The 57671-nt window shown below is 54.9% G+C and carries 51 protein-coding genes and 1 pseudogene (2 of these 52 only partly in view); 22 read left to right on the top strand and 30 right to left on the bottom strand.

The window, feature by feature from the left end; translation table 11 throughout:
* Nucleotides 1–741, top strand: the 3' portion of a protein-coding gene (gene rhaS / locus OCH02_RS07835; RefSeq protein ID WP_261430669.1) for an HTH-type transcriptional activator RhaS. It extends 90 nt beyond the left edge of the window; 741 of the gene's 831 nt are visible here — the last part of the coding sequence; its start codon lies off the left edge, out of view; the stop codon is at nucleotides 739–741.
* Between the two features lie 6 nt (nucleotides 742–747).
* Nucleotides 748–1620, top strand: a complete 873-nt coding sequence (gene rhaR, locus OCH02_RS07840) for an HTH-type transcriptional activator RhaR (protein WP_261430670.1) — start codon at nucleotides 748–750, stop codon at nucleotides 1618–1620.
* On the opposite strand, the gene rhaT is transcribed toward rhaR, so the two are convergent.
* Nucleotides 1621–2655, bottom strand: coding sequence for an L-rhamnose/proton symporter RhaT (gene rhaT, locus OCH02_RS07845; RefSeq protein WP_261430671.1), 1035 nt, complete (start codon nucleotides 2653–2655; stop codon nucleotides 1621–1623).
* 303 nt (nucleotides 2656–2958) lie between these two features.
* Here rhaT and aldA point away from each other — a divergent pair, with 303 nt between their 5' ends.
* Nucleotides 2959–4398 carry an aldehyde dehydrogenase gene (gene aldA / locus OCH02_RS07850; RefSeq protein WP_261430672.1) on the top strand — a complete coding sequence of 480 codons (1440 nt, stop codon included), beginning with the start codon at nucleotides 2959–2961 and terminating at the stop codon, nucleotides 4396–4398.
* Between the two features lie 33 nt (nucleotides 4399–4431).
* On the opposite strand, the gene OCH02_RS07855 is transcribed toward aldA, so the two are convergent.
* From OCH02_RS07855 to OCH02_RS07865, 3 genes are all read right to left on the bottom strand, one after another.
* Entirely contained in the window at nucleotides 4432–5604 is a 1173-nt protein-coding gene (locus OCH02_RS07855) for a Gfo/Idh/MocA family protein (protein WP_261430673.1), read from the bottom strand.
* 14 nt (nucleotides 5605–5618) lie between these two features.
* Nucleotides 5619–6542, bottom strand: a complete 924-nt coding sequence (locus OCH02_RS07860; RefSeq protein ID WP_261430822.1) for a sugar phosphate isomerase/epimerase — start codon at nucleotides 6540–6542, stop codon at nucleotides 5619–5621.
* Between the two features lie 208 nt (nucleotides 6543–6750).
* A complete protein-coding gene (locus OCH02_RS07865; RefSeq protein WP_261430674.1) occupies nucleotides 6751–7788 on the bottom strand; it encodes a LacI family DNA-binding transcriptional regulator in 1038 nt (345 codons plus the stop codon).
* A 288-nt stretch (nucleotides 7789–8076) separates the two neighbouring features.
* On the opposite strand from OCH02_RS07865, the gene OCH02_RS07870 reads away from it, so the two are divergent.
* Both OCH02_RS07870 and OCH02_RS07875 read left to right on the top strand, forming a co-directional pair.
* On the top strand, nucleotides 8077–9300 hold the full coding sequence (locus OCH02_RS07870) for a CynX/NimT family MFS transporter (RefSeq protein ID WP_261430675.1): 1224 nt from the start codon (nucleotides 8077–8079) through the stop codon (nucleotides 9298–9300).
* A 384-nt stretch (nucleotides 9301–9684) separates the two neighbouring features.
* Nucleotides 9685–10806, top strand: coding sequence for an AI-2E family transporter (locus tag OCH02_RS07875; protein WP_261430676.1), 1122 nt, complete (start codon nucleotides 9685–9687; stop codon nucleotides 10804–10806).
* A 123-nt stretch (nucleotides 10807–10929) separates the two neighbouring features.
* Here OCH02_RS07875 and tolA read toward each other — a convergent pair whose 3' ends face one another.
* A complete protein-coding gene (gene tolA / locus OCH02_RS07880; RefSeq protein ID WP_261430677.1) occupies nucleotides 10930–11370 on the bottom strand; it encodes a cell envelope integrity protein TolA in 441 nt (146 codons plus the stop codon).
* 88 nt (nucleotides 11371–11458) lie between these two features.
* Nucleotides 11459–12712, bottom strand: coding sequence for an NADP-dependent isocitrate dehydrogenase (gene icd, locus OCH02_RS07885; protein ID WP_012006449.1), 1254 nt, complete (start codon nucleotides 12710–12712; stop codon nucleotides 11459–11461).
* Between the two features lie 132 nt (nucleotides 12713–12844).
* Between icd and rluE the strand changes: the two genes are divergently transcribed.
* From rluE to purB, 5 genes are all read left to right on the top strand, one after another.
* Nucleotides 12845–13471: a 23S rRNA pseudouridine(2457) synthase RluE gene (gene rluE / locus OCH02_RS07890; protein ID WP_261430678.1), complete on the top strand. Its 627-nt coding sequence runs from the start codon at nucleotides 12845–12847 to the stop codon at nucleotides 13469–13471.
* A gap of 34 nt (nucleotides 13472–13505) precedes the next feature.
* The gene (locus tag OCH02_RS07895) at nucleotides 13506–13952 is read left to right on the top strand and encodes an NUDIX hydrolase (RefSeq protein WP_017892508.1); all 447 of its coding nucleotides are present in this window, start codon (nucleotides 13506–13508) and stop codon (nucleotides 13950–13952) included.
* Between the two features lie 95 nt (nucleotides 13953–14047).
* Complete coding sequence (gene mnmA, locus OCH02_RS07900) at nucleotides 14048–15151, top strand: tRNA 2-thiouridine(34) synthase MnmA (protein WP_017892507.1); 1104 nt, start codon at nucleotides 14048–14050, stop codon at nucleotides 15149–15151.
* Between the two features lie 2 nt (nucleotides 15152–15153).
* On the top strand, nucleotides 15154–15780 hold the full coding sequence (gene hflD / locus OCH02_RS07905; RefSeq protein ID WP_012006445.1) for a high frequency lysogenization protein HflD: 627 nt from the start codon (nucleotides 15154–15156) through the stop codon (nucleotides 15778–15780).
* Between the two features lie 22 nt (nucleotides 15781–15802).
* A complete protein-coding gene (gene purB / locus OCH02_RS07910) occupies nucleotides 15803–17173 on the top strand; it encodes an adenylosuccinate lyase (protein ID WP_261430679.1) in 1371 nt (456 codons plus the stop codon).
* Nucleotides 17174–17224: 51 nt separating this feature from the next.
* Here the strand turns inward: purB and OCH02_RS07915 are convergent, their stop codons facing one another.
* The 3 genes from OCH02_RS07915 to OCH02_RS07925 form a co-directional block, all read right to left on the bottom strand.
* Entirely contained in the window at nucleotides 17225–17926 is a 702-nt protein-coding gene (locus OCH02_RS07915) for a GNAT family N-acetyltransferase (protein WP_261430680.1), read from the bottom strand.
* Nucleotides 17927–17946: 20 nt separating this feature from the next.
* Complete coding sequence (locus OCH02_RS07920; protein WP_261430681.1) at nucleotides 17947–18399, bottom strand: GNAT family N-acetyltransferase; 453 nt, start codon at nucleotides 18397–18399, stop codon at nucleotides 17947–17949.
* A 123-nt stretch (nucleotides 18400–18522) separates the two neighbouring features.
* Nucleotides 18523–20040, bottom strand: a complete 1518-nt coding sequence (locus tag OCH02_RS07925; RefSeq protein WP_261430682.1) for a PLP-dependent aminotransferase family protein — start codon at nucleotides 20038–20040, stop codon at nucleotides 18523–18525.
* An 805-nt stretch (nucleotides 20041–20845) separates the two neighbouring features.
* Between OCH02_RS07925 and phoP the strand changes: the two genes are divergently transcribed.
* The 3 genes from phoP (at nucleotide 20846) to OCH02_RS07940 (ending at nucleotide 24186) form a co-directional block, all read left to right on the top strand.
* Complete coding sequence (gene phoP, locus OCH02_RS07930) at nucleotides 20846–21517, top strand: two-component system response regulator PhoP (RefSeq protein WP_012006437.1); 672 nt, start codon at nucleotides 20846–20848, stop codon at nucleotides 21515–21517.
* 5 nt (nucleotides 21518–21522) lie between these two features.
* Nucleotides 21523–22980, top strand: a complete 1458-nt coding sequence (gene phoQ / locus OCH02_RS07935) for a two-component system sensor histidine kinase PhoQ (RefSeq protein ID WP_261430823.1) — start codon at nucleotides 21523–21525, stop codon at nucleotides 22978–22980.
* Nucleotides 22981–23064: 84 nt separating this feature from the next.
* Nucleotides 23065–24186 (top strand): cupin domain-containing protein, encoded by a 1122-nt coding sequence (locus OCH02_RS07940; protein ID WP_261430683.1) that lies wholly within the window; start codon nucleotides 23065–23067, stop codon nucleotides 24184–24186.
* Nucleotides 24187–24235: 49 nt separating this feature from the next.
* On the opposite strand, the gene OCH02_RS07945 is transcribed toward OCH02_RS07940, so the two are convergent.
* Nucleotides 24236–25324: a malate/lactate/ureidoglycolate dehydrogenase gene (locus tag OCH02_RS07945; RefSeq protein WP_261430684.1), complete on the bottom strand. Its 1089-nt coding sequence runs from the start codon at nucleotides 25322–25324 to the stop codon at nucleotides 24236–24238.
* Nucleotides 25325–25409: 85 nt separating this feature from the next.
* The gene (gene pepT, locus OCH02_RS07950) at nucleotides 25410–26639 is read right to left on the bottom strand and encodes a peptidase T (protein ID WP_261430685.1); all 1230 of its coding nucleotides are present in this window, start codon (nucleotides 26637–26639) and stop codon (nucleotides 25410–25412) included.
* A 361-nt stretch (nucleotides 26640–27000) separates the two neighbouring features.
* Between pepT and OCH02_RS07955 the strand changes: the two genes are divergently transcribed.
* Together OCH02_RS07955 and OCH02_RS07960 are read left to right on the top strand one after the other, a co-directional pair.
* Nucleotides 27001–28560, top strand: coding sequence for a PTS transporter subunit EIIC (locus OCH02_RS07955; RefSeq protein WP_261430686.1), 1560 nt, complete (start codon nucleotides 27001–27003; stop codon nucleotides 28558–28560).
* 25 nt (nucleotides 28561–28585) lie between these two features.
* Nucleotides 28586–29971: a glycoside hydrolase gene (locus tag OCH02_RS07960; RefSeq protein ID WP_261430687.1), complete on the top strand. Its 1386-nt coding sequence runs from the start codon at nucleotides 28586–28588 to the stop codon at nucleotides 29969–29971.
* Nucleotides 29972–29987: 16 nt separating this feature from the next.
* Here the strand turns inward: OCH02_RS07960 and OCH02_RS07965 are convergent, their stop codons facing one another.
* The 10 genes and pseudogenes from OCH02_RS07965 to OCH02_RS08010 form a co-directional block, all read right to left on the bottom strand.
* On the bottom strand, nucleotides 29988–30701 hold the full coding sequence (locus OCH02_RS07965) for a MurR/RpiR family transcriptional regulator (protein ID WP_261430688.1): 714 nt from the start codon (nucleotides 30699–30701) through the stop codon (nucleotides 29988–29990).
* 111 nt (nucleotides 30702–30812) lie between these two features.
* Nucleotides 30813–31649 carry a Sir2 family NAD+-dependent deacetylase gene (gene cobB, locus OCH02_RS07970; RefSeq protein WP_261430689.1) on the bottom strand — a complete coding sequence of 279 codons (837 nt, stop codon included), beginning with the start codon at nucleotides 31647–31649 and terminating at the stop codon, nucleotides 30813–30815.
* A gap of 11 nt (nucleotides 31650–31660) precedes the next feature.
* Nucleotides 31661–32581 carry an N-acetylglucosamine kinase gene (gene nagK, locus OCH02_RS07975; RefSeq protein ID WP_261430690.1) on the bottom strand — a complete coding sequence of 307 codons (921 nt, stop codon included), beginning with the start codon at nucleotides 32579–32581 and terminating at the stop codon, nucleotides 31661–31663.
* A 55-nt stretch (nucleotides 32582–32636) separates the two neighbouring features.
* Nucleotides 32637–33884 carry a lipoprotein-releasing ABC transporter permease subunit LolE gene (gene lolE, locus OCH02_RS07980; RefSeq protein WP_261430691.1) on the bottom strand — a complete coding sequence of 416 codons (1248 nt, stop codon included), beginning with the start codon at nucleotides 33882–33884 and terminating at the stop codon, nucleotides 32637–32639.
* Entirely contained in the window at nucleotides 33884–34588 is a 705-nt protein-coding gene (gene lolD, locus OCH02_RS07985; RefSeq protein WP_261430692.1) for a lipoprotein-releasing ABC transporter ATP-binding protein LolD, read from the bottom strand. The genes lolE and lolD overlap by 1 nt, the downstream gene beginning before the upstream one ends.
* Complete coding sequence (gene lolC / locus OCH02_RS07990; protein ID WP_261095060.1) at nucleotides 34581–35783, bottom strand: lipoprotein-releasing ABC transporter permease subunit LolC; 1203 nt, start codon at nucleotides 35781–35783, stop codon at nucleotides 34581–34583. Before lolC ends, lolD begins: the two co-directional genes overlap by 8 nt.
* 905 nt (nucleotides 35784–36688) lie before the next feature.
* On the bottom strand, nucleotides 36689–37357 hold the full coding sequence (locus OCH02_RS07995) for a hypothetical protein (protein WP_410001240.1): 669 nt from the start codon (nucleotides 37355–37357) through the stop codon (nucleotides 36689–36691).
* 41 nt (nucleotides 37358–37398) lie between these two features.
* A pseudogene (locus OCH02_RS08000) lies at nucleotides 37399–37611 on the bottom strand (recombinase family protein); the annotation flags it as partial.
* Between the two features lie 87 nt (nucleotides 37612–37698).
* Entirely contained in the window at nucleotides 37699–38124 is a 426-nt protein-coding gene (locus OCH02_RS08005) for a hypothetical protein (RefSeq protein ID WP_261430693.1), read from the bottom strand.
* The gene (locus OCH02_RS08010) at nucleotides 38117–38821 is read right to left on the bottom strand and encodes a hypothetical protein (RefSeq protein ID WP_261430694.1); all 705 of its coding nucleotides are present in this window, start codon (nucleotides 38819–38821) and stop codon (nucleotides 38117–38119) included. The genes OCH02_RS08005 and OCH02_RS08010 overlap by 8 nt, the downstream gene beginning before the upstream one ends.
* Before the next feature lie 418 nt (nucleotides 38822–39239).
* On the opposite strand from OCH02_RS08010, the gene mfd reads away from it, so the two are divergent.
* Entirely contained in the window at nucleotides 39240–42722 is a 3483-nt protein-coding gene (gene mfd / locus OCH02_RS08015) for a transcription-repair coupling factor (protein WP_261430695.1), read from the top strand.
* Between the two features lie 23 nt (nucleotides 42723–42745).
* Here the strand turns inward: mfd and OCH02_RS08020 are convergent, their stop codons facing one another.
* The gene (locus tag OCH02_RS08020; RefSeq protein ID WP_261430696.1) at nucleotides 42746–43855 is read right to left on the bottom strand and encodes a GGDEF domain-containing protein; all 1110 of its coding nucleotides are present in this window, start codon (nucleotides 43853–43855) and stop codon (nucleotides 42746–42748) included.
* 200 nt (nucleotides 43856–44055) lie between these two features.
* Between OCH02_RS08020 and OCH02_RS08025 the strand changes: the two genes are divergently transcribed.
* Both OCH02_RS08025 and dauA read left to right on the top strand, forming a co-directional pair.
* Complete coding sequence (locus OCH02_RS08025) at nucleotides 44056–44541, top strand: heme-degrading domain-containing protein (protein WP_261430697.1); 486 nt, start codon at nucleotides 44056–44058, stop codon at nucleotides 44539–44541.
* A 230-nt stretch (nucleotides 44542–44771) separates the two neighbouring features.
* On the top strand, nucleotides 44772–46460 hold the full coding sequence (gene dauA, locus OCH02_RS08030) for a C4-dicarboxylic acid transporter DauA (protein ID WP_261430698.1): 1689 nt from the start codon (nucleotides 44772–44774) through the stop codon (nucleotides 46458–46460).
* 48 nt (nucleotides 46461–46508) lie between these two features.
* On the opposite strand, the gene kdsA is transcribed toward dauA, so the two are convergent.
* From kdsA to hemA, 6 genes are read right to left on the bottom strand one after another with little or no spacing between them, the layout of a single operon-like run.
* The gene (gene kdsA / locus OCH02_RS08035; protein ID WP_012006418.1) at nucleotides 46509–47363 is read right to left on the bottom strand and encodes a 3-deoxy-8-phosphooctulonate synthase; all 855 of its coding nucleotides are present in this window, start codon (nucleotides 47361–47363) and stop codon (nucleotides 46509–46511) included.
* Nucleotides 47364–47396: 33 nt separating this feature from the next.
* Nucleotides 47397–48206 (bottom strand): invasion regulator SirB1, encoded by an 810-nt coding sequence (gene sirB1, locus OCH02_RS08040; RefSeq protein ID WP_261430699.1) that lies wholly within the window; start codon nucleotides 48204–48206, stop codon nucleotides 47397–47399.
* Nucleotides 48203–48601 carry a SirB2 family protein gene (locus OCH02_RS08045; protein ID WP_261430700.1) on the bottom strand — a complete coding sequence of 133 codons (399 nt, stop codon included), beginning with the start codon at nucleotides 48599–48601 and terminating at the stop codon, nucleotides 48203–48205. Before OCH02_RS08045 ends, sirB1 begins: the two co-directional genes overlap by 4 nt.
* Before the next feature lie 50 nt (nucleotides 48602–48651).
* On the bottom strand, nucleotides 48652–49488 hold the full coding sequence (gene prmC / locus OCH02_RS08050) for a peptide chain release factor N(5)-glutamine methyltransferase (protein ID WP_261430701.1): 837 nt from the start codon (nucleotides 49486–49488) through the stop codon (nucleotides 48652–48654).
* The gene (gene prfA, locus OCH02_RS08055; protein WP_261430702.1) at nucleotides 49488–50573 is read right to left on the bottom strand and encodes a peptide chain release factor 1; all 1086 of its coding nucleotides are present in this window, start codon (nucleotides 50571–50573) and stop codon (nucleotides 49488–49490) included. The genes prmC and prfA overlap by 1 nt, the downstream gene beginning before the upstream one ends.
* 33 nt (nucleotides 50574–50606) lie before the next feature.
* On the bottom strand, nucleotides 50607–51869 hold the full coding sequence (gene hemA, locus OCH02_RS08060) for a glutamyl-tRNA reductase (RefSeq protein ID WP_012006413.1): 1263 nt from the start codon (nucleotides 51867–51869) through the stop codon (nucleotides 50607–50609).
* A 717-nt stretch (nucleotides 51870–52586) separates the two neighbouring features.
* On the opposite strand from hemA, the gene lolB reads away from it, so the two are divergent.
* The 3 genes from lolB (at nucleotide 52587) to prs (ending at nucleotide 55193) form a co-directional block, all read left to right on the top strand.
* Nucleotides 52587–53210, top strand: coding sequence for a lipoprotein insertase outer membrane protein LolB (gene lolB / locus OCH02_RS08065; RefSeq protein ID WP_153857095.1), 624 nt, complete (start codon nucleotides 52587–52589; stop codon nucleotides 53208–53210).
* Complete coding sequence (ispE, locus tag OCH02_RS08070) at nucleotides 53207–54073, top strand: 4-(cytidine 5'-diphospho)-2-C-methyl-D-erythritol kinase (RefSeq protein WP_261430703.1); 867 nt, start codon at nucleotides 53207–53209, stop codon at nucleotides 54071–54073. Before lolB ends, ispE begins: the two co-directional genes overlap by 4 nt.
* Nucleotides 54074–54245: 172 nt before the next feature.
* Nucleotides 54246–55193 carry a ribose-phosphate diphosphokinase gene (gene prs / locus OCH02_RS08075; protein ID WP_012006410.1) on the top strand — a complete coding sequence of 316 codons (948 nt, stop codon included), beginning with the start codon at nucleotides 54246–54248 and terminating at the stop codon, nucleotides 55191–55193.
* A 185-nt stretch (nucleotides 55194–55378) separates the two neighbouring features.
* Here the strand turns inward: prs and ychH are convergent, their stop codons facing one another.
* The gene (gene ychH, locus OCH02_RS08080; RefSeq protein WP_012006409.1) at nucleotides 55379–55657 is read right to left on the bottom strand and encodes a stress-induced protein YchH; all 279 of its coding nucleotides are present in this window, start codon (nucleotides 55655–55657) and stop codon (nucleotides 55379–55381) included.
* A gap of 313 nt (nucleotides 55658–55970) precedes the next feature.
* Here ychH and pth point away from each other — a divergent pair, with 313 nt between their 5' ends.
* Nucleotides 55971–56561, top strand: a complete 591-nt coding sequence (gene pth / locus OCH02_RS08085; RefSeq protein WP_261430704.1) for an aminoacyl-tRNA hydrolase — start codon at nucleotides 55971–55973, stop codon at nucleotides 56559–56561.
* 39 nt (nucleotides 56562–56600) lie between these two features.
* Here the strand turns inward: pth and OCH02_RS08090 are convergent, their stop codons facing one another.
* Nucleotides 56601–57671 carry the 3' portion of a SulP family inorganic anion transporter gene (locus tag OCH02_RS08090; RefSeq protein ID WP_261430706.1) on the bottom strand. It continues 459 nt past the right edge of the window, so only the last 1071 of its 1530 coding nucleotides appear in the window; its start codon lies off the right edge, out of view; its stop codon occupies nucleotides 56601–56603.

The following is a 57671-nucleotide window of genomic DNA, read 5'->3' on the forward strand; positions in this document are numbered from 1 at the left end:
CATCATCATGATTTTCATGAAATTGTGATTGTGGAACAGGGCGCCGGTACCCACGTGCTGAACGGCCGGCCACAAAGGCTCTGCAGCGGCTGCGTATGTTTTATCCGCGATTGCGATCGGCATCTTTACGAACAAACCGAAAATCTCCATCTGACCAACGTACTGTACCGCGGCCCCAACGCCTTCCGCTTTCTTGCCAGGCTGGAGCAACTGCTGCCGCAAGCGGGCAATGAACAATCGCAGCCGCACTGGCGCATCAACAACAAGCTGCTGGCACAGGTACAAGTCATTATTCAGCGGCTCGAACAAACCCCTGCAACATTCAGCCTGGAACATTTGGCACAGCAGGAGTTGCTGTTTATGCAATTGCTGGTGCTGCTACGACAGGGCTGTATCGCTGCCTCTATTGACGATCAGGAAGGCCGTCTGCGGCGGCTATTGGACTGGCTGGCGGAAAACTACGGTGATGAGATCAAATGGGATGAGTTGGCCGACCGTTTTTCCCTGCCCTTGCGCACCCTGCATCGCCAGATGAAAAAACAGACCGGCAACACGCCGCAGCGTTACCTCAACCGGCTGCGGTTGTTGCAGGCACGGCAAATGCTGCGGCAGGATGAAACGCGCATCACCGATATCGCCTACCAATGCGGATTTGGTGACAGCAATCACTTTTCCACGCTTTTCAAACGCGAGTTCGGCTATTCCCCCCGTACTCTACGGCAGAACGATTTCTTAACCTGAGGTGCCATGGTGAAAAGCCCACTGCTGTTGATCAAAGAGGATTATTTGCCGTCGGCACTGATGCCGGTGGCGGTGGCCGATCGTGCGCCCCAATCGTCATTTCCGCCGCACATTCACGAGTTCAGTGAAATCGTGATTGTCTGGCGCGGTAACGGCATGCATGTCCTGAACGATCAGCCCTGGCGGGTGACCTGCGGGGATATGTTTTATATCCGCGCCCCTGACTGCCACAGTTATGAGTCGGTCAACGACCTGGTGCTGGACAATATACTCTACTGCCCGGAACGTTTCCGACTGGCGATCGGCTGGGCGGAACTGCTGCCACCAGACAACGCCCAGCACCAGTCACACTGGCGTCTGACCACCAGGGGAATGGCACTGGCACGCAGCGTGATCCAGCAGTTGGCGCTCGAAAGCCGTAAAACCGACCTGCTGTCGATCCAACTCACCGAGGCGCTGTTTCTACAACTGGTGCTAATTCTGCGTCGCCATCGTTATGCCGTCGGCCGGGACGACCAACTGCCGGAAGGTGAACAGCTGGACTTGCTGATGGCGGCCGTTCAGGGCGACAAGGGTGCACGTTTTGAGCTGGAAGCGTTCTGCCGGCACCATCAACTGGCAGAACGCAGCCTGAAACAGCTGTTCCGCCAGCAGACCGGCATGACCATCAGCCATTACCTGCGGCAGTTGCAACTCTGCCGGGCCAAGTCTCTGCTGCGCGGCAGTGATGAACTGATCGGCGAAGTGGCCGCCCGCTGCGGCTTTGAAGACAGCAACTATTTTTCAGTGGTGTTCACTCGTGAAACCGGCATCACCCCCAGCGCCTGGCGCCAGCGCTTTAAACGCGCCGAGCTCCCCGCCGCCGGGGTAAAACGCTGATCACCCCGCCATGCCCAGGCCGACAACATTAGCGGCCAGAATGATCGTCAAACAGCCGATGCACAATACGAAGACCGGGCGACGGCCGGCATTTTTCCACTCTCTGAGCAACAGCCCGACCAGACCGCCGCACAGCACATAGAAGCTCATGTGCAGCATCCAACTGATAAAGTCATACTGCGCGGGAATGTTGGCGTGGCCCCAGGCATAGAAGAAGAATTGCAGATACCACATGGTGCCGCCGAGTAACGAAAACAGCATGTTGGCCACCAGCAGCGATTTGGCCTGCGAGAAATCGGCCCTGACTGACAGATCCTTCCTGACCGCCAGACGAATAAAACAGTAGGTCAGGTTAACCCATGCCCCGCCCCCCATGATCACCACGTAGCTCGGCAGCGCGACATACAGCGGATCGATCCCCAAATCCGCTGCGGCCTGGTGCATAGGTTTGGCGGCGTCCATGGCAAACGACATACCGGCGGAGAAGATGCCGCACATCACCGCCAACAGTAGTCCTTTACGCAGGTTGAACTCTTCAGCGCGAATGCCCATCGCCCGCTCTTTCAGCACTCCGGCCCACGAAACTATCACCACACCGAGCAAGGCAATTGCCACCCCAAGTAGCGTCAACTTCCCCCCAGCGGAACTGAACAACGCCACAAAGCGCCCCTGCAATAGCGGGGTCATCAGGGTGCCCACCACCAGCGTGATGCCAATGGCGATACCAATCCCCATCGACATGCCCAGATAGCGCATGGTCAGGCCGTAGTTGACGTTACCAATGCCCCACATGGCGCCAAACAGGAACACCGGTAGCAGGGTCGACAGGCTGAACGAACTGTAATAGCGCCAGAAATCCGGCAGCAGCATATAGCTCACCGCCCAGGGCAGGATCAACCACGACATCAGGCCACCGATCGACCACATGGTTTCCCATGACCAGCGACGCACTTTTTTGAATGGGGCATAAAAACAGGCGGCGCTGGCGGCGCCCACCAGATGCCACAGGATTCCCAACATGACAGCATTATTCATTGTTTTTGATTCCTTCGTTGCTTGTGATGAGGACAAAAAACAGGCGTGAAGGAGTCTATGAATATTGTCCGGCGCGCAACCTTAGCCTGACTGCCAGTTCTGACGGAAGCTGGCAAAATACCAGAGGTATCGCTGACCGGGATCACAAATTCATCGCAAGGCTGCACGGGTGGCAGACAGCGGCCTGAGGAGCATGCTCTGGCTGCCATTCTGACGACGAGGCTGGCAGTGAGACAAAGGTTTTTAACACAGGAAGGTCATTACCATCACAAGGCATTAATAATAATCCTGTGGAGCCCTGCCATGACCCCGAACCAAAAACGGATGTATATAAACGGTGAATTTATTGCCCACAACACTGGGCGCTGGATTGATGTCATCAACCCGGCCACCGAGCAAGCAATCATGCAAATTCCGCAAGGCGGTGCGGAGGATGCCAGGCTGGCCATTGACGCTGCCGAAGCCGCACAGCCTGCCTGGGAGGCGCTACCTGCGATTGAACGCGGCCGGTGGCTACATCGACTGGCCGAAGGCATACGCCGCAGGGAGCCGGAACTGACGAAATTAATTGTCACCGAAGGCGGTAAAACACCTGAATTGGCCAAAGTGGAAGTGTTGTTTACTGCCGACTACCTCGACTATATGGCCGAGTGGGCGCGCCGCTATGAGGGTGAAATTATCCAGAGCGACCGGCCTAATGAAAACATCTTCCTGTTCAAAAAAGCCATCGGCGTGGTGGTGGGTATCCTGCCGTGGAACTTCCCGTTCTTCCTGATTGCGCGCAAGGCCGCCCCGGCATTGGTGACCGGCAATACCATCGTGATCAAACCCAGCGAGCTGACGCCGGGCAATGCGCTGCTGTTTGCCGAAATCGCAGATGAGATTGGCCTGCCGCCGGGCGTGTTTAACCTGGTGACCGGCTACGGGCCGGAGCTGGGTCAGGCGCTGGCGGCCAACCCGAAGGTGGGCATGGTCAGCCTGACCGGCAGCGTCGGGGCCGGTATCGCCACGCTGCACGCTGCGGCAGACAACGTCACCAGGGTGTCGCTGGAGTTGGGTGGCAAGGCCCCGGCAATTGTGATGGCCGATGCCGATCTCGACCTGGCGGTCACAGCCATCGTCCGCTCACGCATCATCAACAGTGGGCAGGTGTGTAACTGCACCGAACGCGTTTACGTACAGCGAGAGATTTATCCGCAGTTTATTGCCAGGTTGACCGAGGCTTTCCGTCAGGTCACCTTTGGCAACCCTGAGCAACAAGCCGGGCTGGATATGGGGCCGTTGATCAGCGCCGAGGCGGTTCAACGGGTGGAAGATAAAGTGGCGCGGGCGGTAAGCCAGGGTGCAACGCTGGTGATCGGCGGCCAGCGCGAGGCCCGCAGCGGGTACTTTTTCCCGCCCACCCTGCTCTGCGACGTGCAGCAAGAGATGGAGATCATGCACCAGGAAATTTTCGGCCCGGTGCTGCCGGTCTGCTGCTTCGACAGCTTTGAACAGGCGATCGCTATGGCTAACGACAGCGAATATGGCCTCACTTCGTCTATTTTCACCCGTGACCTCAACGTGGCGATGATGGCCATCAAACAATTAAAGTTTGGCGAAACCTACGTCAACCGTGAAAGCTTTGAAGCGATGCAAGGGTTCCATGCCGGTTGGCGCAAGTCCGGTATTGGCGGCGCCGATGGCCGCCACGGATTGGAGGAATATCTGCAAACGCAGGTCGCCTATCTGCAATTCCGGTGAGTCATGTTTGTTACAAGGCCCCGTATCGGGGCCTTAGCGAAACTCCACCCAGCTGGCACCGGCATCGGCGGACCGCACGCAGTTTTCGACCCAACGCACCCCCATCGTCCCGGCATTAACGTCTGGGTACCAAAAATCGGCCAGAAAAGCCCGATCCTGCCGATCGGTCGCGTCCATCGCCAGGGCAAAGCGTCGGTACAGATTCGACCAGGCTTCAAATAATCCTTCAGGATGACCACCACCAATCCGATCGTCCGCCAGTGCGATAGGATCCAGATAGGACATACCACGCTCCAGAATGCGAACCGGTTCGCCCTGCACTTCAAATCGCAGCTGGTTTGGCTGCTCGTCCCACCACTCCAGGCTGGCCTTCTCACCGACAATTCGGACCTTCTGCCCGTGCATCGAACCACTGTTGACCGCAGAGCACCACAGGGAGCCAACGGCACCATTGTCATACTCCATCAGCACATAGGCATTGTCTTCCAGCGGGGCCCGGGTTTTGACAAAGCTCTGGCGACTGCACATCAGGCGCTTGACCTTTAGCTGCGGCACCATGGTTTCCGCCAGGAACAAAGGATGGGTAGCCAAATCGCCCAATACGTAGCTGGGGCCGACAAAACGGGGATCCACCCGCCAGCGGGTGCTGGGGTTCTCCAGCTCCACCGCCGCCGCATGGAACCCGTGCGCGAACTGCATATTGATAATGCGGATCTCACCCAGCAGGCCGGCGGCAATCATCTGCCGGGCCTGAAGGATCAATTGGTGTCCGGCGTAGCCATAGGTAACCCCGATAATTTTATGCTGTTTTTGGCTCAGTTCGACCAGCGCTTGCGCTTCTTCAGCGGTGAAACACAGCGGTTTTTCGCACACTACGTGCAAACCGGCTGCCAGCGCCGCCTGGCAGATGGCAAAGTGGGTATTATTGGGGGTAGCAATGGAAACCGCCTCAATGCCATCCGCTCTGGCAGCCTCATCGCGAAATAGCGTGGCGTAATCCGGATAACAGCGCTCCGCAGCGACCCCCAGGCCCTGTCCAAAAAGACGCCCGCGCTGGGCATCAATATCAAACGCCCCGGCGACCAGGGAGAAAGTGCCATCGCGCAGAGCCGCAGAACGATGAATATAACCAATCTGACTGGTTCCGCCGCCGCCAACCATCCCCCAGCGCAGGGAGCGGCCCAAAGGTTTAATGCCGTTGATCATCACGTTTCTCCTGATTAAAAACCGAGGGTGCGTAAATAGTTGAGGCTTTCCGTTACATCACTCAGGCTGGCCTGCGCATGACGTGGGTCGCGCTCCTGCTCAATGGTGATCCACCCCTGATAACCACGCGTCATTAATAATTCTCGCACCGCCGGGTAATCGATCGCCCCCTTGCCCAAGGGACACATCACCCCCTGTTCGCAGGCGCTGAAGAAATCCAGCCCATTTGCCAGCACCTGCTGGAATACCTGCGGGTTGACGTCCTTGAAATGCAGGTAATCGATGCGCGCAAAATAGCGCTCAATCCAGGTGGCCGGATCCATGCCCGAGTAATACAAATGACCGGTGTCCAGACACAGCCCGGCGGTTTGGTGTGGAATTTGCTCGACCAGTCGCTCAATTTCATCGGCGAATTCGATACAGCCACCGGCATGCGGATGTACCACCGGCCGCACGCCATATTCCTGCCAGGCAATGTTGCCAAGAGTCATGATATGGCCGATCATCCGCTGCCAGTCCGCCTGGGTAAGTCGCGGTGCCAGCGAAGACTGCCCGGCGAATTTGGCCCGCTGCGGATTACCGAAATCAATAATCACCAGATATGGCGGTGAGAAATTACCGGCGTTGATAGGCTGCGCCTTGGGAGCCTGCGACAGATTGCGGCAAATGTTGTGCGTCAGCTCAAGGAGATTGCTGAAGTTCTGTTCGCTGACCAGATCGTCGAAAATAGTGCCGGCCACCAGCGACAGTCCGTGCCGCTGTAATTCGGCGCTTAAGATAGCGGCATCGGTGGGCAGGTAGCCCCAGGGCCCCAGCTCGATGCTGCGATAGCCAGCAGTGCGCGCCTCATGCAGCACGTTGGTGTAAGGCGGAAGATGCGGGTTTTTAGGGTCATCCACACCCCAACTGCAAGGCGCATTGGCAATCGGCAAATTCATCATTTTTATTCCTGGTCGACGTCGATGTGGCGTCAGTATTAAATAAACGTTTCGAAATCGACAATGATGAAACTTTCATTTTTTGATGGTGATCGCGTTAATTTTGATAGTACAAATGATGGTTTTTTATCAAAACCAGGCGGGCCGGTGCCGCTGGGAGATTGGGATGTTTGTAATGGAAAACGGCTCCTCTAGAGGGAGCCGACTGTCAGAGGTTTTCTTTGGTGATCAGATCAAAGCGGTTAATGGTGTGACTAAAACCGGGAGATGCGCCGGCAGTGGCGGCGACAAAAGTGCTGATGACCGACGCCGCAAACTCGGTGATACGATGCCGTAGCATCAGATCCAGCGTGCCGTCGATCAACGCCATTTCCCCTCCTGCTACCGGACCATGGCAAATCAGCATCACCTGATGCTGCCTGCCGCTTTCCCGCAGCGCAGCGATAATCCCTTCTACACCCCCGCAGGGCGCGTACAGAGCCACCAAATTGGGATGCTGCTCCAGCAAGGTTTGAGTGACTTGCCTGGCGCTTTCGGCCTGTTCATGACTGCGTACCGGCTCAAGCACCCGCTGACCGCTCAGGTGCTCACGCAGGTAAGATCGGAAGCTGATTTCGCAGGTTTCCTGACACAGAAAACGGTTATCGCCGATAATTACCCCAACATCGCCCTGCCGATGGCATAAGCGCTCCACCGCCCAGCCGGCGGTACGACCCGCCTGCTGGTTATCCCAGCCGATATAACCAGCGCGACTGTGTACCGATAAATCCGACAGCAACGTAAACACCTTTACCCCCTGCCGGGTAGCCTCTTCCACCGCAAAACGGATCATCGGGTTATCCAGCCCCAGCACGCCGATCACATCCACACGTTGGCTTAGCTGCGCGATGGCGGCAGCAGTGTCGCTGACCGCGCTGATATCATGAAACATGAACTGTGGCGGATGCTCAGCGTCGTAATAGGGTGCGGCCTGTTCCAGCAGGCTATCCGCCAGTTGAGCGTAAAACGAGTGTTCCTTGCGCAGCAGGATAAAACCCATTTTAATTCGTGCGGTTGGCTGGCGCACCGCCTCAAACAGTTGATGCGATTTTTCTAGTGCGAAGCCTAATTTATGCGCCGCCGCAATTACCCTGCGTGCCGTTTCCGGCCGTACCGTCGCACGTTGGTTTATTACCCGATCAACCGTAGCGATGCCAACATGTGCCTCTCTGGCAATGGCAGCCAGGGTGGTTTTCTTGCCTGCCATAATCGTCTCCCTCATGATTTTGATAAAAACTATCATGTAGCGGACGCCGAAAGGAATCAGGCTGCCGTTTTTTTGTGTGATCGGGCGCGTTAATGCGTAATACGACAGGCAGGGTTTAGCGGTAAACCGAGAATTTTTTTGTCAGTCGCTTAAGGGGGGATAAATAACGAATAGGCCTCAGCAATAAAGCTCGAAATGTGCGGTTGCGTTGGCAAGTAGAGCAATAATTGAACTATCGATGATTTCGGCATAGCGCATAGTCTGATTTTTATCTTCCAGGAGAAAACCATGACTGCGACCAAGCTCGACGCCGTGGATTCAGTCCCTGCCCCCACAACGCAGTGGCTGGCGGTCGCCAATGTAGTGTTCGCTGGCATTGCCGTTGCGCTGCACGTGGGCAAAGCGACCATTGCCCTACCTGAACTGCAGCGCGAGTTTGGCCGCTCGCTGGAGTCGCTAAGCTGGATTATTTCCGCCTTTCCGTTTATCGGCGTGTTCGGGGGCATCGCCGCCGGACAACTGGTGCGCCGCTGGGGCGACCGACGCTTGCTGGGGCTGGGCCTGGCGATCGTCAGCGTCGCCAGCTTCGCCGGGGCGACTCAGCACGACTTCACCGGCTTGATCATCACCCGCGTTATCGAAGGGATTGGCTTTGTCATTGTGGTAGTGGCCGCGCCGACCGTTCTGACCCGGCTGGTAGCGCCGCAGCAACGTAATCTGGTGTTCAGCATCTGGAGTACTTTCATGCCCGCAGGCATGGCCCTATCCCTGTTCTTCGGCCCGCACTTCGCCGGTTGGCAACAGAGTTGGATCGCCGGTGGCACTCTGACCCTGCTGGCAGCGCTGTTGCTGCCATTCACCACTCAGCGCAGTGTGATAACCTCCGCAACCGCGACAACACTCAGGCTGCGTCAGGCGCTGCTCCGTATCATTCGCGCCCGACAACCGCTGCTGTTGGCCCTGATATTTACCACCTATAACCTGCAATTCTTTGCCGTGATGGCCTTTCTGCCGATATTCCTGATGCAACGTATCGGGCTGACGCTGGTCGCCGCCGGTGGCGTCAGTGCGGCAGTCATTGCCGTCAATATTCTTGGTAACCTGTTTGCCGGAGTATTGCTTTCTCGCGGAGTGCGAGTCCGTGACCTGCTCGCTCTGGCCAGCTTGCTGATGGGGTTGGCCGGGACCGGGGTCTTCCTGTCAGCGACGCCGAACGCCATGCTGATCCCGCTGTGTCTACTGTTTAGCGCCATCGGAGGCATGCTGCCTGCCACCATTCTGGCTGCCACTCCGGCGGCCGCACCCGAGCCCACGTTGATCCCACTAAGTCTGGGTCTGGTAATGCAAGGCATTTATCTCGGTCAGGTGGTCGGCCCTATCGTCTTGAGCACGCTGGTGGCCTATGCCGGTTGGACCGCGCCCGCCGGTCTGGTGTTGACCGCCGCGGTGCTGGGAAGCATCTTGGCGTTAACGCTGACATCCGGGGCCAAGAATCCGCCAGGCGACGTATGACGCATTACACCCGGTATAAAATCAAATGACTCTGAGCCCGTTTTTCACTTCGCACATAAGCGTTATCGTGTCAGCCACGCAAATAATGGCTATATAGGTCAGCGATAAAACAGCCTCAATACCCCTCCCTGGTCTGTTATTAACCCCAGGTTCTTCCGAAAAGGGGGACGGGGTTATCAGGCTGGAGGATTTGGTTGCCATGAGCATGTATCTCCCACTCAAATCCCCCTGCTGAACAGATGATGACTAATAAGTTTTATTAATTGTTCATCTATAAAATCCGCTACCTGTTACGCGTTTGTGATGATAGGGTTTAATCTTCAAGAAGTGTCAATACCATTGAATACGGCATTGGCGAAGAAATCTATCATCAGAGGGACGGGTATGATGTCTAAGGATATTTCAAAGGGATTCTTTATTCTGATCCTTTTCATAGTTACCGCCGCTTTTCTGGACGTATTGGGTCCCTATTATTCGTCCGTCCTGTGGGCGATCATCCTGGCGGTGATTTTCCATCCGGTGAAACAAAAACTTAAACAGTATCTGGGGGAGAGAAACGGCCTGGTGTCGCTTTTGACGGTCGCAGTAATCTGTCTGATCGTATTTACGCCCCTGGCGATTATTGCGTCTTCATTGGCGATTGAGCTTAACGTCGTCTACACCAAATTACAGGGTAATAACGCCCAATTCCCGGTAGTTCTGGCTGATACCCTGCGGCTACTGCCTGGCTGGGCTCGCCATTTCCTTACCGAGCATAACCTCGACAACGCGGCAGAAATACAAAAGAAACTTTCACAGGTGGCGCTGCAAGGTGGGCAATATCTTGCCGGTAGCGTGTTCCTGATTGGTAAAGGCACCTTCAACTTTGCCGTTGGTTTTGGCGTAATGCTCTATCTGCTGTTCTTCCTGCTCAAAGACGGTCCTTATCTGGTTAACCTGTCGCTTGAAGCCTTACCCTTATCCGAGCACGTTAAACATCATCTGTTTGTAAAATTCGCTGCGGTTTCCCGCGCGACGGTGAAAGGCACGGTAGTGGTTGCAATAGTGCAAGGTGCACTCGGCGGCCTGGCGTTTTACATCACCGGTATCGAAGGCAGCCTGCTGTGGGCCGCATTGATGGCATTCCTGTCCATCATCCCTGCCGTAGGTTCCGCCATTATCTGGGTACCCGCCGCCATCTATTTCTTCGCTACGGGAATGCTGTGGAAAGGCCTGTTCCTGGTGGGCTTCTTCGTAGTGATCATCGGTTTGGTCGACAACATCCTTCGCCCGCTGCTGGTGGGTAAAGACACCAAGATGCCGGACTATCTGATCCTGATTTCAACCCTGGGCGGTATGGAAATTTACGGCATTAATGGTTTCGTCATCGGCCCGCTTATCGCCGCCCTGTTCATCGCCTGCTGGAATATTCTTTCCGGCCGCGACAGTGCCGAAACCACCGATGAGATTGATGAAGATTTTATCGAGGAAGGCAAAAATCACCCAGATGCCACCAAGGTGGATTGAAACATTGCCCCTGTCGGGTAGCGGTTAACTGGCAGTAAACAACGGGAGCCCTGTGGCTCCCGTTGTTGTTCAAATGCTTTTACACAATTACATGCTTTAACGATAGTTTTGTCATTCAGCCGCTTAGGGGCGAAATTCCAGTACGGAATTTTTAAAAGCACCGTAAACCGCTTGTGACGGCGGCTTAGGGAAACGGGTATTTGTGATTGCCTTTATAGCAGCCCGGCAAAGCGCAGGATCACCACTTTCAGAGCGGACATCCAAAAGCATCCCATCCGGGGCAAACTTCATTCTTAAAGCGCATGTCTTGCCGGCATAGGCGTTGGCATCATAAAAATGGCGCTGAATCGCAGCGCGTATCTGCCCGGCATAGTGGCTGACCTCATCCCCTGCTGCAGGAGTTGCTTTGCCATCAAGGGCAGCAAAAAGATCGTCGACCCCCTCCGAAGACGGCCCAGCGTTAGCCACAGCGTTCGTCTTGGTACAGCCTGTCAGCCATAGTGAGACGACAATAAGCATTAATGCCGGCAGGTTTTTTTTAAATCCTGAATGAACGCTATTCATGATTCCCTTCTTTTAGAATAGTCACTGGAAAGAACAATAAAAAACGGGAACCATCAGGCTCCCGTTATCATTTAACGCTAAAACACCATTACATGTGTTTAACGATAGCGTCGCCAAACTCTGAACATTTCAGCAGCTTAGCGCCTTCCATCAGGCGTTCGAAGTCATAGGTCACGGTCTTGGCAGCGATTGCGCCTTCCATGCCTTTAACAATCAGGTCAGCCGCTTCGAACCAGCCCATGTGACGCAGCATCATTTCTGCAGACAGGATGATGGAACCTGGGTTCACTTTATCCTGACCGGCATACTTAGGTGCAGTGCCGTGGGTCGCTTCGAACAGTGCGCAATCGGAACCGATGTTGGCACCCGGTGCGATACCGATACCGCCAACCTGTGCGGCCAGGGCGTCGGAGATGTAGTCACCGTTCAGGTTCATACAGGCGATCACGTCGTATTCAGCCGGACGCAGCAGGATTTGCTGCAGGAAGGCGTCGGCGATCACGTCTTTAACCACGATCTCTTTACCGGTGTTCGGGTTCTTGATTTTCAGCCATGGGCCGCCGTCGATCAGCTCACCGCCGAACTCTTCACGCGCCAGTTCGTAGCCCCAATCCTTGAAGGCACCTTCGGTGAACTTCATGATGTTGCCTTTGTGAACCAAGGTCACAGAGTCACGGTCGTTGGTGATTGCGTATTCGATCGCTGCACGAACCAGACGTTTGGTCCCTTCTTCAGAGCATGGCTTCACGCCGATACCGCATTGCTCTGGGAAGCGGATTTTCTTCACGCCCATTTCGTCGCGCAGGAATTTGATTACTTTGTCTGCTTCGGCAGAACCGGCTTTCCATTCGATACCCGCATAAATGTCTTCGGCGTTTTCGCGGAAGATCACCATGTCGGTCAGCTCTGGCTGTTTAACCGGGCTTGGAGTGCCCTGGTAGTAACGCACCGGACGCAGACATACGTACAGATCCAGTTGCTGGCGCAGGGCCACGTTCAGGGAGCGAATACCGCCACCGACTGGGGTAGTCAGCGGGCCTTTGATGGCAACGCGGTAGTCACGGATCAGATCCAGGGTTTCTTCCGGCAGCCACACGTCTTTCCCGTAAACGTGAGTGGATTTTTCGCCGGTGTAGATTTCCATCCAGGAGATTTTACGTTCGCCGTGGTAGGCTTTTTTTACTGCTGCATCAACCACGTGAATCATAGCAGGGGTAACGTCGACGCCAATGCCGTCGCCTTCGATAAACGGAATGATCGGGTTATTCGGAACAACCAGTTTACCCTGGGCATCGACCGTAATCTTTTTACCTTCTGCCGGAACAACTACTTTGCTTTCCATCAACCTCTCCTTCAAGCGCAATTTTTGTTAATGCTTTGTAAGATGCGTGTAGATACTACTGGAATTTTCTGTCCGCGCCAATCCGAAACGGATTCGGTTATAATGCGCCTATCATCCGTAATCTCAACTGTTATGAAAAAATTCCCTGTTAGAAATCACAAAGTTAAACGATTCAGCCCGCCAGCCTCCGCCAAACCCGCTGTCGCACAGGGGCCGCGTCGCGTGGTGTTATTCAATAAACCCTTCGATGTGCTGCCGCAATTTACCGATGAGGCCGGCCGCACTACCCTGAAAGAATTCATTCCGTTTCCTGATGTTTACGCCGCCGGGCGTCTGGACCGCGACAGCGAAGGATTATTGGTGTTAACCAATGACGGTAAGCTGCAGGCACAGCTCACGGAGCCGGGCAAACGCACCGGCAAAGTGTATTACGTGCAGGTAGAAGGCGCGCCGCAGGACAGCGATTTAGTCTCTTTACGCAACGGCGTCACGCTCAAGGATGGCCCGACCCTGCCGGCCGGCGTGGAGTTGGTCGCCGAACCGCAGTGGCTATGGCCGCGCAATCCGCCAATCCGCGAGCGCAAATCGATTCCCACAGCCTGGCTGAAAGTCACCCTGTATGAAGGACGAAACCGCCAGGTACGTCGCATGACTGCGCATATCGGCTTCCCTACCCTGCGACTGATTCGCTACAGTATGGGTAATATGTCATTGGGGGAACTGCAACCCGGTGAATGGAAATGCCTTGATTCGCTGTAATCCGCCCGTCAATCCGTCGCTGTAAGGGGCCACCATGTTTAAACCGCACGTTACCGTTGCCTGCGTGGTTCACGCCGCCGGCAAGTTTTTAATCGTCGAAGAGACCATTAACAGCAAGGCACTCTGGAACCAGCCGGCCGGCCACCTCGAGGCCGATGAAACGCTGGTACAAGCGGCCGAACGCGAGCTGTGGGAAGAAACCGGCATTCGCGCCACGCCGCAGTCGTTCCTCAAGCTGCACCAGTGGATCGCACCGGACAACACGCCGTTTCTGCGCTTTTGTTTTGTCATTGAGCTGGAGCAGCAATTGCCGACCGAGCCGCACGACAGTGATATCGACCGTTGTTTGTGGCTGAGCGCCGAAGAGATTTTACATGCGCCCAACCTGCGCTCCGCACTAGTCGCCGAAAGCATTCGTTGTTACCAGCAGCCGGAACGCTACCCGCTGTCGCTGGTCAGCAGCTATGACTGGCCGTTCTGAGATAAATAAGTGCCGTGCGCCGACGAGGGCAACGTGGTAAAATCCTGCGCTTGTTTTTTATCAGCACGGTTAGTGTTCAAGTTCGCGAGATCCCCATGTCAGACAACAGCCAGAAAAAAGTAATCGTCGGTATGTCCGGCGGCGTCGACTCTTCCGTTACTGCCTATCTGTTACAGCAACAGGGCTATCAGGTCGCTGGGCTGTTTATGAAGAACTGGGAAGAAGACGATGATGAAGAGTACTGCTCCGCAGCGACCGATCTGGCCGATGCACAAGCGGTATGCGACAAACTCGGCATCGAGCTGCACACGGTGAATTTCGCGGCAGAGTACTGGGACAACGTATTTGAACTGTTCCTGGAAGAGTACAAGGCCGGCCGCACGCCGAACCCGGACATCCTGTGCAATAAAGAAATCAAATTCAAAGCCTTCCTGGAATTCGCCGCAGAAGATCTGGGGGCAGATTTCATCGCCACCGGCCACTACGTGCGTCGCCAGGACGTGGACGGCAAAAGCCGTCTGCTGCGCGGTGTCGACGGCAACAAAGACCAGAGCTATTTCCTCTACACCCTGAGCCACGAGCAGGTTGCACAAAGCCTGTTCCCGGTCGGTGAACTGGAAAAACCAGAGGTACGCCGCATCGCTGAACAGCTCGAACTGGTCACCGCCAAGAAAAAAGACTCCACCGGCATCTGCTTTATCGGCGAGCGCAAATTCCGCGACTTCCTCGGCCGCTACCTGCCTGCACAGCCAGGCCCGATTGTCAGCGTCGACGGCCAGACCGTCGGTGAACATCAGGGCCTGATGTACCACACCCTGGGCCAGCGCAAAGGGCTGGGCATCGGCGGCATGAAGGACAGCAGCGAAGATCCATGGTACGTGGTGGACAAAGACGTCGCCAACAACGTGCTGGTGGTCGCGCAGGGGCATGAGCATCCGCGCCTGATGTCCGTCGGGCTGATCGCGCAGCAACTGCATTGGGTCGATCGCCTGCCGCTGAGCGGGCCATTCCGCTGTACGGTGAAAACCCGTTATCGCCAGCAGGATATTCCTTGCACCGTCACCCCGCTTGACGAACAACGCATTGAAGTGCGTTTCGACGAGCCGGTCGCCGCCGTCACCCCAGGTCAGTCAGCCGTGTTCTATCAGGATGAAATCTGCCTCGGCGGCGGCATTATCGAACAGCGTTTACAGGAGTAATCGTGGCGAAGAACTATTATGACATTACGCTGGCGATGGCCGGGATCAGCCAGACTGCGCGTCTGGTCCAGCAGTTGGCGCACGAAGGCCAATGCGATCGCGAGGCCTTTCATACCTCGCTAAGCAGCCTGCTGCAGATGGATCCTCCTTCCACGCTGGCGGTGTTCGGCGGTGAAGAACGTAATTTGAAAATGGGCCTTGAGACGCTGATGGGCGTGCTTAATGCCAACAATAAAGGCCTGGCCGCCGAGCTGACCCGTTACACCATCAGCCTGATGGTGCTGGAACGCAAACTCAACGCCAACAAACAGGCAATGAACCAGCTTGGCGAACGTCTCGGCCAGCTTGAACGTCAACTGGCGCATTTTGATCTGGAATCAGACACTATTATCAGCGCGCTGGCCGGCATTTATGTCGACGTCGTCAGCCCGCTCGGGCCGCGCATTCAGGTGACAGGTTCACCGGCTATTCTGCAGAATCCGCAGGTGCAGGCCAAGGTTCGCGCCGCACTGCTGGCGGGCATCCGTGCCGCCGTGCTGTGGCAACAGGTTGGCGGTAGCCGCCTGCAGTTAATGTTTTCCCGTAATCGTCTGTTCAAACAGGCGCAAAATATCGTTGCTCATTGTTAATAGATCCCAGGAGTTGCTACCGATGGAATTATCCTCACTGACCGCCGTTTCCCCCGTTGATGGACGCTACGGTGATAAAGTCAGCGCACTGCGCACCATTTTCAGCGAGTACGGTCTGCTGAAATTTCGTGTGCAGGTTGAAGTACGTTGGCTGCAAAAACTGGCCACCTGCGCAGAAATCAGGGAAGTTCCGGCTTTTGACGCCGACGCAAACGCTTTCCTCGATAAGATCGTCGCAGAGTTCAGTGAAGAAGACGCGCAACGCATCAAGACTATCGAACGCACTACCAACCACGACGTGAAAGCGGTTGAGTATTTCCTGAAGGAAAAAGTCGAAGCGGTCCCTGCCCTGCAGGCGGTGTCCGAATTTATCCACTTTGCCTGTACCTCCGAAGACATCAACAACCTGTCGCACGCGCTGATGCTGCAAACGGCACGTCAGGATGTGCTGCTGCCGTACTGGCGTAAAATCATCGATTCGATCAAGGGCCTGGCGCTGGAATACCGCGATATTCCGCTGCTGTCTCGTACCCATGGCCAGCCGGCAACCCCGTCTACCGTCGGTAAAGAATTCGCCAACGTCGCCTACCGGATGGAGCGTCAGTTCCGTCAGCTTGAGCGCGTGGAAATCATGGGCAAAATCAACGGTGCGGTCGGCAACTACAACGCCCACATCGTCGCTTACCCGGAAGTGGACTGGCATGTGTTCAGCGAAGAGTTTGTTACCTCGCTGGGCATTATCTGGAACCCATACACCACTCAGATCGAGCCGCACGACTATATCGCCGAGCTGTTTGACTGCGTAGCGCGTTTCAACACCATCCTGATCGACTTCGACCGTGATATCTGGGGTTACATCGCCCTGAATCACTTCAAGCAGAAAACCATCGCCGGTGAAATCGGTTCTTCTACCATGCCGCACAAGGTTAACCCGATCGACTTCGAAAACTCCGAAGGCAACCTGGGCCTGTCAAACGCGGTACTGGGCCACCTGGCCAGCAAACTGCCGGTGTCTCGCTGGCAGCGGGACCTGACCGATTCCACCGTGCTGCGTAACCTGGGCGTCGGCCTGGGTTATGCGTTGATCGCCTACCAGGCGACCATGAAAGGCATCAGCAAGCTGGAAGTGAACCAGGCACACCTGCTGGACGAACTGGATCACAACTGGGAAGTGTTGGCCGAGCCGATCCAAACCGTAATGCGCCGTTATGGCATCGAAAAGCCCTACGAGAAGCTGAAAGAGCTGACTCGCGGCAAACGTGTGGATGCTGCCGGTATGCAGACGTTTATCGATAGCCTGGCGCTGCCGGAAGAAGAGAAAATTCGTCTGAAAGCCATGACCCCGGCTAATTACATTGGCCGCGCTGCGACCATGGTCGATGAATTGAAGTAACAGTTTTGCTCCGGTAACAAAGAGGCGGCCATTTGGCCGCCTCTTTGACGTCTATCCCATCAACTCTTGCAGGCGTTTTTTCTGCTGCCCTTGCTCGTCGAAGTTGTCGGGATCCAGCCATCGCTCAAAGCCGGCCTTGATTGTCGGCCAGCGGTCGGCGGTAATGGCAAACCAGTCGGTATCACGACTGCGGCCCTTGGTGATCACCGCATACCTGAAAGTGCCCTCATGGCTGAAGCCGAATCTCGCCGCCGCCCGTTTGGATGGTGCATTATGGCTGTCGCACTTCCATTCACAGCGACGATACCCCAAGTCCTCAAACAGGTGTCGCAACATCAGATAAATCGCTTCGGTGGCGCTCGAGCGCTGCTTCATCGCGGGTGACCAACTGACATGGCCAATCTCCGCCACGCCGTTACCTTCATCGATGCGCATATAGGCAACCGTCCCGACCGGCGTTTGGCTTGCGCAGTCAAACACCGTCAGGTTAGCCAACGTGGGGTTCGCCTGCAAGGTTGTCAGATGCTGCAGCATGGCAGCAAGGCTTTCCGGCCGCTCTATCGATAAATAGGTCCAGTCGCGGCCATCGGGTGCCTGCTGGAAAGCACTGAACAACGCGACATGATCGCGCTGTGGCTCAAGCGGTTCCAGATGACAAAAGCGCCCGTCAAGCGTCTCACCGCAGGGCCGTTTCGCCGCTTGCCAATCGGATAATGGCTCACCCACCGGCTGGCCGAATTGATTGATCACCATAAAGCCTCCGCAACCTGCCGTTAACGTTCGTAAATAATAAACGACGTTCTTTTACCTATTTTATCGTACAGCGAACGAGCCGGAGAATTATATTCCTGCGTCGCCCAATAAACCCGATCACAGCCCTTTTCATCCGCCAAGCGATAGGCCTGATTAAATAGTTTTTCAGACACTTTCTTGCCGCGCGCCGCGGGCGAAACATAGAGATCTTCAATATAGCAATAGCCAACAGAGCTCCAGGTCGAAGGGTGGAATATCAGATTCATCAATCCCAACAGCTTGCCGTCTTTATCTTCCGCCACCAGACCATAAACCTGCGGCTCTTCACATAAACGTTCGAAGGTATGGTCGGTTACCTGCGCCGAAATATCCGCCCGATAAAAATGAAGATATCCCTGCCAAAGATCCAACCATTGTGACTTATCATCGGTTTGTATTCTGCGTACTACTACTTCACTGTTTACTGGATGCATGTTGCCTCACGGGTTTTTCTAAGAAAAAGTAACGTAATACCAACAGGATACACCGGCCAACGCAGCCTGAACACAGACCAATTAATAACAATGAGCAGACCAATTTTAGCGCCCTGACTGCCTTTAGCCTGGCATAGGTAACGAATAAAAAATGCATGATAACTTTTTGATAAATTTTACAATCTCGTCGGGCGCATAGGCAGCAAAGCCAAATACCAACGCCCCTTCACTTGGCGAATGGGTATAAAAATCAATCAGCCCGTAGACCCTCATGTCCTGCGCAGCAGCGGCCTGAATCAACCGTCGCTCGGTAGCCGCGTCCTGCAACGGGCAAACCAATTGCAGCCCGCCCTGCGGTAACCGTGGCTGAGTCCAGGCGGCAAGATACTGATGCACCGCCGCATGCAAAATCTCCAGCCGGGCCTGATATATTTTTCGCATATTCCTTAAATGTTCGGCATAGAAATCTTCATTGATAAATTTAAATAACGTCATTTGCGGCAGCGCCGAAGTATATCCATCCTGGAATTGTTTGGCGGCCACCATGGGTTTAATTAGCTGTGGGGGAACAATAAGAAAACCAATGCGCAATCCTGGAAACAGGCTTTTGCTGAAAGTGCCGATATATAAAGTTCGCTGATATTGGTCCAGTCCCTGCAACGCCGCGGTAGTCAGGCCGTTATAATTGAATTCGGAATCGTAATCATCTTCGAGGATCCAGGCCTTTTCACGCTGTGCCCATGCCAGCAGTTTTAATCTTCGTTCAATACTGAGTGAATGCCCCAGCGGATAATGGTGGGACGGCGTAATATAAACGCCCCGTCCGCCCTCTTCGGTATTTATTAACGCATCAATATCCATCCCACAAGGATCCACCTCAATCGGCTGGGCGATTAATCCCGCCGACTGAACCAGTTTTTTCGCGCCCTGATAACCGGGTTCTTCCACAAAAACCCGGTCGCCGGGATTAAACAGCACCTGAGTACACAGCGAGAGCGCCTGCTGGGAACTGGTCACCACAATCACCTGTTCGGTGCTGGCTTTAACCCCTCTTTCGCGCCGTAGATACTCAATGATCTCCTCCCTTAATTCCACCAAACCCTGAGGATCGGCATAACCCAGCAGGCGCTCCGCCCCCTGCCGCACCGCCTGCCTTTCCAATTGCAGCCAACTGTCGATGGGGAACAGGCGCAAATCGGGCAGTGAGGGGGTCAACGAGCCGCTGCGGCGGGTATGCGGAGCATGGGCAGCAATCAACAAGGAACGGCCATGCACACTCAGCTCTCGCTCCACCAGCAGGGCCTGGTCGGTGTTGTCAGTCGCCAGCAGTTCGCGACCGATCAGAGTGTCTTGCTGGTAGCTGACAAAGCTACCGCGCCCCACGGCACGGGCAATATAGCCCTCCGCTTCCAGTTGAGCATAGGTCTGTTCGACGGTATCGCGTGAAATCGCCAATCGAGCCGCCAGAACCCGGCTGGGTGGCAATTTTGCCAGGTAGCTCAGGTCACCCGCCGTCACCTGCTGTTTGATTGTCAGATGCAGCGCAGCCTTACGCGTCATTCCTTGTCGTAAATGCTCAATAAAGCTTGTCTGTATCGCATCTGGCGAAACGTCCTGCTGGCTGTCACCGCTGTGTTTCATGCTATTCCGGATCAGAGATTTCCCGTACCGCAGGAGGGTAAACCAGCGGTGGCGTTGTTGGTTAATTAATCGAAATCAATGTGGGTGTGAACAAAATGTTTGAAACAGATCATCCACCGTTCATTCGAAGCGCCCGCCTTAAACCAATATAACCATACCAGCAGCTTGCTCTTAATGTGGTTGTCTACTTTTCATTACTCATCCCCGCCTGTTCACCGCTGCCGGATAGCAGCGGCGTAGGTTCGTATTGCCTGCAGGGACATTATTGTGATGCATGTTCAAAGTGGAATTATGTCACAACAGCACAACCCTACGCCGCCCTGGCGTAACTTTCTCAAAAAGCCCCTGGCATTAATCTCACTGGCGGCCTGGGCCGCTGGCGCGCGGAGGATATCACCCGCGCCCTGAAGACCGGCCGTAACCACCGCTCAGGTACAGGAGATCCGCAAAAACAGCGTCACCAAACCAGAGCACCCTTAATATCTGCCGGGAGCCCAAACGATTGAGCTCCTGCCTTCTTCTCGCAGCCCTTTCCGTTTAAGTTTGGTTTAACTTCTCATGGGCATTGTTTATCCAACGTTTATTGGACGTTGCCGATAATGACCGCGCACCAAAAATCGATAGCGCTTATTTCCAGCCAAGGCTCTGCGTCCCTTGCGGTAAATGCTGGTTATACCTACCATAACGTCAATATCACGTTCGGATGGTCAAGGTTATTGCACGCTATCCCTCACACGCTGCCGAGCGTGTTACCTTTTCAGCGTGGGTGACAGGATGTTCACCCGCAGATATACAGGAGTCCACCATGCGAGTACTGGTTGTTGAAGATAACGGTTTACTGCGCCACCACCTCTCCGTACAGATGCGTGAAATGGGCCACCAGGTTGATGCGGCAGAAGATGCCAAAGAAGCCGATTACTTCCTGCAGGAGCATGCGCCGGATATCGCGATTGTCGATCTCGGCCTGCCGGGTGAAGACGGCCTGAGCCTGATCCGCCGCTGGCGCGCCCACCAAATGAAATTACCGATCCTGGTGCTGACCGCCCGTGAGAGCTGGCAAGACAAGGTCGCGGTGCTGGAAGCCGGTGCCGATGACTACGTCACCAAGCCGTTTCATTTGGAAGAAGTTATTGCCCGTATGCAGGCGTTGATGCGCCGCAACAGCGGCCTGGCCTCCCAGGTGATCGTCTTGCCGCCGTTCCAAATCGACCTTTCGCGCCGTGAGCTGAGCGTCAACGAACAGCAAATCAAACTGACCGCGTTTGAATACACCATTATCGAAACCTTAATCCGCAACGCCGGTAAAGTGGTCAGTAAAGACTCGCTGATGTTGCAGCTGTATCCGGACGCCGAACTGCGCGAAAGCCACACCATCGACGTACTGATGGGCCGTTTGCGTAAAAAGGTGCAGGCCGAATACCCACAGGAAGTGATCACCACGGTTCGTGGCCAGGGCTATCGTTTTGATGCGAAGTGAACATGATGTTCAACAAAAATAAAAAGCCTTTTTCCCTACGAGCCCGCTTTTTGATGGCCACCGCCGGGGTGATCCTGGCGCTTTCACTGTCCTATGGTCTGGTTGCGGTAGTGGGTTATATCGTCAGCTTCGACAAAACCGCCTTCCGCCTGCTGCGCGGTGAAAGCAACCTGTTTTTCAGCCTGGCCCAATGGAAAGACAACAAGCTCACCATCGCCATTCCGCCCGATATCGATCTCAACTTCCCTACCCTGGTGTTTATTTACGACGATAAGGGCAAGCTGCTGTGGAGCCAGCGTCAGGTACCGGAACTGGAAAAACGGATCAACAAAGAGTGGCTGGAAGAATCCGGTTTCTACGAAGTTGATACCGATACCCGAATCAGTAGCGAAGTCCTGGGTAACAACCCCAAAGCGCAGGATCAGCTCAAAGACTATGACGACAACGACCAGAATGCGCTGACCCACTCCGTGGCGGTCAATACCTATGCGGCGACCACAAGATTGCCGGCGCTAAGCATCGTGGTGGTCGACACTATCCCGCAGGAACTTCAGCGTTCAGACGTAGTCTGGGAATGGTTCAGCTATGTGTTGCTGGCTAACCTGCTGTTGGTAGTGCCCCTGCTGTGGCTGGCGGCCTATTGGAGCCTGCGACCGATCCAGGCGCTGGTGAATCAGGTCGGCGAACTGGAAAACGGTGAACGGGAACAGCTCGACGAGAACCCCCCCAGCGAACTGCGCGGGCTGGTACGCAATCTGAATATTCTGGTTCGCAACGAGCGTCAGCGCTATACCAAATACCGCACCACGCTTTCCGATCTGACCCACAGCCTGAAAACCCCGTTGGCGGTACTGCAAACCACATTACGCTCACTGCGTACCGGCAAACAAACCACTATCGAGGAAGTCGAGCCGATCATGCTGGATCAGATCGGGCGTATCTCTCAGCAAATTGGCTACTACCTGCATCGCGCCAGCATCAACTCCGGGCAAACGGTGCTGACTCGCGAGATCCATTCGGTACCGGCCCTGCTGGACAGCCTGACGGTGGCGCTGAACAAGGTATATCAGCGCAAAGGCGTGGCGATCACGCTGGATATCTCGCCGGAAGTGACCTTTATGGGTGAAAAAAACGACTTTATGGAAGTGATGGGTAACGTACTGGAAAATGCCTGCAAGTACTGTCTGGAATTCGTTGAAATCACCTCCCTCCACTCCGATAAATATCTCACCATCGTCATCGATGACGACGGCCCAGGCATTCCGGAAAGCAAACGCGAGTTGATCTTCCAGCGCGGCCAGCGGGTAGACACATTACGCCCCGGTCAGGGCTTGGGATTATCGGTAGCGGCGGAGATTATTGAGCAGTACGACGGCTCCATTACCATCAGTGACAGCCCGCTTGGCGGCGCACGGATGCAGGTCACTTTCGCTCGTCAGCACGACTCCCACCATAACGAGTAAATTCTGTTGCTCAGGCCCCGATCCACGGGGCCAAACTTCCGTTATAATCGCACTCAGGCTCACTCCTCTATCCTGGAATAGAACATGGATTATCAATTAGATCTGGACTGGAACGACTTTTTGCAGCGTTATTGGCAAAAGCGTCCGGTGATTCTGAAGCGTGGCTTCAAAAACTTTATCGATCCGATCTCCCCGGATGAGCTGGCTGGGCTGGCGATGGAAAACGAAGTGGACAGCCGTTTGGTTAGCCACCAGGACGGCCGCTGGCAGGTGGCTCACGGCCCATTTGAGAGCTTTGACCACCTGAGCGAGAACAACTGGTCGCTGCTGGTGCAGGCAGTCGATCACTGGCATGAGCCATCCAGCGCGCTGATGCGCCCGTTCCGTCAACTGCCGGACTGGCGGATGGACGACCTGATGATTTCGTTTTCGGTACCGGGCGGCGGCGTTGGCCCGCATTTAGATCAGTACGACGTGTTTATCATTCAGGGTACCGGCCGCCGTCGCTGGCGCGTGGGCGAAAAAGTGCCGATGAAACAGCACTGTCCGCACCCGGACCTGCTGCAGGTTGAACCTTTTGACGCCATTATCGATGAAGAAATGGAACCGGGCGATATTCTGTATATTCCGCCGGGCTTCCCGCATGAAGGCTACGCGCTGGAAAACGCGCTGAATTACTCGGTGGGTTTCCGCGCACCGAACGGTCGTGAATTGATTAGCGGCTTTGCCGACCACGTGCTGGCACGCGAGCTGGGCAGCAAACGTTACAGCGATCCTGACATTCAGCTGCGTGAACATCCGGCGCAAGTGCTGCCGCAGGAAGTCGACGCCCTGCGCCAGATGATGCTGGATCTGGTTGAGCAACCGGAACACTTCCAACAGTGGTTCGGCGAGTTTATCTCCCAGACCCGTCACGAGCTGGATGCCGCGCCGCCGGAGCCGCCTTACCAGGCAGGCGAAATCTACGAACTGCTACAGCAGGGCGAGCCATTACAACGTCTGGGTGGCCTGCGCGTACTGCGCGTTGGCGATCAGTGCTTTGTGAACGGCGAACTGATGGATACCGTGCATCTGCAGGCTGTCGATGCCATGTGCCAGAACTTCAGCGTCAATGCTACCCAGTTGGGTGACGCGGTGGACGATCCGTCGTTCCTGGCGCTGCTGACCGCACTGATCAACAGTGGCTACTGGTATTTTAAAGACTGAAGCTGAAATCATTCTCATAAAGCCACCCGCCCCAGGCGAGTGGCTTTTTTTATGCCCGCAGCGCCTGCGTCAGGTAAGCATCAAGCTCATCGTCCGGCATGCCCGCCTGCCTGGCTGCTGCGCAAATCTGCTGCCAGGTGTTGGCATCTATCGGGATCCCCTGCTGCAAGCGTTGTTCGCGATTCGCCTCTTCCCACTCCCCCGGTACCTCAATCGGCCGACCGTCACTTGGCGGTGAGGCTTTAACCCAGTCAATAAACGCCTCAGCCTCACTTTGCATCTCAGGTGCCGCAAAGGCCTCAGGGTTGAGGATAATGGTGGTCATACAGTTGAAAATGGCGTCGGTGTTGGATTTCAGCGTAGCACTATGGGTAGTTCGCCCGCCCGACAGTGCACCGCCGAGGATCTCGCACAGGGCGGCCAGCGCATAACCTTTATGTGCGCCAAAGGGCAGCAACGAACCAAACGGCTGCTCGTGCATCACTTTGGGTTCGATAGTGGGTTGTCCATGCGGGTCAATCAGATAGCCCGGCGCGACGCTCAGCCCCTTGTTGTAAGCCACGCGGGTTTTACCGAAAGCGATACCACTGGTGGCGAAATCCAGCAGCAGCGGCTTTTTACCGGTACGGGGGAAAATAACGCAGAAAGGGTTGGTACCAAAGCGACGATCGCTGCCGCCAAAAGGTGCCACCATAGGGTCGCCCACGACATTGACGAAGTGAATGGAGATAAAACCGGCACGTGCACACTGTTCAGCCCAGTGACCAATACGGCCGATGTGGTGCGAATTATTTAATGCCACCGCCGCCAGCCCCAGCTGCCTGGCTCGTTCGATGCCTTTCTCCATCGCCTCACTGGCGACCACCTGGCCGAAACCCTGACCACCGTCAATCGTCAGGACCGCACCGGCGTCGCGTACTATCTGGGCATGAACGTTAAGCTGTAAATGCCCCTGCGCCAGCGACGCCATATAGCTCGGGATCATGCCGACACCGTGGGAGTCGTGTCCGGCCAGATTGGCCTGAACCAGATGTTCGGCCACGAGCCCGGCCTCTCGCTCGCTACTGCCGGCATGGCGCCAAATGGCCTGTACAAACTGTTCGAGGCATTGGCGATCGATACGGTGTTCAGTGCTCATGATACGGCTCCTTGTGCGGGAAATACGTACTACACTAGGAGCAAATCATTGTTACGGCAAGCAATTATAGTCATCGTAATTGGAGCTATTTGGCGTGTTCTGCCGTCAGCGCAGCGATGCGCATAATCACGGCCACCGCCTGTTCCATCCCTTCAAGGGAAACAAACTCATGCTTGCAATGATAGTTATAACCGCCGGTAAACAGATTCGGACAAGGCAGACCGCGAAACGATAACTGAGCGCCGTCGGTGTCGCCGCGAATCGGCTTCATCACCGGTTCAATATCGCAATCACGCATCGCCTGTTGCGCCAGCGCAATCACATGGGGATGTTCTGCCACCTGTTCGCGCATGTTGTAGTAGCTGTCTTCAATCGTCACTTCGATATAACAATCCCGCGGCAGGCCTTTACCCACCTGCTGGGCTATCTCAACCATCCCGCGTTTGCGGACCTCAAAACCTTCACGCTCGAAATCACGCAGAATATAGTGCATTTCGGCGCGCTCAACGCTGCCCTTAAGGCTGCAGAGATGATAAAAACCCTGATAATCGGCCGTGGTTTCCGGGGTTTCATCTGCCGGTAACGCCTGCTGAATACGGGTTGCCAGTGACAGGGCATTCACCATCACCCCTTTGGCACTCCCAGGGTGAACATTATTGCCGACAATTTTCACCGTCACCGACGCCGCATTGAAGTTCTCGCATTCCAGCTCACCGACACCACCGCCATCAACGGTATAGGCCCACTCGGCATTGAATTGTGCAACGTCAAAAAACCGTGCGCCCTTGCCCACTTCTTCGTCCGGCGTAAAGGCCACGCGAATATCGCCGTGGGGGATATTGCGTTGCTGCAACCGCACCATGGCGGTCAGAATTTCGGCAATGCCTGCCTTGTCATCGGCACCGAGCAGCGTTTTGCCGTCGGTGGTGATCAACGTCTGCCCCAGCATCTGGTGCAGGATCGGGAACATCACCGGAGATAGCACCTCATCGCCAATGCCCAATGCAATATCGCCGCCGCGGTAACTTTCGACGATCTGCGGGTTAACGTGTTTGCCGGTAAAATCCGGTGAGGTATCCAGGTGAGAAATAAACCCGATGGCCGGTACGGGCCAGGCAACGTTGCCCGGTAAAGTGCCCATCACGCAGCCATGCTCGCTGAGCGACACCCGTTCAAACCCCAGCTCAATCATTTCTTGTTGCAACGCGCGCGCCAGCTTCATTTGCCCGTCGGTACTTGGCACATGTTTGACGTTCACTTTGGATTGCGTGTCGAATGAGACGTAGTTAAAAAAACGATCTAGTAGTTTATCCATGGTATCCGCCCTCAGAATATCGCGTTTCATTATGCGGAACCGATCCGGATCAAATATTGCGACAGGTCATTTTTAGCCAGATTTAACGAAAATCATTAACCCTTGTGATGATTTCCCGCATTGACCAGGTCACCACACCAAAAGTTATCGCCAGCCACGGCTTCTGTTGTGTGATCCTCTTCACGACTGGCACCGAGTGTCAGCCAATGACCACCGGTACCTATTTCCGCTGACTAATTGCATCACCGGATCTTTCCTCCTATAACTTAGCCAAGGCAGTGTTTGCCCCTTTCTTTTTCGCCATCCCAGGGAGCTTTATCGACAACGTCGTTATCCATTAAAATATAAAAAAGGAACTGACATGAAAGGTATTATCGATAATATCTTAAGCAAGCTGCAGCTTTTTTCCAAAGCCATGATGGGGCCGATATTCTTTTTGCCGGTTATTGGTTTAATCCTGGCATTAAGTTCTATTCTTACCAACGCCACATTGGTAAATGAAAACTCCGGGGTTTTCCATGTAGGGAAAATGCTCGGCGATACCTTCTGGCCATTATTTGGTAATCTTGGGTTGATATTCTGTATCGGTATTACCTATGGATTAGCCAGGGATAAAAAGAGCGAGGCCGCATTGGTGGCGGTAATGTGCTTTATCATGTTCCTCGGCGCCAACTCGTCTTATCTGCAGCTTAGCGGCCACGTAGCGCAAAAAATCAACGGCGAATTTTACGGCACCGGACAGACCGAGCTGCTGGGGTTCACCGTGGTGGATATGGGCATATTCCTCGGTCTGATCCTCGGCATCACTATCGCCTGGGTGCATAACCGCCTGTGCAACGTTGAACTGAACGGCGTGCTATCGGTTTATGGCGGCTCCAAACTGGTACTGATCGCCATGACGCCGGTAATAGTGCTGTATGCCATCGCCTTCAGCTATCTGTGGCCGGCTATCTCGCACGGTCTGATCTCGCTGACTGGCTTTATGAAAAGCTCCGGTTCGCTTGGCGTATTCGTTTACGGTTTCTTCGAGAAATTCCTTATTCCCACCGGGCTGCATCACTTTATCTGGTCCCCGTTCCAGCTCACCAGCATCGGCGGTTCGATCGTGCAGGATGGCCACACCGTTTCTGGCTCACAGGCGATCTTCCTGGCCTATATGCGCGACCCGAGTATCTCGCCGCTGATGAATGAAGCCCTACGCTTCTCGCAGCAAGGTATGGTGACCATCTTCGGCCTGTCAGGCGCGGCGCTGGCTTTTTATCACACCGCCAAACCGGAAAAGAAAATGTTGGCCAAGGCGATCCTGATCCCGGCCATCACCACGTCGATTCTGGTGGGTATCACTGAACCGATCGAGTTCACCTTCCTGTTTATTTCGCCGCTGCTGTGGGTGATCCACGCGGTGCTGACTGCGCTGTCTCAGGTCGCCTGCAATCTATTCGAAGTGCGGCCCTGGGGTGCCAGCGGCCTGATTGAGTTCCTGGTGTATAACCTGCCATTGCCGGTGGCCCTCACTCGCTGGCCGCTATATGTCGTGATTGGCCTGATTCAGTTCGCCGTCTATTACCTGGTATTCAAAACGCTGGTACTGAAGCTTAATTTGAAAACACCGGGCCGCGAGGATGACGACGAGGTCAAGCTTTATACCAAGCAGGAGTATCAAAATAGTAAAAGTACGCCTAATGAATTGAGTGGAATAATTATTCGCGCGCTTGGCGGTAAAGACAATATTATTTCCGTAGACAACTGTTTCACCCGGCTCAGGGTAGAATTAAAAGACATGCAACGGGTAGATGAAGCGGCATTAAAAAGTACCGGGGCCAAAGGCGTGGTGAAAAATAGGCGCGAGGTTCAGGTTATTTACGGCGTCACCGTTGGCAAGGTCAAAAACCAGGTCGAGAAGTATTTAGCAGCACTCTGACATTTATTAATTTGGGAGATATTAAATGAAATTAACCGTTCTGGGCGGCGGCGGCGTGCGTTCGCCGTTCCTGGCCAAATCTATCGCCTACAACGCCCACCGTATCGGCGTCACTGAAGTGGTGTTTATGGACACCGATCAACATAAACTGGCCATCTACGGTGCCATAGCTCAAGGGGTATTCCAGCGTATTCGCAGCGATATCGCCTTCAGCCTGACCAGCGATGCGCATCAGGCACTGAGCGGTGCAGACTATATCATCACCACCCTGCGTATCGGCGGCGAAGAAGGGCGTATTCATGATGAGCGCATCGCACTCAACCATCAGGTTCTGGGACAGGAAACCACCGGTGCCGGCGGCTTCGCCATGGCAATGCGCTCAATCCCGGCGATTATCGATTACTGCCGATTGATCGAACGGCTGTCGTCGCCAGGCGCAGTGTTATTCAACTTCACCAACCCTTCCGGCATGGTGACCGAAGCTATCATCAAGTCAGGCTTTAAACGCCAGGTGTACGGCATCTGTGACGCGCCCAGCGAGTTTATCCGCGAACTGGCCGAGCTGTTGGGTTGCCGCGAGAGTGAATTGAGTATCGACTGCTTTGGCCTGAATCACCTGTCCTGGTTCCGCAATGCCAGGGTCAACGGTGAGCCGGTAACCGAACGGCTACTGGCGGACCCACGCCTGTATCGCGACACCTGCATGAAATACTTCTCACCCGAGCTGGTCGAACTCTCCGATAACCTGATGCTCAATGAGTATCTGTATTACTACTACTACCGTGAACAAGCGATCGCCGCTATTGTCAGCGCCGGTGAAACCCGCGGCGAGCAAATTGCGCAGATCAATCGGCAGATGCTGGCAGACCTGGCCGAGCTGGACATCCCGAACCAGCTGGATCAGGCCTTCAGCCTCTACTTCAGCCATTATCTGACGCGCGAAAACTCGTATATGCAGCGCGAGTCCAACCAGGGCAAAGTGAAAGAGCGTGCCATGCTGACGCTGCAACAGTTTATCGAACAACCGGACAGCGGTGGCTACGCCGGGGTGGCGATCGATATTCTGGAGGCGGTGAACAGCGGCCAGCAAAAACGCGTGGTGGTATCGATGCAAAACAACGACACGCTGGACTTCCTGCATCCTGAGGACGTGATCGAAATCAGCTGTGAACTGAGCAGTGCGGGCATTCACCCGGTGAAAATGCGTGATATTCCCGACACGCAAAAAAACCTGATCGCTCGGGTGAAAGAGTACGAACGGTTGGCAGTAGAAGCCATTCTTGAAGGTAACCGTAAAAAGGCCATTAAAGCTTTGATGGTGCACCCGCTAGTGAATTCCTACTCGCTGGCAAAAACGCTGGTGGAGGAGTATCTGCAGGCCCATCGGCAATATGCTGAACACTGGCGTTAACCCCGGCGGCGCGGCCTCAGCGGCTGCGCCGTTCAAACCAGGCCTTGATCAGGTTTTCAAACCCCAGCAAACAGTGACCAAAGAACGGATTGGGGTAATAGATATCGTGGTCATACTTCTGACGATCTTCATAGATAAAACGCATATCGGCCTGCTGCGCCAGCGGGCTGTCACCGTCGCCACAGAACGCTGCCAGCCGGATATCGTTACGCTTCACCGCCTCGCTCCAGTTCAATGCCGAACCACTATTGCCCGATTTTGAAATCACGATCACCATATTGAAACGAAAACGCGTCTCCCGATCGAGAATATCGAAGTCCGGCCACAGCGATAAATAGCTGTCGATGCCCAAGGTCATAAACTTGTTGTACATGTACTGCGCCACCAGCTGCGAGAAACCGCTGCCGTGGATCAGAATTTTGCCTTCATCGAGCAGATCGAGGAACTGCGCCTGCTGCTGCACGCTAACCGCCACGGGTGCCGTTTTTTCAGCCAGATAGGCCGGTGCCATGGCCAGGTTGAATTTGATAAAATACACCAGCTCCAGGTAGCCGCGAAATCCCAACTTTTTTGCCAGCCGCACCACCGTTGACGGCGAGCTATAACAACGGGCGGAAAGCGCACGAATACCCTCGTCGATACAAGCATCGGGGTTATCGAGAATACAGTTGAGAATAGCCAGATCCGTTTTACTCAGATCCGCCTGGCTGAATACCTGTTTGAAGTTCACCGTCACCCCGTTGGCGCTATTATGACGAAAGAAGGTGGGTATTTTCTGGAGAGACAGCCCGTGGAGCGGCGGGTGTAACCCCAGGGTGAAAAATTCCCCCAGGGGACAAACCTATGGCTGATCCGCTCGTGCCACCTTGCCTACCAGAAATTTATGCACAAAGCGCGGTACCACTGCGCTGGCCTGGCCATAGTGCTTTTCATCAAACTGACTCTCCACCTGGCTGGGTTCCAGATTCAGCTCCATGGTATGCGCCCCGCCCAACCGGGCCTCATGCACAAAACCGGCGGCCGGGTAAACGTGGCCTGAGGTGCCGATAGCAACGAAAAAATCGGCCTTGGCCAGTGCCTGATAGATTTCATCCATACCCAGCGGCATTTCGCCGAACCACACTATGTGCGGCCGCAGCGGTGCCGGAAACTGGCAGCAATGGCAGCGATCGTCGACGCCAAGATCTTCCGGCCAGTCAAATACCTGCCCAGAGCTGGTGCAGCGCACTTTCAGCAGTTCGCCGTGCATATGCAGCACTCGGGTGCTACCGGCACGTTCGTGCAGATTATCGATATTCTGCGTCACCAGCAGGAAGTTATCCCCCAGCCAGGCTTCGAGATCTGCCAGGGCACGGTGTGCGGCATTAGGCGCAATCTCCGGCGACTGCAGCTGGCGGCGACGCTCATTGTAAAACGCCTGAACCAGCTGCGGATCGCGCTGGTAGCCTTCCGGTGTGGCAACGTCCTCCACCCGGTGTTCTTCCCACAGCCCGTCGGCGGCGCGGAAGGTGCGAATACCCGACTCAGCCGAGATCCCGGCCCCGGTCAACACCACGACAAACGGCTTTTTCAGCTCGGCGGCCGCCATGGTGTCGCGATGAAATATCCGCGAACGAAAGCGCTGATGCAGCACATGCTTACTCTTGCGAAACTGACACAGCCGATGGCGAGTGTGCATTAACTCTCTCCTTACTTTTCCCTGTTGACCAAATTGAGGAACGCAGCTCCGCGCACCCCACCGGCGTCGCCGTAGCGAGCCTTTTCAATCCGCGGCAGCTTGGCCACCCGCAACAGATGCGCCGGCAAACGCTGCGGTAATTCCTGGTAGATCGCTTCAAAGTTCGACAACCCGCCGCCAATCACCACCAGATGAGGGTCGATGATGGTCAGCAGATTACCCAGACATATCGCCAGCACGTCCATAAAACGTTCGACATGAGCCACGGCCTGCGGCTCACCCGACTGATAATGCGCAATGATCTGCTGCGCAGGCAAGTGTTGCTGGTAAAAGTGAGCGTACATCCACTCAAAACCGCGGCCGGAAATGTAATTTTCGATGCAACCCTGATGACCGCAACCACAGGGAACGCGAGGTATATCACGGCCCAGCACCTCAAGGGCATCTACCGGCAGGCGGAAGTGGCCGAATTCACCAGCGATATAGTTACGCCCGGAAACCACCTTACCCTCGACGATCAACCCGCCGCCAACCCCGGTGCCGAGAATAATGCCCAATACGGTGGGATAGTGACGGAACTCTTCGTCCCAGGCTTCCGACAGTGCAAAGCAGTTGGCATCATTATCAATGCGTACTTCACGACCAATCAATTCAGCCAGGTCATGCGGCAGCTTCTGCCCCATCGCCGCCGGCACGTTGGCAGTAAACACGGTGCCGTCGTCATCGTTGGGCAGGCCCGGAATGCCGATGCCGACCATGCCCTTCTGGCCGCAGAACGCATCTGCTTCAAAGGTCAGGTCGCGCAACGTCGCCAGCAGTTGCTGATAATCTTCACGCGGCGTCGGCACTCTTTTTTGCCAAATGCGCTGCAGGTCTGCGTCGAATACGCCCAGCTCAATCTTGGTGCCGCCCATATCGAAACCGTAGTACATAACCCACCCTCAGGCTAAAAAAATGGGGCGGCATCTCTGCCTCCCCTGATTTTGATTATTGTCCGCTCAACACTCGTGCCGGATCGATACGGCTGGCACGCCTGGCCGGATACCAGCTAGCCAACAGGCTGAGTACCAGCGCGGTCGCCAATACAATCACCACGTCCAGCCAGTGCAGTTCGGAAGGCAGGAAGTCGATGAAGTAAATATCTCCCGACAGGAATGAGTGCCCCATCAGTTTTTCCAACCCTTTGATGATATTGGTCAGTTGCAGCGAGGCGATCACCCCGACCACTACGCCACTGACGCTGCCCACCAGCCCGGCCAACAGGCCGTACCAAATAAATATGGCGCGGATAAACCCGTCTTTGGCGCCCAGGGTGCGCAGCACGGCGATATCGCCGCTCTTGTCCTTCACCGCCATTACCAGCGTAGAGACGATATTAAAGCAGGCAACACCAATCACCAGCACCATCGCCAGATACATGATGGCGCGGATCATCTGGATATCGCGGTACATATAGCCGTAGGTGCCAATCCAGCTCTTGATGTAAACGTAGGAGTTGGTGACCTCACCGGCGTCACGCACCAGTTTGTTGGCGGCAAACACATCATTCACCTTGATGGCTATGCCGGTCACGCTGTCACCCATATCCAGATACTGCTGGGCATCGGCCAACGGCACCATCGCCAGGCTGTGATCAAGCTGCCCACTGAGCTGCAAAATTCCGGTCACATGCAGACGAATACGTTTCGGCTGCAACAGCTTCATTTGCGGATCGCTGTTGGGGATCATCACCGTCACATAACTGCCCTGCTTGACGCCAAGGGCATCGGCAACCCCCTTGCCGAGGATCACCTGTTGCTCACCGCTTTTGAAATTGGCCCAGGCATCGCCCTGCACGTATTTCGGCAGCGCACTGAGCTGGTTTTCCTGCTGAGGATCAACGCCTTTGACACCGACCGCACGCAGCTGCGCGCCATTTTCCATCAGGCCGGTAAAGTTGATATAGGGGGCGGCAGCCAAAATGCCGGGCACCTTCTCCACCCGTTGCAGAATCGACGACCAGTCTTTAAATGGCTGTTTCACCGGTTCGATTTCACCGTGCGGCACCACCGCCAAAATGCGGTTTTTCAGTTCGCGCTCAAAACCGTTCATGGCACTCAGGCCGACGATCAGCACCGCCACGCCCAGCGCAATACCGATAGTGGAGATCACCGAAATCAGTGACACCATACCGCCACGCTTGCGCCCACGGCTGAAACGCAGGGCCGTCAGAAAGGAAAGTGACGCGCCTGCCATTACTCAGCCCCCAACAGGGTCAACTGGGCCTGCAGATGGCCGTCAGTCATTTCCAACTGGCGACTGAGGCGCTTGGCCAATTGCAGGTCATGGGTCACCACCAGGAACGCGGTGCCCTGGCGCACGTTCAGTTCACCGAGCAGATCAAAGATACTGTCGGCGGTGCGTTTGTCCAGGTTGCCGGTGGGCTCATCCGCCAAGACCAGAGACGGATTATTGACCAGTGCACGGGCAATCGCCACGCGCTGACGTTCACCGCCGGACAGTTCTGAAGGCCGGTGCTTGCTGCGTTTTTCCAGCCCGACCGCCGTCAGCATTTCCAGCGCCTTTTCCTGTGCTTGCGCCGGTTTCATGCCGCCAATCAACAGTGGCATGGCGGCGTTTTCCAGGGCGGTAAAGTCCGGCAACAGGTGGTGGAACTGGTAGATAAAACCAAGCTGGCGGTTGCGCAGTTCTGCCTTGGCCGCCGAGGACAACGTATTCAGCGACTGGCCCTTGTAGACAACCTCGCCGGAGGTTGGTGAATCCAGCCCGCCCAACAGGTGCAACAGAGTACTTTTACCGGAGCCCGAGCTGCCGACAATCGCCATCATCTCGCCCGGCTGCATGGCAAAGCTGACATTACGCAGTACGTCGGTATGCAGGTTGCCTTCCTGATAAGTCTTGCACAGGTTGTCGCACTGCAACAAAAGATGGTTACTCATAACGTAAAGCCTCAGCGGGTTGTACGGCGGCAGCGCGCCATGAAGGGTAAAGCGTGGACAACAGGGAAACCGCCATCGCCGCTACGGCAATGACCGTCACCTGCAGCGGATCAACCGCCACCGGCAACGATGCGCCGTCAATCAATGCGCCGAGGATCGGCATCAGGTTATTAAGATTGCTGGCCAGTAACACCCCGAGCAGCGTGCCGAGCAGCGAACCAATAATACCGGCGCTGGCACCTTGTACCATAAACACCGACATCACCTGTCGACGCGTCAGGCCCTGGGTCTGCAAAATAGCCACTTCGCCCTGCTTTTCCATTACCAGCAGGCCAAGGGAAGTAATAATGTTAAATGCCGCCACCGCCACGATCAGGCTAAGCAACAGCCCCATCATGTTCTTCTCCATACGTACCGCCTGGAACAGCTCCCCCTTGCGTTCGCGCCAGTCTTTCCATTCGGTACCCTGCGGCAATTTCTGTTGGCTGAGGGTATCCACCGTCAGCGGCTGCTGCAGGAACAGGCGCCAACCGGTGATATTGCCGGCCGGATAGCGCAGCAGGCGCGACGCGTCCTGCTGATTGACCAGCATCTGGGTACCGTCTACTTCACTATTGGCGTGGAAGGTGCCAATGACGGTAAAGAGACGCTGGATCGGGATACGGCCCATCGGTGTGAACTGGCTGGCGCTCGGCACCATCACCCGCAGCGGATCGCCACGTTTAACGCCCAGTTGCCCGGCTAACTGTTCGCCGATGATGATGTTGTATTGGCCCGGCTGCAGCTGTTGCTGTTTGACGTTCACCAGAAACGGCGTCAGCGGATCGGCTTCGTCCGGGTTCACCCCCAGCATCACCCCCACCGCTACGCTGCGGGCGCTTTGCAGCACCACGTCACCGGTCGTCAAGGGCGCAACGCGGCTGACGCCCTGCAGGCCCTGCACCGCCGATGCCGGGATTTGTTGCGGGTTGATTGACCCCTGCGGGCTGGTGATCAACGCCTGCGGCATCAGGCCGAGGATGTTGTTCTCCAGATCCTTTTCAAAACCGTTCATCACCGACAAGACGGTAACCAACGCCATCACCCCCAGCGTAATGCCGATGGTGGAAAGCCAGGACACAAACCGCCCGAAGCGGTCTGAAGCCCGCCCGCGCATGTAACGCAGGCCAATGAATAACGCGACAGGTTGATACATGAAATCCGTTTTGTTGCCGTAGCTTAAGCGAAAGTGATCAAGGATAATAAAGGCTATACCCCGTTTAGGGAACCACCCTGACGCCTTTTATTCCGCCGATCGCGCATTGCGCCGCAGCATCTGCCCCAGAGCTTTGAGTAAGGGCGCTGCCTGCTGAACCCATTTCAATCGGGGGCGAATGTATTCGCTCCCCGCGTGTTATAGCTCGCCATCGAAAACAGTCGGGCTCGCACTCCGCGCAAATTTTTGCTCGCACTGACTGCTATTGTGAAGTTGGGCGCAGACTTACGATAACTGCAACCATGGAGAGTTGTTATGTGAAGTTGTATACAACCTGAACAATGCCCGTTTTCTCACCGGTCAAAACGCCAACATAAACCGTTTCTTGAAGGTCGGGTCCCTGCCAGCATGATGCGTTTAAATCACATTCATCCTGTTTTATGTGTCTGATTAAAAGGTCTGAATCCCGTCTGAACAGCAGTGGAGAGCAAGGGTGGCAGGAACAGCCCCCTGATCGCGCGCGCATCGGAACGGCAGCGTGGGAGCGGGATGAACATACAAATCTGAAGCCTGCCAAAAGTTATCAAAAATCTAAATGGGCCTCACATAATGAAGAAAAACAAGAATGCCAGTGCTGTCATGATTCCTGTTGCCCATGTCCACTTTTTTGACTTTTCAAAGTAAAAAAAGACTATCTGGGATATGAATAGAAAGAACAACAGTAGTCCGGAAAAAACCTTTCCATTATGACTACTATTATTGAGTGAACCTTGAGGAATCACCGGATCCATATCGTATACAACATCGTATTTATCAACCATAGATAAATAAATCACTGTTATGCACAGTAGATAAAACATAACAAATGAAATTCTAATAAATTTTTTCATACCGCTATAATCCTATCACCAGACCAGCCTATTAAAGTGTTGCCAATTTCTGACAATAAAATCACCATACCCCGTATTTCCTTTGATACTTTCCAGACTCGGGTTGGTGCCTCGGTTATATCTGGCTCCAATAATTTTCACATCATTCATACTGATCCGAGCGGGTAACTTGTCATAGTCGGCAAGTTGGCGTAAGTGCATAGCCACGAGGTTGATATTATAGGTGTCTTTTTCAAGGCACTGCGACAGTGAGCTGAGTTCTGATGTACTCATCTGGTCTGCATTGAGGCCCATAGTGTTAGCGGCTGTACGCAGTTGCATACTGACAAACCCAAACGAGGTTTTAGCCGGTGGAGAGGTTACCGTGAAATTACGGTCGATATAGGCTGGTCCGCTCCAATCTATGACGCGAATCTCAAAAGCAAAACGATCTATAATATTCGGATCACCGCCCACCTCAATCCAACAGACACCAGCGAGTAATTCTGGAGGAAGTTTATAGCGAAGAGCAGCCGATCTGATAAGCGAACTATGTTTTTTGACCCAGGCGTCTTTAAAACCTCTGGCATAGAGCCTGCCGCCGCCGAATCTTTCAGGAAGAATTTTCCAGCGGAGTACATCAAGAAAAGTCCAGGAAGGCGATTTTGTCATCATCCTGCATTGTTCAAAGTTGCGCATATCCATATAAAAATCTCCATTAATGGTGCTCTAACGCTCCTACGTCTGCGGTCAAGGCGGCCAAGTTTCTTCACCAGGGTGACATCGCTTTCCTCCACCTTCATACTCAGCAGATCCAATCCTTCCCGGTCAGTAGAATTGCCGGATGCCTTGTCGGTAAAGATACGGTTGGTTTTCGCTCCAGCGTCCTTGAGGGCCTTAATCTGAATATCGAGTGATTGCTGGCTGATTGAGACCCGCGCATAACCAAAAAGTCGCATAAAAATGTATTCTCAATCAAGTATCAGACAATGAGTGTCTGTTATCATAAAAAAACGATTTAATGGACATACAAACGGCACTGTTTTTTATGTGAAGTTGTATACAACCTGAACAATGACCGTTTTCTCACCGGTCAAAACGCCAACATAAACCGTTTCGTGAAGGTCGGGTCCCTGCCAGCATGATGCGTTTAAATCACATTCATCCTGTTTTATGTATCCGATTGCATTTAAGTATGAATCAATTCTGCTAGTGTCATCGGTACCATAAAACTTTACTGCGCTAACATGTTTTGCTGGCCCCGTGACGTTCGTGAAATTAAAGTCATAATATTCAGAAATACGCGGCATATCTTTCAAAATATCGGGAGTATAAAATTCGTACTCTCGTTTATCCTGTTCGGTATAGTTAGCGAAACCGGCAAATTCCATTTCTATATAAGGCCAGGCATATACCACCGCAGCGGCAACTACGACAACAACTATAGAGAGTAATTTTAATGAGTTACGCATAAGGCAATACTCCACCTTTTGCTTTATCAATGTATGAACCATCAGCACTGGTAATACTGACAATCCCGGACAGGAAGTCACTCCAGGGCCTGACTGTCTTCATAAAATTAGGCAACACACCTTTACGAAGTCTGGCGTTGGGATATTGCTCCGGGTCAGGAAATAAAAGAGGCGTAAAACTTTCATTTTTGAAAGAACCCACCGGGCCGTAATAATCCCATCGTTTGAGGGCCTCTTCCTTGCTGACTGGCCGCAACAAAGGGAAAGGATTTTGGATGGCTACCACGCGGTAAAAACCCAGTAAATCAGACACCAAATCCTCTCCGCTAAATCCGCTGTCTGTAGCCAGGCTTATAGGGAATGATGCCTGTAACCCTTCGAACTTCCGGGCTAACGACATCATCATCGCCAGTGCAATGCTTTTGCGTTCGAAATCCGAGCGCCCGCGTTTAATTCGCCAGGTAATAAACTTACCCATTTTCATGGTTTTGGTCGGATCGGTCATGGACTGCGAATAGGTAACTTTGTAATACTCCTTGCCGGATGACTCTCCAGAGTCAATATTCCGCAACAAATTCCTGATATCAGTTCCCTGCGCATGCCCTAAATCAATCCATCCGAGTACCTCTGTATAGACCAATCCATAACTGAGGTCATTGCTACGACGACCGTCTACAATTTCATTACGTTGACTCATCCCTGACCCTTTCCCTGTTTAAACTGATTGATTTTAACACAGGGAAAACTATTACATGGCAAGGGGTTACTTTTAAGAAAAGTGACCGCGATATCTTCCCGACTTACCCTTGCTGCAAAGTCGTACTAAGTTAGACGTTCATTTGAGCCTACCCGAAACAGACAGCCCAATGAGACATTTTCCGTTTGCCGTTATTGCGCGCCCCAAAAGCGGATAAATACGAGTTGGTGGGATTTCGAAAGCGAGTGGTTACAGCTGGGGTAATTGAGTGACGCTAACGACGCTGCAACTTGAAAGACGACGGATATCGCGCTTTTACCTGTGTCAGTTTACTGCCCAGTGGGCTAGTATTACCGGGTAAAGGCGCAGCGTGATTTGTGCCAGGGCGAAATTTAACACATTGATTAAAGATACCTTCATGAGCATCTCCGATAACCGTAACCGTTCTGCTTCTTCTTCATCCTCCCGTTATTCCCTGCCTGAGCGCGCGGGCGATTTGCGCCAGTTGGGGCAACTGACCGGCTCGGCCTGTGCCGTGGAATGCGCCGAGATTGTCGAACGTCACAACGGGCCGGTGATGCTGATCGCCCCGGACATGCAAAATGCCCTGCGTCTGCGCGACGAAATTCAGCAGTTTACCGATCAAATGGTCACCACGCTGTCCGACTGGGAAACCCTGCCCTACGACAGCTTCTCGCCGCATCAGGAAATCATCTCCGCCCGTCTATCGAGCCTGTACCATCTGCCGACCATGGTGCGCGGCGTGATCATTCTGCCGGTCAATACCCTGATGCAGCGCGTTTGCCCGCACGAATTCCTGCACGGCCACGCGCTGGTGATGAAAAAAGGCCAGCGCCTGTCGCGCGACAAGCTGCGTGCTCAACTGGAGCAGGCCGGCTACCGCAGCGTTGATCAGGTGATGGAGCATGGTGAGTTTGCCACCCGCGGTGCCCTGCTTGATCTGTTCCCTATGGGCAGCGAAGAACCTTACCGCATCGATTTCTTCGATGACGAGATCGACAGCCTGCGCACCTTTGATGTCGACAACCAGCGCACGCTCAGCGAAGTCGATGCCATCAACCTGTTGCCGGCCCATGAATTCCCAACCGACAAAAATGCCATCGAGCTGTTCCGCAGCCAGTGGCGTGAGCAGTTTGAAGTGCGCCGCGACGCCGAACATATTTATCAGCAGGTCAGCAAAGGCACCTGGCCGGCCGGTATCGAATACTGGCAGCCGCTATTCTTCAGCCAGCCACTGCCTTCGCTGTTCAGTTACCTGCCGGACAACACGCTGATCGTCAATACCGGTAATCTGGAGAGCGCCGCCGAACGCTTCTGGCAGGACGTCAACCAACGCTATGAGAGTCGCCGCGTCGATCCTATGCGTCCGCTGTTGGCACCGGACAGCCTGTGGTTACGGGTTGATACACTGTTTGGTGAACTGAAAGCCTGGCCGCGCATGGCGCTGAAAACCGAAGAGCTGCCTGCCAAAGCCGGTAACACCAATCTGGATTACCGCACACTGCCGGATCTGGCGGTACAAGCCCAGCAGAAAGCGCCACTGGACAGCCTGCGCCATTTTATTGAAAGCTTCGACGGCAGCATTATTTTCTCGGTCGAAAGCGAGGGGCGCCGTGAAACCCTGCAGGATCTGCTCGGCCGTATCAAACTCCGCCCTTCACTGATCCAGCATCTCGATCAGGCCGAGTCGGCGGGCCGTTACATGATGGTCGGCGCCTCCGAGCGCGGTTTCCTCGACGGCATGCGCAACCGGGCCTTGATCTGCGAAAGCGATCTGCTCGGTGAACGCGTCAGTCGCCGTCGACAGGACAATCGTCGCACCATCAATACCGATGTTCTGATCCGCAATCTGGCGGAGCTGCACCCTGGCCAGCCGGTGGTGCATCTGGAACACGGTGTTGGCCGTTACGTTGGCCTGACCACGCTGGAAGCCGGTGGCATCAAGGCCGAATACCTGATCCTGTCCTACGCCGGTGAGGATAAACTCTACGTTCCGGTTTCTTCGCTGCATCTGATCAGCCGTTATGCCGGCGGTGCAGATGAAAACGCGCCGCTGCACAAACTGGGCGGTGATGCCTGGTCGCGTGCACGGCAAAAAGCCGCCGAGCGGGTGCGCGACGTGGCGGCAGAACTGCTGGATATTTACGCCCAGCGCGCCGCCAAAACCGGCTTCGCCTTTAAACATGACCGCGAACAGTATCAACTGTTCTGCCAGGCCTTCCCGTTTGAGACCACCCCGGACCAGGAGCAGGCGATTAACGCCGTGCTGAGTGACATGTGCCAGCCACTGGCCATGGACCGTCTGGTATGTGGTGACGTCGGCTTCGGCAAAACCGAAGTGGCGATGCGTGCCGCCTTCCTGGCGGTGGAGAACGGTAAACAGGTCGCGGTACTGGTGCCAACCACCCTGCTGGCGCAGCAGCATTTCGACAATTTCCGCGATCGTTTCGCCACCTGGCCGATCCGCATTGAGATGATGTCGCGCTTCCGCAGTGCCAAGGAACAGCAACAGGTGATGGACGATGCCGTCGACGGCAAAGTGGATATCATCATCGGCACTCACAAACTGCTGCAGAGCGACCTGCGCTGGAAAGATCTGGGGCTGCTGATCGTCGATGAAGAACACCGATTCGGCGTGCGCCACAAAGAACGCATCAAGGCAATGCGTGCCGATGTGGATATTCTGACGCTGACCGCGACGCCGATCCCGCGCACCCTGAATATGGCCATGAGCGGCATGCGCGACCTGTCGATTATTGCCACCCCACCGGCCCGCCGCCTGGCGGTAAAAACCTTTGTACGTGAGTACGATAGCCTGGTGGTACGTGAGGCGATCCTGCGTGAAGTGTTGCGCGGCGGCCAGGTTTACTACCTGTATAATGACGTTGAAAACATCGAAAAAGCCGCAGCCAAACTGTCGGAATTGGTGCCGGAAGCGCGTATTGCCATCGGCCACGGTCAAATGCGTGAACGCGATCTGGAACGGGTGATGAACGATTTCCACCACCAGCGCTTTAACGTACTGGTCTGCACCACCATTATTGAAACCGGCATCGACATTCCCAGTGCCAATACCATTATCATCGAGCGTGCCGATCGCTTCGGACTGGCGCAGCTGCACCAGCTACGTGGCCGCGTCGGACGTTCGCACCATCAGGCCTACGCCTATCTGTTGACGCCGCCCCCTAAAGCCATGAGCACCGACGCCCATAAACGCCTGGAGGCCATTGCATCACTGGAAGACCTGGGTGCCGGCTTTGCCCTGGCCACCCACGATCTGGAGATCCGTGGCGCAGGCGAACTGCTCGGTGAAGACCAGAGCGGCCAGATGACCACCGTGGGTTTCTCGCTGTATATGGAACTGCTGGAAAGCGCGGTGGACGCACTTAAAAACGGACGCGAGCCTTCGCTGGAGGATCTCACCAGCAACCAGACCGAAGTGGAGCTGCGCATGCCGGCCCTGCTGCCGGACGATTACATTCCAGACGTCAATACTCGCCTGTCGTTCTATAAGCGCATCGCCAGCGCGAAAAACGACGGTGAACTCGAAGAGTTGAAGGTGGAACTGATTGACCGCTTTGGCCTGCTGCCGGATCCGGCGCGTAATCTGCTGCAAAGCGCGGCGCTGCGTCAACATGCGCAGTTACTGGGCATCAAGCGCATCGAAGGTAATGAACGCGGTGGGTTCATTGAGTTTGGCGAAAAAAATAAGGTCGACCCAGGCTATTTAATTGGGCTATTGCAAAGCAATCCGCAGATCTATCGCCTGGATGGGCCGAGCAAGCTGAAGTTTATGCTGGATCTGACCGATCGCCAGAAACGCCTGAAGTTTACCGAAGAGCTATTGACCGCATTCCGCGAGCATACGCTGGCAGCCTGAGCCAATAACCCCTTCTGAGTTAATCAGGAGGGGTTATTGCTGCCGAAAGCCGCCCCCAGGGGCGAAAACGGCATCAGCCGGCTGCAAACCACCTGATTTTTCCCGCCACGCTTGGCCTCATACAGGGCTTCGTCCGTCACCTCTATCGCTTTATCTATCGCCATACCGGGCAAATACAGTGAGGCACCAATAGAAACGGTGATCTGTGTTTCGTGGCCTCCATCGAGCAAAAATATCGTTGTCTCCACGCTGTGACGAATGCGTTCCGCTACCCCACCGATAATCTTCGGATCATAGCTGGCGGTGATCACCATAAACTCCTCGCCGCCATAGCGACCGACAAAATCTTCGCTGCGCACGTTGTTTTGCAACAACTGTCCCATCTGGGTCAGCAACAGATCCCCGGCCAAATGACCATAGGTATCATTGATACGCTTGAAATTATCCAGATCGAGGATCATCAACCCGCAGGGACGCCGTTGTGCATGTTGCAACATCAGGCGATAGTCGACGCTGGCACGGTTACCAAGATGGGTCAGGCTGTCGGTGGTGGCCTTGTCGCGCATGGCGAAATAGGCGTGGATATGCCGCTCCTTGAAGTTCAGCGCATGGTAGCAAATCGCCAGGCACAGGGCGGAAATGGCCTGATACAGCAACGCGTCCAGCCACAAGGTACGAATATCGACCAAAAACAAAACCACCAGGATGCGGTATAACGCAATCAGACCTATGGTCAGATAGAACACCCGGTTCGACTTTTTCAACCAGACCCGCGACAGCAACAAGGGAATGATGATCGAGCCGATAAACAGGTTATCGACGGTAAACCCGCCGCTCACAACCAATAACATCAGATAGCACGCCATTCCACTGAGCGCACCGCCAAAGAAGGTCACCAATATCATTGGGATCATCACGAAGCTGTAATGGACGTTATCAATCAACTCCAGCCGATCCTCGTTCAGAAACAGTATCGCCATCCCGGCCAGCAGGCCAAAAATCAGGCGTTTCCATGCTTCTGACTGATATGAAAAAGGAGCATTTTTGCTGAGGGCAACATAGCTGACCGACAGCGTGGCGTAGGTGATGCAAGCGTCGCTATAAAGAGTGGGCATTGACGCAACGTAAGTCATAAATATTCGCTATGCTCCGCGGAAATTACAGGGTGATTAAGCAATAAATATTGAGCACCAATCCCTGTCTCATCCATTTCGGCATGGAACATATTACTCAGATTAATAATAGATTAGCAGTTCTATGTTATTTCCAAGGTATCTATCCCACCAGCCCGGTTCAGGATAGTCTGTTAGTCACCTAGAGAGGAGCAACCACTATGAATATCGATGATGATTTGCAAGCGCTGACCAAACAGGAAGCGACGTTGACCTTCAGTCACTTTGACCATAACACCGCATGGGAACTGGGATCGGCATTGAAATCCGCTGCAGAACGGGGCCGCCTGTCCATCGCCATCGAGATCCAGCTTGCCGGGCAAACGCTGTTTTATTATGCCATGCCCGGCACCACGCCTGATATTGCGGACTGGGTACGGCGTAAACGCAACCTGGTGAATCACTTCCACAAAAGTTCTTACGCTATCGGCCTGCGTCTGCAGCAACGCCAATCGACGCTGGAAGAGCGCTATGGACTGAGCGTACGCGACTACTCGGCGCACGGCGGTGCCTTTCCGATTAATTTAGCCGGGCTCGGCTGCATCGGCACCATCAGCATTTCCGGCTCGCCGCAGCTCGAGGATCATAATCTGCTGGTCAGCACCCTGGCCCACTTTCTCGGCTTATCCCTGCCGGCAGTGCATTAAGCGATAAAACTCACGCTATTCTCCTTAGGCTGGCCGCCAGAGTCGCGACCAGCCTGCCGTCTGATATTAATTACTGTTTTGAAAGATTATACTTTCATTTTCACGCAGCGCATTGATGTATATCTAGGAATCACCGCCACAACTGGCGTATGGTGTCTATCAGCTATTCGAGACGGACCGCAACCGGCCCGCCATTCCGTTCTCTTTTATAGACTTGGTTTACACCCCAGATGAAAACGCATGAAATTAACGGCATTCGGCCGTTCAGCGCCCTGATTGATGCCTGTTGGCGAGATCCCTATTCCCTGCAACGCCTGCTAAAAGACGCCATCGCCGGCGTTACCGTTGGCATTATCGCCATTCCCCTGGCAATGGCGCTGGCGATTGCCAGCGGCGTTCCTCCCCAATATGGGTTGTACACGTCGGCGGTCGCCGGGATTGTGATCGCCATTAGCGGCGGCTCGCGTTACAGCGTTTCCGGGCCTACCGCCGCCTTCGTGGTGATTTTGTATCCGGTTTCACAGCAGTTCGGCCTCTCTGGTCTGTTGATCGCCACCCTGCTTTCCGGGCTGTTTTTGGTGCTCATGGGGTTGGCACGTTTCGGCCGGTTGATTGAATATATTCCCCTGTCGGTGACGCTGGGCTTCACCTCCGGTATTGCCATTACCATCGCCACCATGCAGGTGAAGGACTTTTTCGGTCTGCAATTGGCAGAGGTGCCGGAACACTATGTGGGCAAGGTCTATGCCCTGCTACAGGCGCTGCCCACGCTGGATATCGGCGATACGCTGATCGGTGCGGTGACCCTGTTGATCCTGATATTCTGGCCGAAACTTGGCCTGAAGGTGCCGGGCCATTTGCCGGCGTTGCTGGCAGGCACGGCGGTGATGGGCATTCTGGCGCTGTTTGACCACCCGGTGGCAACCATTGGCTCTCGTTTCAGCTACCTGCTGGCCGACGGCACGCAGGGCCAGGGCATCCCGCCCATTTTGCCGCAGTTGATGCTGCCATGGGATCTGCCTGCCGGGGACGGCAAGCCGATGGCGCTGAGCTGGCAGACCATTTCCGCCCTACTACCGGCGGCATTCTCTATGGCCATGCTGGGCGCAATTGAATCCCTACTGTGCGCCGTGGTGTTGGACGGCATGACCGGCAAGAAACACAACTCCAATACCGAGCTTATCGGCCAGGGGGCGGGCAATATTATCGCACCGTTCTTTGGCGGCATAACCGCCACAGCCGCCATTGCGCGTTCCGCGGCCAACGTGCGTGCCGGGGCCACTTCGCCGGTATCTGCCATTATCCATGCACTGCTGGTGCTATTGGCGCTGCTGGTATTGGCCCCCTGGCTGTCCTGGCTACCGCTGGCGGCAATGGCGTCGCTGCTGCTGATGGTGGCCTGGAATATGAGTGAAGCCCATAAGGTGGTTTATCTGCTGAGGCGGGCACCGAAAGACGACATTCTGGTGATGCTGCTGTGCCTGTCGCTGACGGTGCTGTTTGATATGGTGATTGCCATTACCGTAGGCATAGTGCTGGCTTCGCTGCTGTTTATGCGCCGCATTGCACGCATGACACGCTTGAGCGAACTGAGCGCCGAAAATGGCCGCCTGGTGCTGCGGGTGAACGGTCCATTATTCTTCGCCGCCGCCGAACGCATTTTTAACGAGTTGCTGGTGCGCAGTGAACGTTATGACGTGATTGTCTTGCAGTGGGATGCGGTACCGGTACTGGATGCCGGTGGCCTGGATGCGCTACAGCGCTTTATCGAAGCGCTGCCGCCTGGCAAGCAATTGGCGATCACCGATATGCCGTTCCAGCCGTTGAAAACGCTGGCACGAGCGCGGGTACAGCCGATTGAGGGGAAACTGCATTTCTACGCAACGTTACCCGAAGCCCTGGCCGACCTAGACGCCTAAAAAACAAAAAGCCCGACAAGTCGGGCTTTTTACTACGAGAAAACCGGCTTAGTTGCTGGTATCGAGCTCTGGGAAGCTCTTCACCAGGTCGTCGATGGCTTTCATCTGCACCAGGAACGGCTCCAGCTTGTCCAGCGGCAACGCGGACGGACCATCACACTTGGCGCTGTTCGGCTCTGGGTGCGCTTCAATAAACAGCCCAGCCAGGCCAACCGCCATACCGGCACGTGCCAGTTCGGCAACCTGCGCACGACGGCCGCCGGATGCGGCGCCAAACGGGTCACGGGTCTGCAGGGCGTGAGTCACGTCGAAGATCACCGGATGACCGCCAGTGGCATTTTTCATCACGTTGATACCCAGCATGTCGACCACCAGATTATCGTAACCAAAGTTGCTGCCGCGATCGCACAGGATCACCTGATCGTTACCGCCTTCCTTGAACTTGTCGACGATATTGCCCATTTGGCCCGGGCTGACGAACTGAGGTTTCTTGACGTTGATCACCGCACCGGTTTTCGCCATCGCTTCTACCAGATCGGTTTGGCGTGCCAGGAATGCCGGCAACTGGATCACGTCAACCACTTCGGACACTGGCTGCGCCTGTGAAGCTTCATGCACGTCGGTGATGGTTTTCACGCCGAAGGTCTTTTTGATTTCTTCGAAGATCTTCATCCCTTCTTCCAGGCCCGGACCACGGTACGAGTGGATGGAAGAACGGTTGGCTTTATCAAAAGAGGCTTTAAAAACGTAAGGGATACCCAGTTTTTGCGTCACGGTGACGTAGTGTTCGCAAATGCGCATCGCCAGATCGCGCGATTCCAGTACGTTCATACCGCCAAACAGCACAAACGGCAGATCGTTCGCTACGTTGATGTCACCAATGCTAACCACTTTCTGTTTCATGCTTTCGCCTTTGTTGATGTTAAATCAAATGAATTAATGCAGCGTGACCTGTTTCGGTTCAATCGAGTGGATCTGTACTTTGATCACTTCGCTGACCGGATCTTCAGGACACTGTTCGACAAAATAATTGAGGTCGGAAATAGCAATATGGTTGCATTCCAACTGGGCGTAAATCAGCCCACGGTCACGGATCTCGTACGGGTCATCCGGATCGAAGCACAACACCGTTTCGCTGGCACGCAACGCCATTTCCATCTGTTGTTCTTCCATCAGGGCGGCTTTCAGCGTATCAAGCATCTTACGCACCACCATGACGTTTTCTGACTCATCGAGGTCATCGTCTTCCAACTCGGCGCCCAGACCCAGGTTACCCTTGATCCACACTTCCAGCTGATGTTCGTTGAGCGTCTCGCCGTTCAACGGATTAATCAGCCACATCTCTTCATCCAGCCAATCTGCCCGCAGGATCAACTGAGTGGGGAAAATCACCGGCAGCAGCGGTAAATCCAGATGCGCGGCGATGTGCAGGAAAATGGTGCCGAGGGAAACCGGCGTGCCCTGCCGCCCTTCCAGCACTTTGTCGAGCCAAATCGCGTCGGACAGACGATACACACCGCCGGCGCCGCCAAAACCCCAGGTTTTGAAGAACAGTTCAATGAGTGCGTCCAGTTGCTGTTCCTGGCTGAGACCCTTTGGCATCGCCGCACGTGCGTCGTCGACCAGTTGCTGCAGCTTACGTTCGACTTCGGCGGTAGGGAAATCACGCCGCACGGACTGCGAAACCAGGATCACGCCCGCGCTCAGCAGCGCGGTGTTAAATTCAAAATCAGCAATGCTACTCATAAGTATCCCATCAGAAAGGGTATTTTCGTCGTGGCAAGTTTAATTATCAGGTACAGAGAGCCCAACGCCAGCACAAACGCCAGGGTGCGCAGGTTCTTACTTTTGGTCTTCTTGCCCAATGCGACATAGCCAAGCAGGATATAGATAATAACGCCAAACAGCTTCTCGGTCAGCCATGAGTCCATACCCAGCAGCGGGTAAAACTTGAACATCACCACCAACGCAATACCACTGGCGAACAGTACCGTATCATTTATGTGCGGCGTTATCTTCACCCAGCGCTTGTTCATCATCGCCGAGTCTCGCCACTTCCAGAAAAATCGCAATACAAACAAGACAATACTGATGGTGACTGTCAACAGATGCAGATGTTTTAACGCTGAGTAGACTGCCATATTGCTTCCTTTTTGTATTCGCCGTGTGCTTTGTTTTTGTTAGTTCTCGGTCACTGCTGCGGCCATTGGCCAAAAGTCACGCGATCGTTATCACCGTAGTCACGGCGGGTTGCGATCGAAATAAAACCGGCGGCCTGCAGCAATGCGCGCACGCTTTCGCCCTGCTGCCAACCGTGTTCCAGCAGCAGCCAGCCCTGTGGCTGCAGATACTGCGGTGCCTGCTGCACGATAACGGACAAATCTGCCAAGCCGTGCTGCTGTGAGACCAGCGCGCTGCTGGGTTCGAAACGTACGTCGCCCTGCGCCAGATGCGGGTCGGCGGCGTCGATGTACGGAGGATTACTGGCGATCAGGGCAAAAGTCTGGCCGGTCACCGGCGCAAACCAACTGCCCTGAAGAAATTGTGCGTTGCCGATCGCCAGCTTCTGCGCGTTGTGCTGCGCCAGCGCTACGGCTTCAGGTTGTAAATCAACGCCGGTCACGGTGCAGTCCGGACGTTCGCTGGCCAGCGCCAACGCAATGGCACCGGTGCCGGTGCCGAGATCGAGGATGTTGCAAGAAGATGACGGCAAGCGCTCCAGCGCCAGTTCCACCAGGCATTCAGTGTCCGGACGCGGAATCAGGGTGGCCGGTGAGACCGACAACGGCAGCGACCAAAACTCGCGTTCCCCAATCAGATAAGCCACCGGTTCGCCACGCTCGCGGCGCGCCAGCAGCCTTTCCAACTGTTCTTGCTGTTGTTGCGTCAGCAAAGTTTCGCCAAACGCCATCAGAAAGGTTCTGGCCCGGCCGGTCACGAAACCCAGCAGGATTTCCGCGTCACGCCGGGCACTGTCACTCTGCGTCAACCGGGCAACTGCCGCCTTCAGCCAGGATTGATAATCCATTACTCGGGCTCAGCGGACAGCGCGGCGAGCTGGTCGGCCTGATATTCCTGCACAATAGGTTGGATCAGCATGTCCAGCTTGCCTTCCATCACCTCATCCAGACGGTACAGCGTCAGGTTGATGCGGTGGTCGGTCACGCGCCCCTGCGGGAAGTTGTAGGTGCGGTTGCGATCGGAACGGTCACCGGTACCCAACAGATTACGACGGGTTGATGCCTCTGCCTGCTGGCGCTTGGCCATTTCGGCAGCGCGGATACGCGCCCCCAGCACCGACATCGCCTTGGCCTTGTTTTTGTGCTGTGAACGTTCGTCCTGACACTCCACCACGATGCCGGTCGGCAAGTGGGTAATACGGATCGCCGAGTCGGTGGTGTTAACGTGCTGGCCACCGGCACCGGAGGAACGGAAGGTATCGATTTTCAGATCGCCGGCATTGATCTCCGGCAGTTCGGCTTCCGGCACCGCCGGCATCACCGCCACGGTACAGGCGGAGGTATGAATACGACCCTGCGACTCGGTTTCCGGCACGCGCTGCACGCGGTGGCCGCCAGACTCAAACTTCAGTTGGCCAAAAACGCCGTCGCCAGACACCTTGGCAATCACTTCTTTATAGCCGCCGTGTTCGCCTTCGTTGGCACTCATGATCTCGACGCGCCAGCGACGCGTTTCGGCATAGCGACTGTACATACGGAACAGATCGCCGGCGAAAATCGCCGCTTCGTCACCGCCGGTACCGGCACGCACTTCCAGGAAGCAATCGCGCTCATCATCCGGATCTTTCGGCAACAGCAGCACTTGTAATTGCTGCTCCAGTTCTTCCGTTGCCACCTTGGCGTCTTTCAACTCTTCCTGCGCCATTTCGCGCATTTCCGGGTCATCCAGCATCATCTCTGCCGTGGCCAGATCGTCTTGTACCTTACGCCATTCAAGGAAACAGCGGCTGACATCGGTCAACTGTGCATATTCGCGCGACAGCGCGCGGAACCGATCCTGCTCGGCAATAACGCCGGCATCGCCGAGCAGCGCCTGCACTTCTTCATGGCGCTCTTGTAACGCTTCCAGTTTGGCAACAATAGAAGGCTTCATGCGTGGTATTAAACCCTGTTAATAAAGAGAAAACTAATGCTGATCCAGCCCGAGGCTGTCGCGTAATAATTGCAACCGCTCCACGTCGCCATCGCCGGCGGCCTGTTGGAGGGATTTGGTAGGGGCATGAATAAGACGGTTGGTCAGCCGGTGGGCCAGCTCGTGGATAACCTGCTCCACGTCCGCGCCCTGCGCAATGGCGGCCAGAGCTTTGGCTTCCATTTCCGCGCGGATCTGATCGGCCTGCGAACGGTAGTCGCGGATGGTTTCCACTGCGCCCTGCGAGCGCAACCAGGCCATAAAGTTGATGCTTTCCTGCTGGACGATCGACTCAGCCTGCACCGCCGCGGCCTTGCGCTGCGCCAGGTTGCTCTGAATGATGGCGTGCAGATCGTCCACGCTATATAGATAGGCGTTGGCCAGCTTGCCCACTTCCGGTTCGATATCGCGCGGTACGGCAATATCTACCAGCAGCATGGGCTGGTTGCGGCGCGCTTTCAGCGCTCGCTCCACCATGCCTTTACCGATGATCGGCAACGGGCTGGCAGTAGAGCTGATAATAATGTCGGCGTCCGCCAGGCGTTCGTCGATTTCCGGCAAGGTGATCACTTCTGCGCCGACTTCGTCCGCCAGCAGTTGGGCGCGCTCTCGGGTACGGTTGGCAATAATCATATGCCGTACTTTATGCTCCCGCAGATGACGCGCCACCAGTTCAATGGTTTCACCGGCACCTACCAACAGGACATTCAGTTCGGCAAGGGATTCGAATATCTGGCGTGCCAGGGTACAGGCGGCAAAGGCCACGGATACCGCACTGGCGCCGATTTCAGTTTCGGTACGTACGCGTTTGGCGACGGAGAAGGATTTTTGGAACAGACGTTCAAGCTCGCCGGACAGTGACTGCCCGCGTTGGGATTCGGCAAAGGCTTTCTTCACCTGCCCGAGAATTTGCGGTTCGCCCAGCACCAGTGAATCCAACCCGCTGGCCACGCGCATCAGGTGGCTAACGGCTTCGTTGCCGTGGTGCCAGTACAGGCTTTTACTCACCTCTTCCGGGCGCAGGTGGTGGTACTCACACAGCCAGGAGACCAGCTGTTCGTGAATATGTTCCTGTTGCTCCACGCTAAGATACAGCTCGGTACGGTTGCAGGTAGACAACACGACACCGCCCTGCACCAACGGTTGTTGGAGCAAGCTGGTTAGCGCCTGTTCGATAGACTCTGGGGAGAAGGTCACCCTTTCACGCAGAGAAACCGGAGCGGTTTTGTGATTAATACCTAACGCCAGCAGGGTCATTGCTTCGAGTAATACTTCTTTTGGTACGGGTTCTCGTTGAACGGCATTCTACTTGATGCGCGGGCTCAATAAAAGGCACAACCGCATCTTCCGTCCAATCGCTGAAATAGACAGCATCAATGAGCGATCAGTAATAAATACAGCAAGATAAAGAATAATTTGACGACATAACATACTGAATTTTAGTGCAGTATGCGATATTCCGCACAGTATTGAGTAAAACTGACAGACCTGAGTCGGAGGATAGCGATCAAATATCCGGCATTTACCAGCCCAAAGTGCCACAACGAAAGGTCGGATCCAAAATGAAGGAAACCTGCTGGCAAAAAACATGCTTCGCCTGCAGGTAAAAAAATGCCGAACCCGCAAAACATAACAGCGAAATAACGATTCGAACGGCAAGCTTCATAACCTTCGGTTCTCCCCACGGCGATAGATTCTGGCAATATTACAGAACGCTACATCAACTAAACACCAACGGCAGCAACACCCGGCCCCAGAGATATTCTTGCGCCCACAGCAGCACGCTGGAGTGATTGTGTTAATCTTATCAGCGAAGACCGCACCTGGCCCCGCGCCCGAGAGCGGTGACAAAGCCGGGAAGTTTCAACGCGATGCAGCAAAAAATTGACGAGCCGGCGTTGCCCCGCTAGCGTAAATACCGATACTCTGGTTTCGCTGTGCGTGCCCGCAAGGACAAAAGGACAAGAGAAAGTTATGCCAATCCGCAAAGTTAGTTTGCTCCGCCTGATCCCGCTGGCCAGCCTGGTGCTGGCTGCCTGTACTACCACCAAGCCGACCGGCCCGGCCACCAGCCCGACGTCGCCGCAGTGGCGTGCCCACGAACAAGCGGTGCAACAGCTGAGTCAGTATCAGACCCGTGGTTCTTTCGCCTACCTGTCAGATCAGAAAAAAGTCTATGCCCGCTTCTTCTGGCAACAGTATTCGCCCGACCGTTATCGCCTGCTGCTGACCAACCCGCTTGGCAGTACCGAGCTTGACCTCAACGTACAGAAAAACGTAGTGCAGTTGACGGATAACCAGGGCAAACGCTATGTCAGCGACAATGCCGAAGAGATGATCCGCAAGCTGACCGGCATGGCCATTCCGTTGGACAACCTGCGCCAGTGGATGCTCGGCCTGCCGGGTGAAGCCGGCGACTTCAAGCTCGATGACCAATATCGCCTGAACTCGCTGACCTATCAGCAAGGTAGCCAGACCTGGACCGTGGATTACCAGGACTACAACAACAGCCTCAAGCCTCAGTTGCCGAGCCGCCTGGAACTGAAACAGGGTGACCAACGCATCAAACTGAAAATGGACGATTGGACGCTGAAATGATCCGTCAATGGCCATCGCCAGCTAAACTCAATTTGTTTTTGTACATTACCGGCCAACGCGAAGACGGCTACCACCTGCTGCAGACGCTGTTCCAGTTTCTGGACTACGGCGACACGCTGACCATCGACGTACGGCAGGATGACCGCATCCATCTGCTGACCCCGGTGGCCGGCGTGCCGGATGAGGAAAACCTGATCGTCCGCGCCGCCCGTCTGCTACAACAGCATTGCGATCGTCACGGGCTAAACACCGCCCCGCGCGGTGCCGACATCAGCATCGATAAACGTCTGCCGATGGGGGGCGGACTGGGTGGCGGTTCCTCCAACGCCGCCACGGTGTTAGTGGCGCTCAATGACCTGTGGCGCTGCGGTTTGAGCGACGAACAGTTGGCGGAACTGGGGCTGGCCCTTGGGGCCGATGTTCCGGTGTTCGTTCGCGGCCATGCCGCCTTTGCCGAGGGCATTGGTGAACGTTTGCAACCTGCCAATCCGCAGGAAAAGTGGTATCTGGTAGCCCACCCGGGTGTCAGCATCCCGACTCCGGTTATTTTTGGCGATGCCGATTTAAAAAGAGACACCCCGGTTCGCCCATTAAATGTGCTGTTGCAGGCAACTTACGCAAATGATTGCGAACCGATAGCAAGAAAACGTTTTCGCGAGGTTGAACAGCTTGTTTCTTGGCTGTTAGAATACGCGCCGTCACGCCTGACTGGCACAGGTGCTTGTGTGTTTGCTGAATTCGACACAGAAACCGCCGCCCGTCAGGTGTTAAATCAAGCCCCGGAGTGGATACGTGGTTTTGTAGCGCGTGGCGTTAACGTCTCTCCACTACATCGCATTCGTTCCGGGCAGATTGAACCGTAGTTCTCGTTTCGCTGCGCAGAGTCGCTCACACCTGGCCCTGTCATCCCTGCGCCGCTGCGGTTTCAAATTGTTTTTTTACACACCCGTATGATATTGCGCCGGCGTCGCTAACTGCCCCTTAGCGAGGCCGAATGACAATATCTTCTCTGGACGCATGCCTGAGGTTCTTCTCGTGCCTGATATGAAGCTTTTTGCTGGTAACGCCACCCCGGAACTAGCACAACGTATTGCCAACCGTTTGTACACCAGCCTTGGTGACGCCGCAGTAGGTCGTTTTAGCGACGGCGAAGTGAGCGTGCAAATCAACGAAAATGTACGCGGCGGTGATATTTTCATCATCCAGTCCACCTGTGCCCCTACCAACGATAACCTGATGGAACTGGTTGTTATGGTAGATGCTCTGCGTCGCGCCTCCGCAGGTCGTATTACTGCTGTTATCCCTTATTTCGGCTATGCCCGCCAGGATCGCCGCGTGCGTTCTGCTCGTGTGCCAATCACCGCTAAAGTTGTCGCCGACTTCCTCTCCAGCGTTGGGGTTGACCGCGTCTTGACGGTAGATCTGCACGCTGAACAGATCCAGGGCTTCTTCGATGTCCCTGTAGATAACGTGTTCGGAAGCCCGATCCTGCTCGAAGATATGCTGCAACAGAATCTGGAGAACCCAATCGTGGTTTCCCCGGACATCGGTGGCGTAGTGCGCGCCCGCGCTATCGCCAAACTGCTGAACGATACCGATATGGCTATCATCGATAAACGCCGCCCACGTGCGAACGTTTCCCAGGTGATGCACATCATTGGTGACGTGGCAGGCCGTGACTGCGTGCTGGTTGACGACATGATCGACACCGGTGGTACCTTGTGTAAAGCGGCTGAAGCGTTGAAAGAACGTGGTGCCAAGCGCGTATTTGCCTACGCGACCCACCCGATCTTCTCCGGTAATGCGGTGGAAAACATCAGGAACTCGGTGATTGATGAAGTGATCGTTTGCGACACCATTCCGTTGTCTGCAGAAATCAAGGCACTGAAAAACGTGCGCACTCTGACGCTATCCGGCATGCTGGCTGAAGCCATCCGTCGTATCAGCAATGAAGAGTCAATCTCTGCGATGTTCGAGCATTAATCAGTGCTTTTTCCGGTGCGGCGCCCTGCCGTGCCGGATCGATTGATTGCCCGCTGGCAGAAAAAGAAAAACCCGTTGGTGCATCAGCAACAACGGGTTTTCTACGGGTAGTCAAACATGACCTTAGACCTTAATGCGCGGCAGCTCTCCTTTGCCGTAACGCGTGCTCCCTTTTGTTTTTTTAATCAATGTGACGAACGATGATTGTCGTTTCGGCACCGTTTATCAAAATGTTTTATCCACCAGTAACGATCCGCCACCTGCTCACGCCCGCCGATACGTGCACCGACCAGCCATAGCAGTGCGCCGACGAAGATACTCATGATGGCGCCATGGGCGAAAAACTGCGGCAAATTGAACTGCGATACTTCAGCAAGAATGTTGTATCCAACGCCGAAGATCATGACTACCAGCCCCAGCCCCATAAAAAAGTTGCCCATTTTGTTCACGTTTCTACGTTTCATATGCCACCTCCATAGTGCCATTTGCCAACCAGGGTAACTCAGTAAATGGTTAACCCACTTTGATAAGTTAAGTATAGACCCTGGCCCGACAAGGTGATTGCGTAGGCGATCACAAATGGTAAAGAAAGCATGACAGAACTTTACTGTAAGCAACTAATTAGTTAACAAACTGAATGATTCCGCTAATGAATTACTCACCGCGTTGTTGATATCAGCCCACCAACGCCATGCCCGGCATCAGGATTTTGTCATTCGCAGCGCAGGCAGGTAGACTAATGCCCTTTCCATTATCCCGATCATAGCGAATCTCCCAGTGAGCAGTATTAAATTGATAGTTGGCCTGGCGAATCCGGGCGCTGAATATGCCCAGACGCGACACAACGCCGGCGCCTGGTACGTCGATTTACTGGCCCAGCGCCATAACCAGCAGTTGAAGGAAGAGAGCAAATTCTACGGCTACACCGCCCGACTGAATTTGGCCGGCAATGACGTTCGGCTGCTGGTACCCACCACCTTTATGAACCTCAGTGGCAAAGCCGTACTGGCGATGGCCAATTTCTACCGCATTGAGCCGGACGAAATTCTGGTCGCGCACGACGAGCTGGATATTCCGCCGGGTGTTGCAAAAATCAAACTGGGTGGCGGCAACGGTGGGCACAACGGGCTGAAGGATATTCAGAGCAAGTTCGGCAATAACCCGAACTTCTATCGCTTGCGCATTGGCATTGGTCATCCGGGCGATAAAAACAAGGTGGTGGGTTTCGTGCTCGGCAAGCCACCGGCCAGTGAGCAAAAAATGATTGATGAAGCGATCGATGAAGCCGCGCGTTGCACGGAGATCCTGCTGACCGAAGGCCTGGAGAAAACCGTTCGTCGTCTGCACAGTTTTAAGGCGCAGGCCTGATAGTGATTGCAGCGGGCATCACGCCCGCTGCAGACTCGCTTAGGTTCGCAGCGTGAAGGTTTCCTCACCGACGTTGACATCGTCGGTCTGATAGCCTTCTTCCGCCACGTAATAGTGTGGATCGTCCAGTTCATGGCTGCAAAACGGACCGGCCTGTTTTAACAGACGCACGCAGTCACCGCTCAGGTGGCGCAACCGAATGGTTTTTCCCGCCGCCAAATAACGTGCCGTCAGCTTATCAATCGCTTCCACTCCGCTGGAATCCATCACCCGGGTACCGGCGAAATCCAGCACCACGTTTTGCGGATCGTTTTTCGGCTCAAACAGCTCGGCAAAGGCCATGGCAGAACCAAAGAACAGCGGCCCGTCCAGTTGATACACCGCAACATCCTCTTTCACCTGATGCTGACGCACACGAATGCGCGCTTGCTGCCAGGCAAACACCAGCGCCGAGATAATCACTCCGCTGATCACCGCCATCGCCAGATCGGTAAATATGGTGATCACCGTGACCAGCAGCATGACCAGCGCATCGGTCTTCGGCATCCGACGCAAGCGGCGCAGCGAACTCCATTCAAAGGTGTTGTAACACACCACCAGCATCACCCCAGCCAGTGCCGCTACCGGCAACAGGCCTATGTAGGCTGACAGGCTGACAACAAACAGGATCAGCAGTATCGCGCCAACGACGCCGGAAATACGTCCGCGCCCACCCGAGGTGAAGTTGATAATCGACTGGCCAATCATCGCGCAGCCTGCAAAGCAGCCAAACAGGCCACAAATGGCGTTGCCCGCGCCCTGAGCGATGCTCTCGCGATTGCCATTGCCCTTTTTGCCGCCCATTTCGTCAAGCACCGTCATGGTCAGCAGCGACTCAATCAACCCCACCAAGGCGATCACTAGCGCATACGGCAGCACCACTTTCAGCATTTCCAGGCTGAACGGAGCCATCGGCAGGCTAAAATGTGGCAAGGCACCGGAGATATCCGCCAGATCGCCGACCCGCAAGGTATGCAGGTTGAACCCAATCGCCAGCGCGGAAACTACAATCAGGGCCGCCAACGAAGCCGGGATCACCCGGGTCAGTCGCGGGAACAGCACTACGACCAG

Origin of the sequence: Serratia quinivorans, from assembly GCF_946227985.1 — a bacterium.
GTDB classification, from domain to species: domain Bacteria; phylum Pseudomonadota; class Gammaproteobacteria; order Enterobacterales; family Enterobacteriaceae; genus Serratia; species Serratia quinivorans_A.

Excerpts from the sequence above, each read along its gene's own strand:
- OCH02_RS08025 (WP_261430697.1), top strand. The coding sequence starts at position 44,056 with ATGAATATCGATGATGATTTGCAAGCGCTGACCAAACAGGAAGCGACG.
- rhaT (WP_261430671.1), bottom strand. The coding sequence starts at position 2,655 with ATGAATAATGCTGTCATGTTGGGAATCCTGTGGCATCTGGTGGGCGCC.
- OCH02_RS07915 (WP_261430680.1), bottom strand. The coding sequence starts at position 17,926 with ATGGTGATCAATCAATTCGGCCAGCCGGTGGGTGAGCCATTATCCGAT.
- lolD (WP_261430692.1), bottom strand. The coding sequence starts at position 34,588 with ATGAGTAACCATCTTTTGTTGCAGTGCGACAACCTGTGCAAGACTTAT.
- sirB1 (WP_261430699.1), bottom strand. The coding sequence starts at position 48,206 with ATGAGTAGCATTGCTGATTTTGAATTTAACACCGCGCTGCTGAGCGCG.
- OCH02_RS07870 (WP_261430675.1), top strand. The coding sequence starts at position 8,077 with ATGACTGCGACCAAGCTCGACGCCGTGGATTCAGTCCCTGCCCCCACA.
- prfA (WP_261430702.1), bottom strand. The coding sequence starts at position 50,573 with ATGAAGCCTTCTATTGTTGCCAAACTGGAAGCGTTACAAGAGCGCCAT.
- ychH (WP_012006409.1), bottom strand. The coding sequence starts at position 55,657 with ATGAAACGTAGAAACGTGAACAAAATGGGCAACTTTTTTATGGGGCTG.
- ispE (WP_261430703.1), top strand. The coding sequence starts at position 53,207 with ATGATCCGTCAATGGCCATCGCCAGCTAAACTCAATTTGTTTTTGTAC.
- OCH02_RS07855 (WP_261430673.1), bottom strand. The coding sequence starts at position 5,604 with ATGATCAACGGCATTAAACCTTTGGGCCGCTCCCTGCGCTGGGGGATG.
- OCH02_RS08045 (WP_261430700.1), bottom strand. The coding sequence starts at position 48,601 with ATGGCAGTCTACTCAGCGTTAAAACATCTGCATCTGTTGACAGTCACC.
- rhaR (WP_261430670.1), top strand. The coding sequence starts at position 748 with ATGGTGAAAAGCCCACTGCTGTTGATCAAAGAGGATTATTTGCCGTCG.
- kdsA (WP_012006418.1), bottom strand. The coding sequence starts at position 47,363 with ATGAAACAGAAAGTGGTTAGCATTGGTGACATCAACGTAGCGAACGAT.
- tolA (WP_261430677.1), bottom strand. The coding sequence starts at position 11,370 with ATGAATAGCGTTCATTCAGGATTTAAAAAAAACCTGCCGGCATTAATG.
- OCH02_RS07860 (WP_261430822.1), bottom strand. The coding sequence starts at position 6,542 with ATGAATTTGCCGATTGCCAATGCGCCTTGCAGTTGGGGTGTGGATGAC.
- phoP (WP_012006437.1), top strand. The coding sequence starts at position 20,846 with ATGCGAGTACTGGTTGTTGAAGATAACGGTTTACTGCGCCACCACCTC.
- lolC (WP_261095060.1), bottom strand. The coding sequence starts at position 35,783 with ATGTATCAACCTGTCGCGTTATTCATTGGCCTGCGTTACATGCGCGGG.
- OCH02_RS07955 (WP_261430686.1), top strand. The coding sequence starts at position 27,001 with ATGAAAGGTATTATCGATAATATCTTAAGCAAGCTGCAGCTTTTTTCC.
- OCH02_RS07920 (WP_261430681.1), bottom strand. The coding sequence starts at position 18,399 with ATGCATCCAGTAAACAGTGAAGTAGTAGTACGCAGAATACAAACCGAT.
- phoQ (WP_261430823.1), top strand. The coding sequence starts at position 21,523 with ATGTTCAACAAAAATAAAAAGCCTTTTTCCCTACGAGCCCGCTTTTTG.
- purB (WP_261430679.1), top strand. The coding sequence starts at position 15,803 with ATGGAATTATCCTCACTGACCGCCGTTTCCCCCGTTGATGGACGCTAC.
- OCH02_RS08005 (WP_261430693.1), bottom strand. The coding sequence starts at position 38,124 with ATGCGTAACTCATTAAAATTACTCTCTATAGTTGTTGTCGTAGTTGCC.
- mfd (WP_261430695.1), top strand. The coding sequence starts at position 39,240 with ATGAGCATCTCCGATAACCGTAACCGTTCTGCTTCTTCTTCATCCTCC.
- OCH02_RS08010 (WP_261430694.1), bottom strand. The coding sequence starts at position 38,821 with ATGAGTCAACGTAATGAAATTGTAGACGGTCGTCGTAGCAATGACCTC.
- OCH02_RS07960 (WP_261430687.1), top strand. The coding sequence starts at position 28,586 with ATGAAATTAACCGTTCTGGGCGGCGGCGGCGTGCGTTCGCCGTTCCTG.
- cobB (WP_261430689.1), bottom strand. The coding sequence starts at position 31,649 with ATGCACACTCGCCATCGGCTGTGTCAGTTTCGCAAGAGTAAGCATGTG.
- OCH02_RS07925 (WP_261430682.1), bottom strand. The coding sequence starts at position 20,040 with ATGAAACACAGCGGTGACAGCCAGCAGGACGTTTCGCCAGATGCGATA.
- OCH02_RS07945 (WP_261430684.1), bottom strand. The coding sequence starts at position 25,324 with ATGAGCACTGAACACCGTATCGATCGCCAATGCCTCGAACAGTTTGTA.
- rluE (WP_261430678.1), top strand. The coding sequence starts at position 12,845 with ATGAAAAAATTCCCTGTTAGAAATCACAAAGTTAAACGATTCAGCCCG.
- lolB (WP_153857095.1), top strand. The coding sequence starts at position 52,587 with ATGCCAATCCGCAAAGTTAGTTTGCTCCGCCTGATCCCGCTGGCCAGC.
- OCH02_RS08020 (WP_261430696.1), bottom strand. The coding sequence starts at position 43,855 with ATGACTTACGTTGCGTCAATGCCCACTCTTTATAGCGACGCTTGCATC.
- OCH02_RS07940 (WP_261430683.1), top strand. The coding sequence starts at position 23,065 with ATGGATTATCAATTAGATCTGGACTGGAACGACTTTTTGCAGCGTTAT.
- dauA (WP_261430698.1), top strand. The coding sequence starts at position 44,772 with ATGAAAACGCATGAAATTAACGGCATTCGGCCGTTCAGCGCCCTGATT.
- OCH02_RS07865 (WP_261430674.1), bottom strand. The coding sequence starts at position 7,788 with ATGGCAGGCAAGAAAACCACCCTGGCTGCCATTGCCAGAGAGGCACAT.
- OCH02_RS07875 (WP_261430676.1), top strand. The coding sequence starts at position 9,685 with ATGATGTCTAAGGATATTTCAAAGGGATTCTTTATTCTGATCCTTTTC.
- aldA (WP_261430672.1), top strand. The coding sequence starts at position 2,959 with ATGACCCCGAACCAAAAACGGATGTATATAAACGGTGAATTTATTGCC.
- lolE (WP_261430691.1), bottom strand. The coding sequence starts at position 33,884 with ATGGCAGGCGCGTCACTTTCCTTTCTGACGGCCCTGCGTTTCAGCCGT.
- nagK (WP_261430690.1), bottom strand. The coding sequence starts at position 32,581 with ATGTACTACGGTTTCGATATGGGCGGCACCAAGATTGAGCTGGGCGTA.
- mnmA (WP_017892507.1), top strand. The coding sequence starts at position 14,048 with ATGTCAGACAACAGCCAGAAAAAAGTAATCGTCGGTATGTCCGGCGGC.
- OCH02_RS07895 (WP_017892508.1), top strand. The coding sequence starts at position 13,506 with ATGTTTAAACCGCACGTTACCGTTGCCTGCGTGGTTCACGCCGCCGGC.
- hemA (WP_012006413.1), bottom strand. The coding sequence starts at position 51,869 with ATGACCCTGCTGGCGTTAGGTATTAATCACAAAACCGCTCCGGTTTCT.
- prmC (WP_261430701.1), bottom strand. The coding sequence starts at position 49,488 with ATGGATTATCAATCCTGGCTGAAGGCGGCAGTTGCCCGGTTGACGCAG.
- pepT (WP_261430685.1), bottom strand. The coding sequence starts at position 26,639 with ATGGATAAACTACTAGATCGTTTTTTTAACTACGTCTCATTCGACACG.
- icd (WP_012006449.1), bottom strand. The coding sequence starts at position 12,712 with ATGGAAAGCAAAGTAGTTGTTCCGGCAGAAGGTAAAAAGATTACGGTC.
- OCH02_RS07995 (WP_410001240.1), bottom strand. The coding sequence starts at position 37,357 with ATGGATATGCGCAACTTTGAACAATGCAGGATGATGACAAAATCGCCT.